We start from the raw sequence: 42,447 nt of genomic DNA on the forward strand, positions 1-42,447 counted from the left end.
TTTTTTTATTTTGATTTCTGCAATTGTTGCACCGTCACCACCAGCATTCGCATTAGCAAAATGATAACCTTTTACTCGTCGATCAGAGCGTAAAAATTCTGTGACACCTTTCCTCAATGCACCAGTACCTTTACCATGAATAATTTCAACCGTCCCAATATTGGCTAAGACAGCCGTATCCAAAAAAGCGGTCCAATTCTTGCAGTGCCGCTTCATAACGAATACCGCGCAAATCCAACTTTGAAGTTGCGCTCGCACGTGACGATATCCCTTGCTTAGACGTTGTTCGTACAATTTTTTGCTGCTTAACTTTAGCCTTTTTATCTTGTGCACGAACTGTTGCCTCAGTCTTAACAATATCCTCTTCATCAACCAGCATTTTTAAAATGCCCATTTCAACTTCCCATTGGCCATTGGAATGTCGTTTGATTAAAGTGCCTTGTTGACCATATGACTTAACGGTGATTTCATCACCAGTTGCCAAAGCTTTTGCTTTCTTAGCCTTCTGGAGAATCTTATTTTTCTCCAAGCTCACATTTTGTCGAAGGCCTTCTAACTTTCCCTTACGTGATTGAAGCTCTTGTTCCTTCAGTCCGCCAGTACCAGAACCAGCCCTCAAGCGTTCTTGACGAATTTCACTAATCAGCTGCTCTGCTTGCTTCTTAGTTGCACTTACAATATGATTGGCTTCATTTTTAGCAGTCAAAATAATTTGTGATTGCTCTTTTGCAAGCTTCTCTTGTTGTGCAACTAAAGCTTCTTTTTCTTGTGCAGTGGCTTCTAATTCGGTAGTTAAAGCCAGATTTTTGCTTTTCACCTCATCACGTTGCTTCACCAAGTCCATAATCATATTATTCAAATCTTGATCTGATTCTTTAGTTAAGGAAGTGGCGGCCCCAATTACATCTTCACCCAGACCTAATCGCTTAGCGATAGCGAGCGCATTAGATTGTCCTGGGACACCAATCAAGAACTGGTACGTTGGTTTTAATGTTTCAACATCAAACACCATAGAAGCATTAACTGTATCCGGACGATCATAACCATATAGCTTTAATTCAGGATAGTGGGTCGTTGCAATGGTGTATGCTCCTAAACTCGCCACTTTATCAAGAATCGCAATAGCCAATGCGGCACCTTCTGCCGGGTCAGTTCCTGCACCTAATTCATCAAAAATAACAAGTGAATGCGCATCAATATCGTCTAACATGGAAATAATATTGGCCATATGCGAACTGAATGTGGATAAGTTCTGTTCAATACTCTGCTCATCCCCAATATCCGCAAATATTTCATGAAATAAGCCGACTGTACTTGGTCGCTTAGTCGTGATGAATAAACCGGATTGCGCCATCAGTTGCAATAACCCAAGTGTCTTGATGGTAATCGTTTTACCACCAGTGTTAGGACCGGTAATAATGATTGTCTTGTAATCTTGCCCCATCGCAATATCATTAGCTACTGCAATGTGTCGATCAAGTAACGGGTGCCACGCCTGTTGCAAATCAATATGATTATTTTCATTTACTACCGGTTGCATGGCGTCCATCCGACTTGCTAATCTTGCTTTCGCATTAACAAAATCAAAATGACCAAGTATCTGTGTATTATGTTGAATTTCTGCAACATAAGGCTCTAAATCAGTAGATAAGCTTTGCAAAACGCGTTGCTCTTCTGCTTGTTCCTGAACACGTAATTCACTCAAGCGATTATTCAAATGAACAGCGGCTTGTGGTTCGATATATAATGTTAACCCGGTTTGGCTTTGATCATGAACGACACCACCAAATTGATGCCGATATTCAGCCTTAACCGGCAACACATAACGTTCTGAACGAATCGTTACAATAGGATCACTCAAATACTGTGCTTGCTTACCACGTGTATATTCCTGCATTTTATTTTTGACAGCATTTTCGTTACCAACTATCTTACGCCGAATCGCACCCAAATCGTATGAGGCTTCATCATTAATACGTCCGGTGCTATCAATCGACATGTCAATGCGTTGCGTGATATCAACTAAAGTGGCTAAACTTTCAGCCTGCTCAGGCAACACTTGCAAGGACGTCCCAATTTTTTCATCCGCCATCTGCTCAAAAAATTCGCGATGGCACGCGTATTCCGCAAAACGGCGCCGACCTCAGCCAATTCCAATGCACTTAAACTGGCATGGATGTCGAGTCGTTTAAGATGTGGCTTAATATCTGCTAACTTAGCAAGCGGAATGCCGCCTTTTAAGCGGTCAATCAAAACAGCATCTGCCGTCTCCTGTAGCCACTGGTTAATCTGCACGATATCAATACTAGGTGCTAATTGTTCCGCTTCTTGTCGCCCTAATGGCGTTTGTAAAAAATCAAGTAACTGTTGTGTTATCTTGTCATATTCTAATGTTTTTAAAACTTTTTCATTCATTTTATTTTATAACCACCAATTATAAATTTGCTGTGCAAAGAATGGTAATTTATCCAAAATATAATCTAATTCCGGTGTATTCATGAATTGATCTTGTAACCATGAATTAGGGATGACAGATAATAGTTGAAGGATAAAGAAAGCAATCGTTATACCAATCAAACCACACACGACGGCACCTAAAATTGCATCTAAGCTACCCAATAATGGAATACGACGAATAATTTTAAATTGCCGTAAAATCATAGTTGATACAGTACCACCAATTGCTAATATTAAAACAAAGACAATACCCGATGCCAAAAAATTCGAACCATCACCCGCAACAGCTTGGGGAATGGTTGTTCTAACAAAATCGCCATTCACAATATTGGCGATTGCACCACTTAATGGTTTAGAAAATTTAATCGCGATATACCACGTGCCAATGAAAAAAATGAGACGTAGAGTCGCATTAACCAAACCCTTACGCCAACCATAAACAAACCATAGTAATACAAATATGAGTGTTCCTATTAATAAAATCATCCGCGCTCATCCTTTTTAGTATGGAATAAATTATTAGAAGTCTTCGCACGACTATCCGTTTTTGCTTGAGAAATAATACTGTTTAAAGAACTTTTAGGTACATGCTTGTTAGCCTTTAAATTTTTGATTTCTTCTTGTAGTTCAGATACTTTATCTTGTAACTTTTCTAATTCATTTTGTTTATACAATTCATCAGAAAGTGCATTAAAAGTAAGTAACATACTTTGATCAAAACGATTGAGTTGTGGTGAAATGACTTTAATTTGTTCAAATTGCTGATTAACCAACTTCTCAGTTGCTCTAAAATGAGCCAGTGAAGCTGCCCCAGAAATTGTATATTGTTTACCGCCTAAAGTTGCTCGATATTGACGCTTTTCTTGTTGTGCCATAATGGTATTCTTTCTAAAATATTCAAGGAGTATTATAACGCACTTAAGTATAGTTTATCATAAACCAAAAACTGATATAATTAACTCTATGCAAACTGTTATTCAAGCCACACCTCATCAACTCAATCAACTAAAAAAGCATATACTACTGCCATTAAAAACCCGCCACCTGCCTATGCCTTATTTGCAGCTAAATTACCCGACGTATCTATTACAGCCTATCGATCGGGTAAAGTACTTTTTCAAGGTAAAGGGCATGCACGTGAAAGTGCAAAATGGTCAAAACTATTCCAACCCCAACGACCTAAAAAGCATCGCTCATCGTCTGCTGCAACCACTAAACCACTGCTGCCACAAGGTTTGAAAGATTGGAGTGTGTTAGGCTCTGATGAAGTTGGTGCCGGCGCTTATTTTGGCCCATTAACCACCGCTGCCGTCTATATTAGTCAAGATAACCTAGATTGGGTACGTCAATTAGGTGTTGCAGATTCAAAAACACTCACTGATCATGACATGATAAAAATGGCCCCGAAAATCATTGCCCATTTACCACATCACGTAGTCAATTTATTACCGGAAAAATACAATGCCATTCAACCACAAAATAATGTGAACCAGATGAAAGCCATCTCCCACAATTTTGCCTTACATAAAGTATTAGAAAAAATTGCGCCCCAAAAACCTCAAGCTATTTTGATTGATCAGTTCGCACTGCCTCAAACCTATTATAAACACTTAACCAACGCTAACCAGCAACCGATTGTTCGAGAAAATGTTTATTTCACAACAAAAGCAGAACAGTACCATCTTAGTGTCGCTGCTGCATCTATCTTAGCGCGTTATGTTGAACTACAGACCATGAAAAAGCTCAGTGCAGAAGTTGGCATTACCTTACCTATTGGTGCTGGAAAAGCGGTCGATTTGGTTGCTGCTGAATTACTAAGACAACAAGTTGATTTACGTCAATATGCCAAATTACATTTCGCTAATACACAAAAAGCACAAAAATTAGTTAAATAAAAAGATGCTAATCAATAGCATCTTTTTTGATGAGTTATTTACTCTCAGCATCATCTGTTGTTGGCTTAGCTACCTTATCAGCAGCCTCACTCACTTCATCAACAACATCATCTTTAGCTGACTGGGCGTCTTCCTTTAAGTCTTTAAGCGCTGACTCAAGTTCAACATCGTCTTGTGTTAGTTCAATATCTTCATTCACAAATTTATTACGTAAATCAACGATGACATCCTGAGCTTTGTCAACGTATGGTGTTGCCATATCTTTGGCTTTTTCAACATACGGTGTTGCTTGATCAGTAACGTCCTTTACTTTATCTGTTACATTATCAATTTGGTCACCGTACTTATCTTGTGCCTTATCTTTCAAATCTGACGTTGTCGCTTTCGCTTTTTCTGTGACATCACTTGCCATATCTGCAGCAACATAAGCGGCGTCATATGCCTTTTCTCGTAGCGTTTCACCGGCTTGTTGTGCCTTTGATTTCAGTTCATCTTGCTTTTCTTTTGGTAAAGATTTAAAGGCCACCACAGCGGCAGCTCCTGCTAAAATACCTGCTAGTAAACCTGTTGCTTTTGACATTGTTACGTCCTCCTATTTCACCAAACTAGGCTTGATCTCGGTTCTTTTTGTTACGCTTCTTAAATCGCTTTACAGCTGATTTGGCAACGGTTTGCGCAGCTGCTGCAGCCATACCACTGGCACCAGCAGAGGCTGCCATTTTACTACTTGAAAAGCGATTTGTAACATTTTGAACCGACGCATTAAGTTGAGATACGGTTACGGATAAATCAGCCATTGCCTGAAATGTTGGATCAATTGTTTTTACTTTTCCATTCACATCATTCAACAATGTATTCGCATTAGCTAAAATCTCATTCGATGAATGTACAATCACATCAACATCTGAAGTAATGACTTTTAAAGATTGCGTTGCCCGCATTAAGAACATCCCAATAAACAATACTAAAGCGAGGAATGCAATAGCAAAAATAAGTAGTGCAATTTCTCCTGGTGTCATAATCAAGCCTCCGTTTCTACTATTTATTATACCCGAAGTAACGAAGGATACCAAAAATTGATATAGAAATCGTCTAGTCTTGCTGCATACGCCATTCTAAGAAGCCAGTCATTGCTTGGACACCTTTTTCCAATGCCGTTTCTTTAGGCGCCAAATGAGAAGAATGGAGTGCATATGGTGATTCAACGCCGAGCCAAAACATCGTGCCTGGTATTTTGCTCAAGAGGTAACCAAAATCCTCACCCGTCATGGCTGGACCAACAATCTGAAAATCAACATTCTCATTTTGCGTCATATAGGTGATAAATTGTTGTGTTAAATCCGGATTATTTTCAACTGGTAAATAACCATCTTGTCGTAATTCTAAATCAACCGTCACACCGTAAGTCACACCAATACCTTTTGCGATTTGTCTAACTTGCCCTTGAATCAGTTCAATAGTATCTTGTTGCAACCCACGAATCGTTCCATCTATATGGGCTGTTTCGGCAATGACATTACCAATCGTACCCGCAGTAAAAGTCCCTAGCGTTACCACCCCACCCTTAATAGGGTCGACACGGCGCGACACAATTGTTTGTACTTGCATCACAAAAGCACTTGCGGCGATAATTGCATCATTAGCGCGATGTGGAAAAGCAGCATGTCCGCCCTCACCCGTAAATGTGACATGAATTTCAGTGGTACCAGCAAAAAGTGTTCCTAAACGTGTTGCAATGACACCACTAGCTAATTCTGGATTATCATGCAAACCATAAATTTCTTCAGGTAGAAATTCATCGCTTAATGCACCACTTTTATAAACACGCTCACCACCAGAAAAGTTCTCTTCAGCTGGTTGGAACAAAAAGACTAAATTGTCCTTTGGTTGATGATTAGCAAAATGGTTTAAAATCCCTAAAGCAACCGTCATATGCATATCATGACCACAGGCATGCATAATGCCTGAATTTTGAGATTGAAAACTCAAATCTGTTGCCTCAGTAACAGGTAATGCATCAATATCTGTTCGATAACCAATTGTTCTTTGAGGCGCCGATCCGGCAATACGTACCAATAATGCTGTTGGTACGCTTTCAACCTCACGATATGATATATGCGTTTGATCAAAAGCCTGAATCACCCCTTTTAGGTAAGCCTTTGTTTCAAATTCTTTCAAACTGAGTTCCGGATGAGCATGAAGGTGGCGACGAATAGCAATTAATGCTTCATTTGTTAAATCAGTAGCATCAGACATGAATGATCACCTTTTATAAATGACGTAATTCAGCCAACAATGCTGTTTTGCTTGCCGTCTGATCGTCAATGGTCTTAATGATTTTGGCAGGTACACCTGCCACTAATGTATTTGCCGGAACATCCTTGGTCACAATGGCACCAGCCGCAACGACTGAACCCTTACCAACATGCACACCTTCAATAATTACCGCATTGGCACCAACTAAAACATCATCTTCTACAATAACTGGTGTTGCGGAAGCTGGCTCAATGACCCCTGCCAAAACAGCACCGGCACCAATGTGAGCATTTTTACCAACAGTAGCACGTCCACCTAAAATAGCACCCATGTCAATCATCGTCCCCGCACCGATAACCGCGCCAATATTAATCACAGCGCCCATCATAATAACAGCATTATCACCAATTGTGACTTGATCTCGAATAAATGCACCTGGTTCAATTCGTGCATTAATCGTCTTCTTATCCAATAATGGTACCGCAGAATTACGTGCATCATTTTCAACAACATACTGGTCCGTCTCTAAGTCTGATAATAATGGGGCGATTAATGCCCAATCACCATACAAAATGCCAAAATTATCATTAGCAAATTGCTGCACATCCGCCGGTACACTGGCTGATAATGTCCCCTTATAAGTTACCTTGACTGGTGTTACTTTCTTGGCTGTACTAATATAATTAATAATTTGCTGTGCATCTAGTTCTGACATTTTAATCATTCTCCTATAATTCGTTTATTATATTATAACAAAAAGCACCTATAAATTATAGGCACCTCATAGTTATAGGTATTTTGCATCAAAATCAGCATCTTGACTCGTTAAAATTTTTGGACCGTCCTTAGTAATCGCTATTGTATGTTCATATTGTGCCGATACTGAACCATCTGCGGTTCTAACTGTCCAACCATCTTCTGGCGTCTGGTCGGTATCAACTTCCCAACCACCAATGTTTACCATTGGCTCAATGGTAATCGTCATACCTTCTTTTAAACGTAAGCCATGCTCTGCTTCACCGTAATGTGGCACTTGCGGCTCTTCATGCATCGTTGGCCCGACACCATGCCCAATGTATTGACGAACATTACCGTAATGATGTTCATCGGTAACGTACTGATCAATAGCATGACCAATATCACCAATACGATTACCAATAATTGCTTGATCAATACCTAAATATAATGACTTCTTAGTCACTGCCATTAATTGTTCCAATTCAGGACTGATGTTGCCAACTGCATAGGTCCATGCAGAATCTGAAACCGCACCATTAAGGCCAACAACCGTGTCAACTTTAACTAAATCGCCATCCTTCAATTTCAAACCTTTACGTGGAAAACCGTGTGCCACTTCATTGTTCACACTAACAGTTGTTGCATATTTAAAGCCTTCAAAACCAATTTGTAGTGGGACTGCACCATGGCCTTCGATATAAGCACGCGACTGCTCTTCAATTTCCCAAGTATCCAAACCGGGCTTAATTAAATCACGTAACATATGATGCATACCGGCAATAACCGCACCAGATTGGCGCATTAATTCAATTTCTCTTGGTGATTTTAATGTAATCATACTCTTCTTCTTTCATTATTACTCATCGTCTATTATACATTTTTTAATTTCGAAACCAATATTTGATAAAATAAAAGAACTAGGCTTAGCCCAGCTCCTTTATTTTAACGTGCATAATCAACAGATCGTGTCTCTCTTACAACAGTCACCTTGACATGTCCAGGATATTCCAAACGCTCTTCGACTTCTGACTTGATATCATGTGCCAAAACAGTCGCTTGAATATCTGAAATTTGTGTTGGTTCAACAATCACACGTATCTCACGTCCAGCTTGAATAGCATAGGCAGTTGATACACCTTGATACTTATGTGCAATCGTTTCCAAATCCTTCAGACGTTGCACATAATTTTCAAGAGACTCACTACGAGCTCCTGGTCTAGCAGCACTTAACGCATCTGCTGCTGTTACTAATTCTGTAATCGGTGATGTTGATTCAACGTCACCATGGTGAGCAGCAATGGCGTTAATAACTTGTGGCTTTTCATTAAACTTTTCAGCTAAACGAACGCCAAGCTCAACGTGAGAAGCTTCCACTTCTCCATCAACTGCTTTTCCAATATCATGTACTAATCCAGCGCGCTTCGCAAGCGCGACATCCATTTTAAGCTCTGCTGCCATCATTCCCGCAAGTTTTGCGACCTCGATAGAATGTTGCAGGACATTTTGACCGTATGATGTTCGATAATTCATACGTCCAATCATTTTAATAAAATCAGGGTGTAAGCCACGCAATCCCAAATCAAAGACTGCTTGCTCACCTTTCTCACGAATAATCTCATCCATCTGTCGTTGGGCTTTCTCGACCATTTCTTCAATACGAGATGGATTGATCCGGCCATCATTAATCAATGCCTCTAATGCCCGTTTTGCAATTTCTCTACGTACAGGATCAAAGCCACTTAAAACAACAGATTCTGGTGTATCATCAATAATTAAATCAATACCAGTTAATGATTCTAATGAGCGAATATTTCGACCTTCACGACCAATAATTCGACCCTTCATTTCTTCATTTGGTAGGTTTACAACAGATACTGTCACATCTGCTACTGTATCAGCAGATGAACGTTGAATAGCCTGTACGATAATATCACGCGCACGCTTTTCAGCTTCACTTGTTGCATCGTCTTGTGCTTCTTTTACTAGCACAGCACGCTGTCTCACCAAACTTTCTTTCGTTTCGCTTAAAATTTGTTCTTTTGCTTGATTGACACTTAATTGTGCAATCTCATGCAATTTGTCTTGTTGTGTTGTCAACAAGGCTTCTGCTGCATTTTGCTTATTAGCAGCAGTATCTAAACGCTGTTGCACTTGATTTTCTTTTTGAATCAACGATGCATCACGTTGATTTAAGGCCGCATCTTTCTTTTCGAGGTTTAAAATACGGTCTTCAAGCCGTTGTTCTTGCTGCTGTAGTTGCTTTTGACGGTCTTTGTAAGCCTCATCAACTTCATTACGATAGGCTAATGCCATATCTTTAGCATCAACATCTGCAGCACGCTTCAAACTTTTAGCTTCTTCTTTTGCTTTATCAAGAATGTTAGTAGCAATTTGCTTGGTTGCTGTAATTTGTCGTTTGTCTGCTGAGACACGAAGAAAATACCCAAATCCAATACCAATTGCTATTGCGAAGAGCACTGAAATAACAAATAATCCTATCGACATATTGTTTCCTTTCAGTGTTGTGAAATAGTTTTCACATTTATTAGTATAGCGACATTTGTGTAGTGGGTCAAACAAAAGTTCTCCCATTATATCAGGGATTGAGCATATAAAAAGCACGAAAATAATCGGTCATTCCGTGCTTCCTTTTATTTTAGTAAGTGTCACCATTCAAAATCGAATTCTTCACTACAACATAGTCAACACGTTTCAAATCAGATAATTGACGACCACCCGCATATGAAATAGCAGATTGTAAATCTTCTCGCATTTCTTTTAGTGTATGATCGATACTACCACGATAAGGGACTAATAATTTTTTACCCTCAACATGTGTATAAGCGTTCTTTTGAAATTGTGACGCTGAGCCAAAGTATACTTTATATTGTTGACCATCCTGATCCGTTATTTCTCCTGGTGTTTCATCATGCCCCGCAAATAGAGAACCAATCATGCATAACGTTGCACCAAAACGAATCGACTTCGCAATATCGCCATTATAGCGGATGCCGCCATCAGCAATAATTGGCTTACTAGCTGCTTTACCGCATAATCTCAGCGCTGCTAATTGCCAGCCGCCAGTCCCAAAGCCCGTCTTAAGCTTCGTAATACATACTTTCCCGGGGCCGACACCTACTTTCGTTGCATCGGCACCAGCATTTTCAAGATCACGAACTGCCTCAGGTGTTGCCACATTACCTGCAATCACAAATGTCTCTGGTAGCTTTTCTTTGACATACTGGATCATCTCAATAACTGCATCTGAATGCCCATGCGCCACATCAATCGTTGTATATTCCGGCATAATACCTTGAGTATGTAGTTGCTGTACAAATTCGTACTCTTCTGGCTTAATACCAATAGAAATAGATGCAAAAAGATGCTGATTATGCATTTTTTGAATAAAAGGCAATCTTTTTTCAGGTTCAAAGCGATGCATGATATAGAAATAGCCATGACTTGCTAAATGTTGTGCTAATGATTCATCAATAACCGTCTGCATATTAGCTGGTACCACTGGTATTTTAAACGTACGTGTGCCAAGTTTAACAGTTGTATCAGCTTGTGAACGTGAAGATAAAATTCCCTTATTGGGTACTAATTGAATGTCTTCATAATCAAATACTGGGGTATCATTCATAGGCTATTTACGCTTTCCATATTAAATCATGTGCTTTATAACGTTATTTAGGGATGGACAGGTACTGTAATTTTACCGTCTTCAATTTTTTGTTGTGCTTTTTGAACAGCTTCCCAAGTTTCGTTAGAAGCAGAGTTCTTAACTAAACCAACACCCTTTTCTTTAAGGCCATAAGTGATAACCTTATTACCTGGGAATTTATTATCAGCTGACTTTTTGGCGATATCTTCGACAGCTGAATCAACACGCTTAACTGCTGAAACAAGTGTGAAATTAGCTGATTTACCATTTTTATCTTTATATTGACCATCTGTGTATTGATCACGATCAACACCAATCACCCAAACTTTTTTATCAGAACTGCTATCCAACTTCTGATTATCTGCTTTTGCTTCAGCAAATACGCCATTTCCAGCACCACCAGCAGCTTGGAAAATGACATCTGCACCCTTAGAAATCATTGTTGCAGCAATCGTCTTCCCCTGCGCAGCATCTGTAAATGAATTCGTGTATTGATTCAAAATTTTGATATCAGGATTAACAGACTTAGCGCCCGCAGCAAATCCAGCATCAAATGTGTCAATCACATCTCCATGAATACCACCCACGAAGCCAACTGTATTACTCTTGGTTGTTTTAGCAGCTGCGACACCTGCTAAATATGAAGATTGTTCTGAATGGAAAGTTAGTGAAGCGACATTCTTTTGTTTCACAACATCATCAATAATAGCAAAATTAGTTTTGGGGTTATTCTTAGCTACTTCTTTTAAAGCTGGTGAAGCTGCAAAACCAACACCGTAAATTAATTTATAACCACCTTTAACCGCTGTTTGGAAATTAGTCTTGATATCAGAAGCAGTGTTACTTTGGAAATAATTATAGCCATTCTTACCTTGCTTTAGATCGGCAGACTTACCATAAGCCTTTAAACCTTCCCAGGCAGATTGGTTAAATGAGTGGTCATCAACACCACCGCCGTCTGTTACTAAAGCGACAGTATGTGCTGATGCCTTACTATTTGACTGTCCTGCTGTCGCTGCATAAATACCAGCACCAACAACGACCACAATCCCTAAACCAATACCAATTTTCCCTGAACGTTTCATGTGTTCCTCCAAAAATAATTTATTCACACATTTATTATCCGTTATTTAATATTAATTTTCATTTTATTTTAGTTAAAAATACGTGTTTAAAATTAAAAAATACATCCAATTCGCTATTATTTATCCAAAACACGAACAACGCGCACAAAACGTTCGTGTTTTATATAATAGACCTATGACAAATTACGTAACCCATACAATCGAACCTTGGATGCCACTCGGCGCTCTAAAAGCTAAACAAGATATTATTGATATTGCTTTAACTCAGCATTGGCAAGTACTCCCCTTGGCACGTTACAATGATAGCCGTGACACTATTAGTCAGCGACAAAATAATATCAACTTGTGGTGTGATGCTCTGCGGGAGAATGATACTGTTGTGCACCAATTCCCCACTTATATGAGTGCCGCATTTGAACAACAATTCATTGCTACTTTGAACCAGCGTCGTGTTCACAGCGTCATTTTAATTCATGATATTGAGCCGTTACGTTTAACAAAGCAACAGCCCTGGGAGTTTGATTTATTGAACGCTTATGATTTAGTTGTTGTGCACTCACAAGCTATGGCTGATATTTTAGCTCACAATGGCGTTATGAGTGATATGATCATTCATGCTTTCTTCGATTACTTAGCACCTACGCCGTCAATTGCTAACTACAGTCATCAAATTAATTTTGCTGGCACTTTTCAAAAATCACCGTGGCTCCAGACTTATAATGGTCAATTGCCCATTACCTTATTTGGTGCTAAACCGCGTAAATGGCAACATATCGACTGGCCAGAACATGTTCATTTCCAAGGCAATCTCGACCCCATCGCTATTGTAGCCGCCTTTCAATCTGGCTTTGGTTTACTCTGGGACAGTGACTTTGAGGGTAAAACTTATCAAACTTATACGCGATATAATGCACCACATAAGGCAAGCCTGTATTTACGTGCTGGTCTACCCTTAATTGCTTGGTCTCAAAGCGCTATTGGCCAAATTATCCAAAAACATCATTTGGGTATAACGATTGATAATCTATCACAATTAGATCAAGTGGCTACTATCTCTAAAGATGACTATTACGGCTTTCAAAAGCACCTGAGCCCCTTTCAATTACGGCTTCAAAATGGTGACTATACGAAAAGTACACTTCAAAAAATAAATGCTGCTTTTTCTATTGACGAACTATAAATTAGTCTGTATAATTTATTCTTGTTGTGGCCCCATGGTCAAGTGGTTAAGACGTCGCGTTCTCAGCGCGGAATCGAGGGTTCGACTCCCTCTGGGGCTATACTTGCGATGAATCAATTAGTATTGGTTTATCGCTTTTTGTTTGGTTAAATCCCAATATATTAACGTTTAAAGCGTGTTTTTAGTTTATTCAATTTTATGTGTTGTTTATTTTGTATATGCTAAACAAACTTTATGCTAAAATGAAGACATAGAAAAAGCCATGCGCTAGAGACACATGACCTTTTAGAATTTCAAACCCGTGTTAGCGATGGCAGTTGGATAATTGTACAGATATTCTTAGACCCCTAGAACAGGCCAAAGTTAAGGGGTTTTTATTTGGCTATTTTTTATCTCTTTAACTAGCTTAATAGCGTATACTCACGCACCTATATCAAAGAACAACTTATAGGTATTAATAATACTCATAAGTTCACTTTGTGAGACCCTATCTACTATTCTATAACCTCTGTTTACTATATCTAAAGCTCTAGTCTGGTCTAGCAATACTTTACCAGTGGTTTCACTAGGTGTCTCTAGAGGGTAATACAGGGGAAAGTCTCTGTTAGTAGTACTAATAGGGGCTACAATAAATAACCCTGATATGTCTGATACTTGTATACTACTGAGTATTACAACAGGCCTACGGCTCTGTTGCTCATGTCCTTTAGTTGGGTTTAAGTCTACCAAGGCAATATCGCCTTGTTTTAATATTACCATTATAATTCTTTACCTTGGCTCTCTCCCCAATCAAGTTCACCAGTTCTGACACCATCATCTTTATAGTTGGCCAAAAGCTCTGATAAAGTCTTAGGTTGGCTGTTAACAGGAGTCAGAATAATACTCTCCCCATCAACAATAATGTCAAACTATTGGTTATCTAAAACATTAGCTTTACCTAGCACTTCTTTAGGTATTCTAGTCGCCTTCGAATTGCCCCAAGATGCTAATTTTGTACTTGCTACAGGTGCTGCTTGCATAAGATTGCCCCTTTCTATGTATCTACTTATGTATACACACATTTCACCATATATCAGATACTACACACAACAATATTCATGTATTGACAATTCCGTATATATCAACTTGAATTGGACTATAAAGCCAACAAAAGGAGCAAAAAGGGTTAAAAAGGAGCAAAATGTGGTTCTCAAAGGCCTTAATGTGCTAAAATGAAGACATAGAAAAAGGACACGTACTATCAATACGCATCCTGAAGCCAAACCATTATGATGGTGACGGTGCAATAGCCTAATAATAATCAGCCACTACAACCCGCAAAAGTTAGAGTGGCTTTTTATTATCACTTTTTTAGGTGCTTGGCTTTATACGTATCAAATGCGTACTTGTCCAAGAGCCTTTGACCAGCGTGAGTAAGTATACCTACCACAACCGTTATCAAAGCTGATAATAATATCATCAACTGACCAAACCTCTGTTAGATTTTCCATAGGAAACCTCCAGTATCTTGTCTGGTCACCACCCTAACTTATTGGCATACAATCAGTATAACATCAAGTTAACAGTAGCAGTGAATTTTGACAATAACTTTGTATAGCAAACTCGTGCCTAATCTAGAGCACAAAAAAGACCCTACCCCGGTTAAAGGATAAGGTCTTTTAATTTACGGTTAACTAATAGTGTGCACCAAACCAATTAGGACAGAAGTGATAGTTAACCGCAATTATCACTTGTCTGCTACAGCATACTTTGATTGAATAGACACCGGCTCACCAGCTAATTCAATAACCATAATTGAACCATAATGATGCAATACCTTGTAGTGACCGTTCATGCGGAAGTATTCACGCTGTGGGCTACCAATCTGTGCATATTGATTAGACAACTTCTTACCATGCTTATCAGTCATTGTAATAGCTGATAGTGGAATGTAGTTGTTGTAATCTGTTACAGGAATACTCAAGCCCTCATTAATAGCGTCCCACTTACCATTCCAGTAATCGTAGTATGAAACTTCAAACGTACGGTTAAAGTGAACGGTCTTAGCCTTTTGCACTGCTTGTGTTGGCTTAGTTGGTGTCTTAGGCCCTACATAACGATATACGTAGTTATAAGGGTAACCATCTAGACTAGCAAAGTAGTTATAGTCTAAGTCTTGAACAGCTGTTCCTACTTGACCACCTGTATAGTAGCAAGTACTAATAAAGATAGCATTAGGATCACTCTTTGAGATAACACCAATATGACCAAAGGCACCTGCGGATTGACCCTGCTGACCCCATACAACAATATCGCCCTTCTTAGCATTCCAGCCAGCATTTTCAGCAACTAATTGATAGTTGTTAGCCAGTAGATAGTCGTGAATGGTTTCAGTGCTGTATAGAGCATTGTAAGGTGTGCCACCAGCTTCATAAATAGCCTGTGTCATACTACCAGAACAGTCAGCAGTACCATCAGCACCGTTACGTGAGCCATACATGCTATAGGTTAAATTACCCTTGCGTGAGTCAAACCACTGCAGTACACGTTGTTGGTCAACTGTGCCATTGTGTTGCGTTGCTGCACTTGCATGTGTTACCCCAAAAGTAAAAATGGCAACCACAGAGGCTACCATCAAGAATAAATATTTAATTGTTTTCGTCATTTAGTCACCTCACTGTCTAACTTCTTGAGTTCCAGTAATGCAAGTTCTATTTTTGAAGATACTTGTTCTGCAGTAAATAATTTTTCAATATGAAGGGCAGATAAAGCCTTGTTAATAAAATCTGTCGCTACTTGCTTCTGTTCAGCTCCTGACTTGCTTCCTGCTACCTGTTCAGCATATTGAACTCCTTGCAAGAAAATATCGCCTGCATTTTGCAAGGAAACATTCTTAACATGTGAGCGTCCATACTTCCAGGCAATAGATGTAAGAGTACTAAATGCCCCTAGTGATGCTAGCCATAGGATGATATTAATTGTTGTGTTCATCATGCTCCTCTCGATATTCCAACACTTTTAAACGTGTGTTATGATCATTAACTTCCTTTTGAAGTGCCTCGATTTTATCAAGACTTTGATTAAGCATTTTGGTCTGTGAGGCTACGTTATTGGACAATCCATTAACGGCATTCTTCAATGGTTCAATAGCATCTGAAAAAGAAGCTTTAAATAAAAATTGGAAGAGGGCATAAAATACACCACAAACACTTCCAATTTCAACTATTTAGGATAAGGATATGTTCCATTTACTATCCCTCCTCATTACCTAATTCATTGAATGCCTTAATCTGTTCTTGAAGTAACTTTACTTGTTCCTGTAATGCTACTAACTGTGTCATTAGTATCACCACTTAAGTCAGCTGTAGTAGATTTGGCCATGATACACATTAAATTCGTTATGTCCTGTTCCCTAAGGGCTATACTTGCGATGAATCAATTAGTATTGGTTTATCGCTTTTTGTTTGGTTAAATCCATGCGATAGTTACTTTACAGATTGCCTGATTTTGCATAAACTATATTTATGTTTTCAGGAAAATTTCTGAAAACAAATCTAAACACCAAATATAGGAAAATATAATGATGTCCACCACTAATTTTCTCTTTTTACTTTAATTTCAGTGATAATTATTACGAATACACCACAATATAAAAAGTCAAAATTTTATCAATTTATCTTACCTTATCGTGGTATAGTCCTGATTATGACGGGTATTGCACTGTTCATCAATGCGCTATTAACTACGCATGGTGTTATTTTATTCATGTTTCCAATGATGTTTATTCTATTAGGTGTCATATACACCATGATAGACAAGCAAAAACATAAAACAAAATAAAAAAGCAACATCTTAATTTTGAGATGTTGCTTTTTTATCCATTATTTATCAATTTCTTTCTGACTATCTTCGCGGGCGCCCTTAACAAAGCCCTTAGCAGAATCTTTTACATTATCTGCTGTCTCTTCAATATTTTCCTTAGCATGAATGGCATTATCTTTTACTTTGGCCATCATACTTTGCGCCTTACCTTCTGCCTCACGTTCTTTATTGCCAGTAACCTTACCGCCAATTTCTTTGGCTTTACCTGCAACACGATTCTTGGCATTATCCATCTTTTCTTCAAATGACATTGTAACGCCTCCTATTTTATAATTTGTACCGCTAGTTTAACAAAACGTTCCTTCATATGCACATATTTACTATGCTGAACGCGACTAATGTATAATAATAAGTAAGTTAAACAGTATCTCGTTTAGAGATAACCGCTTAGTTACGCGATATATTTTTAATCACTAAATTGCGCGCAACATATTAAAAATAAAGGAGAAAAACTGATGGAGTTAGATGAAACTAATCAAGTAACCCCTGCCGAAATTAAAGGTTGGAGTTGGGGTGCATTCATGTACAATATTTTCTGGGGTATTGGTAATAAAACATATTTACCATTACTTTGTTTAATTCCAATATTCAATATTGTTTGGGTCTTTGTTTGTGGCTTTAAAGGTAATGAGTGGGCTTGGGAAAAAGGCGATTATAAAGATGTCGAAACATTCAAGGCAGTCCAGGCAACTTGGAATCGTGCTGGCTTCGTTCAGTTTATTATTTCAATTATTTTCATCGCCGTTTACATTTTGTCTCTCATTCTGATATTCAGTACGATGTCACACAACTCGACATACTAATCAATAAAAAGTAGCAACGTGGTTAATCACGTTGCTACTTTTTAGTTGATTTTAAAATGAACGAACGACTTGGACAATTCCGAATAAGGTTAAATACATCGCAACAATCGCGACACTTAATGACATGGCAAATGCAGGACTAAATAATAGAATGATGCCCACAATCAAACCGATAACAGCTAGTACAGTATGAAAACCGTAATAACCCTTTTCAGAACTTCTCACAAAGCGCCCAACCCACAATTCAAAAATAGAATCAAATATAAACCACATAGCTAGGGAAATCCAAATATAGGCAGCCCCAAATTGTGGGACATAAATAATAACTAGCCCAAGGATAATATCCAAAATCGCACTAATCGTTCCCCATCGTGTATTAACTGGGACAAGCCAATGTGCAAAACGAATACCTGTCCATTTTTAGAATACCTTCAATAACGGAGAAAACACCAACAATCGTTATAAATGTTGAAAAAGCATTTATCGGGTTATCCAAAATCACAAAGGCCAATATTAACGACAAAATACCAGTAATTAACGAAAAAGGATCGAATTTCTTTGTCATGTCCATCACACTTTCTTTCTGTTTAACTACGTCCGTTATAACATGTTGTCAATATTCGTGCAATTTCCCTATACGATTGTTCACTCAAACCTTTTTCTTGAGCAACAGACTCACACCAACACATAGTAATAAGTTGATAGCAGCTACTACCAAATTACTCCGTAATGTTATGGCAATGCTCATCTGCGATAGCATTCCCGTCATAATGGGCACCGTAAAGGATGCTACACTACCAAATGAAAAGAATATTGCTGTAATTCGGCCCTTCATATTTGGGAATAATCGTAAGAAAATGTTCAAACCAATTTGCATCACACCACTAGCCGCTGTAGCACCAAAAACAAAAGCTGCAATATTCACAACCTGATGTTGTGGCACGAAACAAATAATACCTAATGATAGCAAAGCAAGTGCATTGAGAATAATAATAAGGTAACGGTCGGGTACCCATTCTTTTTGCATCACCATAAACATCACTAACACACCAATAATGGATCCAACGCTATATAAAGATAAAACAAAATGTGCAGCTAAGTGCGACATATTCAAGACGTTAACCGCAAATAATGAAATCCATTGCGTAAAATGTATCATCAATGCCATTGCTGTAAAGCCATAAACAGACAATAATGTCATCAATGCAATTTGTGCAGCCTTTAATTTTGACGATTTTTGATTATCTTGAACCGTCATTTTAACCATTTGCTTTGGAAATTTCAGAGGTAATAACATCATAAAATTTATCGCTAAAATCATTGCGCCAACAATAAAGCTCCAACCGTACCATAGTTTAGATAACTCTAAGAATCCAACCATCAAAGGCAAGATAAACTCACCAAGCGACATCATGGACTTAATTAAAACAGTTGCAGCACCTTTCCCGTGATTTAATTCTAAAAAGGTCGGATATGTCGCAGAATCCAATGCCGAATTAGCAATACCAGCTAGTATTGTTAGGCCGTAGGCCATTTTAAAATCATTAACAAATGGCATAGCTGTTAAAAAAATAGCATAAGTAATCATGCCAAAAGCTAGAATCGGCTTACGACCGTACCGATCAGATAAAGAACCTAATAAATAATAAGCGATAATACGGCCAATACCGATACCTGAAATAACATAAGATACCGTCGCTAATGGTTGATCCCAACTTTTGCTCAGATGTAGCATGTTTTGTGTCAAAATAAGTAAGCCAATACCGTGTACTAAATAATTCAGGTAAAGCACTATGCTTAATCGAAGCTTGTTACTTACTGTTACTTGATTCATCTCTTATCTCCCTCATACAACAAACAAAAAACGACTAAATGTTAATAACATCTAGTCGTCACAATCATTCTTTGTCAACAGCCCGAGGAAGCTGGTTCAATATCAGAATATATGGTTTCAACTAGATTACTATTGTGCATCTAGTTGAACACCTTAAATAATGGCTTCAGCTTTAGATGCGAACTATTGTGTCCGCATCTAAAGTTGAAACGGACACTACCTAAAGAAAAAACCATAATAATAATTTGAATTAACTGATAAATGTTGAACCATTATAAACCCTTTCTGTGAATCGATTAATTATTTTTTATTAAAACACAGCGTATTCTCTTTGTCAAATGGTCATTAGCCTTTGTATGAATTATTCGGCATCATGAGTTTTGTAATTTCTCCTGAATTAATTGTTATCGTGCCCGTACCATTATCAATCACTAAACCACCATCATCATCAATTGAGATAATTTGACCTATTATTTTTTCTTGACCGCGTTGTATTTCAACGTTTTGTCCCATACCAACAACTTTCTTTCGATAAGTTGCCATATACTGACCATCTTGATAATTCTGATACATAGCAAAGAAATGATCGATAAGACTCGCAACCACAACATTACGAGACACCTTTAAATCATCAACTAAAGCCCCTGCTTTTTGTGCAATGGCGTCGGGAAAGCCTCCTGCAGGTGTTGCCAAATTCATCCCCACACCAACAATTAATGACGAAAAATGTTGACTCTCAAAATCAATGACTGCTTCAGTTAAGATGCCCCCTACTTTTTTGTCACGATACAACAAGTCGTTAACCCATTTAAACTGTAAATCAATATCAAAAATACTTTTTACCATCTCAGCCACTGCAACCGCTGTACTCGTCGTCAGGCGTCCTGGATTAACCTGCGTACCAATTGGCAATGGCAAAGCAAACGTCACATATAAGCCTGTATCTTTTGGTGAAAAAAATTGTCGACCTAATCTGCCAACGCCGGCCGTCATTCTCTCACTAATAATCACAGTATTTTCTGTAATCTTCCCGGCTGATAGCATTTCTTTAGCATATATGTTGGTTGAATCAATCGTTTCAAAAACTTGTAGGGCGACATCATGTTTTAGATAACGCTGAATTGCCACCGCTGCAATTTTATGGCCAGGTAAATAACGATACCCTTGTCCACGATTACTTTCAATCGTGTAACCTTGTATTTCTAATTTCCGGACCGCCTTCCATATCGATGTTCTCGTTATATTGAGTTGTGTTGCAATCACTTCACCCGATACCCATTTTGCTTCTTGATCAACCAGTAACGCCAACAATTTATCAGCCGTGCTCATTATTTACCCTCCACATTAGTAACCTTGATTTTAATTAATAGTTAACTGATTTTACCATGTCAAAGATGAATTAAAAAATATAAAATATGAAATTACTATTGACAAATCATTATAAAAATATAAACTATAGTTAATAATTTAATATTAGCTTTTATCGAAACCGCCATACCATTTGTTTTGTTAAGAAAGTATTCTACTTGATGCGATGAATACCAAAACAGGCTATGACAACACATTCGATCGGCTTAGTATTGAAACGCAGTAGGTACTAACGGTTTGGTCTCACGTTATCGAGAACACCTGTGTTAGCAGGTTATGAGGACTCATCTTAATAGATGAGTTAAAAGTAAGGTGGGACCGCGATGAATCGCCCTTGCAAGCAATTAAGTTTGTTTGCAGGGGCGATTTTTTTAGTTAGTTAATACTAGCAAGGAGGCATTTATGGAAGGATTACCCGCAACAAGCCGTGATGAATTTGGTGAGGAATTGTTAATTAAACAAAGCATCGAACATCACTTTAATCTCATTTTAAATCAAGCACATTTTTTACCCATTGCCACCCCTTTTCTAGAAAAAGGTGAAACACTTCGTCCAGATAGCATGTATTTATCCGGAAAAGATGGTGAACTATTCACATTAAAATCTGATATGACACGCCCCTTGTCACGATTCTTAGCAACTAATCATATCAATTACCCTACTCATCTTTATTACTTTGGCGAAACTTTCACACCGCCAACACAATTATCGGGTCATTATAACCAACAGACACAGGCTGGTTTTGAAATTATTGGTGAGACCAGTTGGGCTGCCGAACAAGAAATCCTGCAACAGACATTGAATCTCATGGCAGAGCTAGATGTAACTGATTTGGAAATTGAATTGAGTGATGCAAAATTAGCAGATGCTGTACTGGCAACCTATCAGTTATCACCACAACAAATCACTTGTTTGAAGGATGCTTTATTTAATAAAAACATGACGCAATATCGTCAAAAGCTCAAAGCCTATCATCTTATCGACGATACTTTCTTAGTCAATTGGCCAATGGCCTTTGGATTACGAGGAGATGCGTTACTACCACTGCTACCCGATTCTCCCGAAATCAACGCAATGAAAACACACTGGCAAGAACTCATCAACAGCGTTAAAGCTTTCAACAGCAATATTAAAGTCCATGTTGATTTAGCTGCTCGACCACTAAAATCGTACTACACAGGAACAACGATTCGGACGTTTTCACAGCATGTTAGCGAGTATATCTTTAGCGGTGGCCGTTACGACCAACTACTTCAAGATCATCGTGGTTGCTTACTACCTGCTGTTGGTATCGGTATCAATGTTGATGCGCTAGCAACACTCAAAGCGCATACAAATAAGCAACAACCTGAAAAAGATAACTTAACCTTTGTTTTGGCAAAAGGCCGCGTTGAAAAGGCCGTTCGTCCGTTATTAAAAAACGCTGGCATTGACAATAGCGCACTAGAAAATCCTGAACGTAAATTAATTTTCCACTCTAACGATAACAAATTGACTTTTATTTTAGTTAAAGCCGATGATGTCGTGAAATATCTAGATGCCGGCATTGGTGATATTGGTATTGTCGGTAGTGATACGATGGCAGAACAACCTTTTAACCACTATGATTTATTAGATTTAAACGTGGCCCGTGCCCAGTTCGTCTTAGCCAGTACACATGACTTTCGCCATCATATTAATATGCGACCAAAAATTGCGACGAAATACCCCACGATTACACGACAATATTTCGATAAGCAAAACAAAGATATACAAATTATAAAACTCACTGGCAGTGTCGAGCTGGCACCGTTAACGGATTTAGCTGATGCCATTGTTGATATTTCACAAACTGGTACGACACTGAAAGAAAATAATCTAAAAGTGCTAGATGAACTCAACGATGTTTCAGCACACCTTATTGCTAATAGAATTAGTGTTCGACAACAACGCGCATTCTTTAATGAATTAATTTATAACCTATTAAATATATTGGAGCCTAACGATGAAAATTTATCAAAATCAATCAACTGATTCACTTATTGCAGATATTTCAAGTGTCACTAATCAAAGTATCCCTGAAGAAATTAATCGACGAGTTGCTGAGATTATTACTACTGTTCAAGCAAAAGGTGACCAAGCCCTTTTCGATTATTCACAGCAGTTTGACAACGTCACCTTAGACACACTACAAGTTGCCAAAGCAACGATACAAGCAGCATATAATGAAGTTTCTCCTACTGTCATTAGCGCTTTAGAAAAAGCAGTGATCAATATTACGAGTTTTCACGAACAAGAAAAGCGCAGTGGCTTTGTTGATATGCCCAAACCAGGTGTCATTCGTGGTAGCAAAGTAACACCCCTTAGCGCAGTTGGTGTTTATGTTCCTGGTGGTACTGCTGCTTATCCATCAAGTGTACTCATGAATGTTATTCCAGCCAAAATTGCCGGTGTTAAGCGTATTGTCATGGTGACACCACCGCAAAAGACAGGCATCGATCCCGCTGTTTTGGTTGCTGCTGATTTAGCTGGTGTGGATGAAATTTATCAAATTGGTGGTGCTCAAGCTATCGCTGCATTAGCTTATGGTACTGAAACGATCCCACAAGTAGATAAAATTACTGGTCCTGGTAATGCTTATGTTGCTGCTGCTAAACGTCTTGTTTATGGACAAGTGGCCATCGACATGATTGCTGGTCCATCTGAAATTGGTATTTTGGCTGATGATAGTGCAGATGCAAATGATATTGCAGCCGATCTATTGTCTCAAGCAGAACACGACGTGCTAGCACGGGCTATCCTAGTAACCAACAGCACAACATTAGCAAATAATGTTGAAGTTGCATTAACTGAGCAGCTCAAAACCCTACCACGAAAAGCCATTGCCCAAGAAGCTATCGATAACCGCGCTAGTATCATCATCGTACCAACTGTTGCAGAAATGTTCACCATTATGAATGCCGTTGCACCTGAACACTTAGAAGTTCAATTACCAGATCCTATGCAATATTTAGGTGATATCCAAAATGCCGGTTCTGTCTTCTTAGGTCGTTATGCATCTGAACCATTAGGGGATTACTTAGCCGGTCCTAATCACATTTTGCCAACTAGTGGTACCGCACGCTTTTCTAGTGCTTTAAGTGTCAGTGATTTTCAAAAACACATCCAATTCACACAATATGATCAACGTGCCTTGCAAGAAGATTATCAAGATGTTGCAGCTATTGCACGCCAAGAAGGTCTCGAAGCGCACGCCCGTGCAGTTGAACAACGCTTTAATTAAAGGAGAATAACATGCGCACAGCAACAATCACACGCCAAACCGGTGAAACAACCATTACAGTTCGTTTAGATCTTGATAATCCCGAAACAATTCAAATCAATACTGGTATTGGCTTTTTAGACCACATGTTAACCTTATTTGCAAAACACGGTCGCTTTGGTTTATCTGTCGAAGCAACTGGTGACTTGTATGTTGATAGCCATCACACAACTGAAGATATTGGTATCGTTTTAGGGCAAGCTTTCCGCGAAGCACTGGGTGACAAAGTTGGTATTGAGCGTTACGGACAACAATTTGTGCCAATGGACGAAACACTCAGTCGTGTGGTTATTGATCTATCCGGTCGCGCCTATCTTGTCTTTGAAACACAATTCACTGCGCCAGTACTCGGTACTTTTGAAACAGAGGTTGTAGAAGATTTCTTCCAATCATTTGCTGATAATCTAAAAGCAAATCTACACATTAGTGTCCTTTATGGCCGAAATACACACCACCAAATTGAAAGCATCTTCAAAGCTACTGGTCGTGCATTACGCCAAGCTATTACTATTAACCCAGAAATAAAGGGTGTTAATTCAACTAAAGGAGTCATTTAATGGCAAAAACTAATATCGCTGTCATCGATTATGGTGCCGGTAATATTCTCAATGTTCTCAAAGCCTTGTCATATATCGGTTTAGATGCAACATTCACCCAAAATCCTGATGATATTGCCAATGCCGATGCCATTATTTTACCTGGTGTCGGTGCCTTTGCCCCAGCAATGGCAGCGTTAAATCAACGCCAATTGATTGCACCAATTCAATCAGCAGTTCAACGTCAAATACCACTATTAGGTGTTTGTTTGGGTATGCAACTACTATTTGATAGTTCAACAGAACATGGTGACACGAAGGGCCTTGGTCTGATCCCCGGTGATGTTGTCCCCATCCCCACAGATTTAGGCGTCAAAGTACCACATATGGGTTGGAATAAAAACCACGTTACGCAATCTCACCCACTAGCTAACCCTATTGATGATGAATATACTTATTTCGTTCATTCTTACTATGCCAAAACGCAAGCAAAATATATTCTATCTGAAACCAATTATGGCATCGCCATCCCTAGTCTCGTTGGCTACCAAAATGTTTTTGGGGCACAATTCCATCCAGAAAAAAGTAGCACCATTGGCTTGGAAGTATTACGTCAATTCGGCCAATATGTTAACGCAAATAAGGAGTCCATATGATTATCCCTGCTATCGATTTATATCAATCTAAATCTGTTCGCCTCTATCAAGGCGATTTTGACCAACTGAGTATCATCAATGACAATCCCGTACAACAGGCAATGGATTTTGCCAATGCCGGCATTCAAAAATTACATCTTGTTGATTTAGATGGTGCCAAAGCAGGTCGCCCCATTAATCAAAAAATTATTGAAGCCATTGTGCAAACTACATCTTTGAAAGTCGAAATTGGTGGTGGTATTCGCGATGAAGCGACAGCTGATCAATGGCTATCAACAGGCGTTGATCGTATTGTATTAGGTTCGGCTGCTATTCAAGACCCTGATTTACTGTCTACTTTAATCCAAAAATACGGGCCAGATCGTGTTGTTGTTGGTGTCGATGGTAAAAACAACTTAGTGGCCACTGATGGTTGGCTTAAACAATCTCAACTCAGTTTCGGTGATTTAATTGCTGCAATGTTCGCACGTGGCGTTCGTGAATTTATCGTTACAGATACAACGAAAGATGGTACATTATCCGGTCCTAACGTTGCACTGTTGCAATCACTTAATATGCAATTCCCCAATGCTAATATTATTGCCAGTGGTGGTATTAGTAACATTGACGATATTATTACCCTTCAAAAAGCTGGCATTAATGATATTATCGTTGGGAAAGCTTTAGCTACAAATAATATCACCTTAGCTGAAATAACAGCCCTATCTAATCCCATTTCAGGGGGAAAATAAATGACATTAGCCAAACGTATTATTCCTGCCTTAGATGTCAAAGATGGTCAGGTTGTCAAAGGTATTCAGTTCCTTAATCTCACAACAATTGGTGATCCTGTTGAAATTGCGAAAGCCTACCAAGATCAGGGCGCGGATGAATTAGTTTTCTTAGATATTACAGCAACTTTTGAAAATCGAAATATTATGACATCAGTCATCCAAGCTGTGTCAAAAGAAGTTTTCATTCCTCTCACAGTGGGCGGTGGATTAAGAACGCTAGATGATATCAAAGCTATTTTCCATGCCGGTGCAGATAAAATTTTCTTAAATTCTGCTGCCATTCAAAACCCAACTTTAGTTCAAGAAGCGGCACAATTATTTGGTAACCAAGCAGTTGTTGGTGCCATTGATGCTCGCTTCAATGCTGAAAAACAATTTTATGAAGTCTATCGTGTTGGTGGCCGCCAAGCAACTGGAATCAATGCGTTAGATTGGGCTGAACAGCTTGTGTCATACGGTGCTGGTGAATTGCTTGTCACAAGCATGGATGCTGACGGTACCAAAAACGGTTATGATATTACCCTATATGATCTGCTCACCCAACGTGTTAATGTCCCCATCATCGCTAGTGGTGGTGCTGGTAAAACTGATGACTTTATTGATGTTTTTCAACAGACTAATGTCGATGGTGCTTTAGCCGCTTCTGTCTTTCATTATGGCGAAATTACTATTCCAGAGCTTAAGACCACACTACTAAAAAGGAGATCCCTATTCGTGTTAAATAATCCACAACCAGACTTTTCAAAAAATGGCGGTTTACTACCAACTATTATTGTTGATAACAACACACAACAAGTACTGACCCTTGCTTACATGAATCAAGAAAGTTTTGAAAAACACTTGAGACACAACAAACATGGTTTTACTCACGTTCTAGACAAACACTATGGCATAAAGGTGAGACTTCTGGACATACACAACAAGTCGTTTCATTGACCTTAGATTGTGATCAAGATACGCTGTTGGTCAAAGTAATTCCTAATGGTCCTGCATGCCACACTGGTAGCACATCATGCTTCAATCAATCTATTCCAATAAAAAAGGAGTCTTAAAAAATGGCACAACAAACATTATCGGAACTTTACGATCTCGTACGCTCACGCAAAGAAAATCCAATTGAAGGCAGCTATACGGACTACCTTTTTAACAAAGGACTTGATAAAATTCTTAAAAAAGTTGGTGAAGAAAATACCGAAGTTATTATCGGTGCGAAAAATACCAATGATGAATTAATTTTTGAAACAGCTGATTACCTTTATCATCTAATGGTATTATTAGTGGCAAAAGATATCCCACTTTCCGCAATTGAAGCTGAACTTGGTAGCCGTCTTGACCAACAATCACGTTTACACGAGCGCCCTAATATCGATAATCTTTAATCAGGAGTAGAGCCAATTATGAAACCCACCATTAAAAATATACAACCCTATGTAGCCGAAGCACCTGTTCAAGCTATCCAACAAGCCTACCATCTAGACCACATTGCGCGTTTATCAGCTAATGAAAACGTCTATGGTGCCAGTCCGAAGGTATATGAAGCACTACAACAACTTAATCAAGATGTCCTTAACTATTACCCTGATGGTAACGCCAATGATTTACGTCAAGCGCTGAGCCAATTAACTGGCATTGCTGATGAAAAATTCTTATTTGGTAATGGTGCTGATGAACTGATTAGTTTGATTAGCCGCGTCTTCCTAACATCTGATAGTAATATCGTTATTCAGGCGCCTACTTTTGGTGCTTATCGTACCGAAGCCAATATTGAAGGTGCTGAAGTACGTGCCATTCCCGTTTTTGAGCAAAATGGTCATACTGATTTTTCTGGGATGCTGGATGCCATTGATGAAAAAACTAGTTTAGTTTGGTTAGTTAATCCCAATAATCCAACCGGTGTCTTTGAACCGGTAACTGATATTGAAAATTTTCTCAATCAATTACCATCAGACGTCGTACTTGTTGTTGATGAAGCTTATTATGATTTTGTTAACAATCAAAAAGCGACTGCTTTGCCACTATTAGCAACTCATGATAATTTAATTGTTGTACGGACACTTTCAAAAGCCTATGGCTTGGCTAACCTTCGCATTGGCTGGTTAGCAACTAATGCAACGATTCACCGTGATATTAATGCCATTCGAGCACCATATAATCTATCTTCTTATCAGATTGCTGGTGGTGTTGCTGCTATTGAAGATCAAGATTATTTGCAGAAAGTAGTCGCTGGTATCCAAGATGAGCGAACAAAATGGCTAGCAGTTTTAGATAGCCTCAATGTTCCTTACTATGTTTCAGATACCAACTTCCTTTGGTTTAAAGTTGCTGACGCCAAACGATTAGGTGAACAATTATTATCACAGGGTGTTCAAGTGAATAGTCGTCTTAATCCACAATGGATTCGAATTGCAATCGGTTTGCCTGAAGATAATCTTCTTGCTCAAAAAATTACCAGTAAATATATTCACACTGCAGCACAATAAATATCAATAAAAAGAGTATCCCTAACACTACATGGCATACTTTTTTATTTTCATTATTTCACGCCATAAACCATTGATTTTGTATATAATAAAGCTATTAATCATGGGGGAATTTTATGCATTTAATTGAATCTATTAACCGGCGGATACCTTTTCGTTATTGGGTATTGCTCATCAGCATCATACTCATTGTATTATTACATCATTTTATGTCGTTACTACTACTGACAACGATTTTCGCCTATCTCGCGATGACCTTAGCTAAGTATATCGGCCGTTATTCAAAGCTTTCGCACGGTTTATCCGTCACTATTGTCTATCTTATTGTCATGACTGCGTTAATTTTAGGTATCAAACATGGTGCTTCTACATTGATTCAGCAAGTAGACAGCATGATTCATCTCGCACAACATATTAATTGGCACAAAAATGGTATTTTGAATGAGATTTACAAAAATGGCCATCAATATACTTCATTTATTAGTACGAACCAATTAATTAATACTGGGTTGTCACAACTAAGTCACTTCGGGCACATTATTTATGAATTAATTTTGGCCCTACTCTTTAGCTTTATTTTTAGTATTACTTATCCCAAACTTAGAAATTGGGGCAAAAACTTCATCAATAGTCCCTTTAAAATGTTCTTTGGTGAATTTTATATTATTGCCCATCGTTTTATTACAATTTTGGGTAAATTGTTTGAAGTACAACTGATCATTTGTGTCATCAATACAACATTAATGATTAGTGCACTAGCCATATTACAATTTCCTTATTTATTAGGCTTTAGTATCATGATTTTTATTTTGGGATTAATTCCAGTTTTCGGTGTTATCATATCCTTAATTCCATTAACTGTTACTGCGTTCATTATTGGTGATTGGCACACTGCCTTGGTGATCATTCTATGGGTTGCCTTTATACATTTATTGGAATCCTATTTCCTACATCCACACCTAATGTCACAAAAAACACATATGCCAATTCTAGTGATCCTTATAAACTTAATTATCATGGAACGCTTATTAGGCGCCTGGGGATTAATTGTTGGACTGCCTATTTTAACCTTTTTACTAGACTTCTTTAGAATTCAAAAATTTAATGATTGATATGAAAAAAGCCCCTTCATGGGGCTTTTTATGTTGTCTATGTTTATTAACTGTAATCCTAATCAGGTAAAATTTTTTCAACTCCATTGCCTTTTCCCACCAATCAATATCATATTGATCTCGATAACCCACTAAAAGATTAGATGGCTTTGGTACTGGTAAAAAATGTTTAATTTTAATATGGTACGCTGCTTCTATCAGTGTTTTTTATAACTCTCCGGAACATCCCAATGATCTAAAAATTTTACATTTTCTTGATAATTATATTCATGTGCTAATATTAAAATATTCGGATTAAACTTTTTATTAATTAATTCTTGATCTGGGAAACTAACAAAATGGCCGTTGTTAATATCATTTACAAGATCAAAAATAGTCCAGTTCATCGCATAACGTTTATTATTAAATAATATAACACCAGAATTAATATACTTTGAAGAATCAGAAATTTTATATATTTTATTATAATGTTGCAAAGCATCTTTGTCTGAACTATTTAAATAATGAAATATATCTAAAACTCCAGCAACAGTAGCGTTTTCTATTTGATCAAACACTTCATGGATATCAGTATAAATCAACGTATCAGCATCTAAATAAAGCATTGTATCAAATTCTTGAAACTCTATGGGGATACCCAATCTTAAAAAAGTTACTGCTGGAAATCGTTCTGAAATATTATTATTAATTTGATTAATCCATTTTGGAAACCGCCAAAATGATATTTTGATTTGTGGCTTACCATTTAAAATGGGTAGTTGGCGTATGGTGGATTGTTGATAATCAAATGTTTTATCTGTGAAAACTAAAATATCTAATACTTCTTCAGAAATATAATGATCGATAATAGATTGAATGGATACAGCTACCAGCCATTCATAGTGACCACTGTAAGTATAGAACACAGCTTTTTTCATTGAAAACTATTCCTCTCTAAATTTATGAGCCAACTAAATTTAATAGATAGTTCAAATACCATCTACTATCATTTAACAAAAATTTGAAGAATAATGGTAATTAAGCCAGCTAATATACCTGCAGCCACCACAACAGCTAATAGTATTTGTATTTTTTCATATTTATATTTTTCTTTTTGCTTTTTATCGGTTCATACCGTATTCGGCTCAGACGTTCATCAATTGATTTTTGTATTGGATCTTGTATAAAACTATCTCTATTATTTTTGTCACTTTTATGATTCCTAACATCTCCACCCATTAACCTATACCATTTTGATAATCCATACTGCTACTTTGATTAACATATTTTTGTTGCTTTTTTAATTCTGATAATAAATATGAATGACTGTCTAGGCATTCCTTTATTACATTAATCAACTCTACACTGTTCTTTTGATCGAATATATGCTCAGGTGATATAAACTTTTTATTGTGTATAGTATTTTTAAAAGTTAACACTAACATCCCATTTAAATAAGCTTGCCGAACAGCATACTTTATTTCTATTCCATGGTTAATATCCAAATAGAACGAACATTTTTCAAACAAATGACTAGCATCACCTTCTTTAATGTTTGGATATAGTACCACATTATGATAATTAGATAGCTCCATTAACTTGGACGACATTTCCGTAAGAGCAGCAATGTGAAAATTTATTTTCGGCAGTGACTCAATAATTGTACTAATTGCTTCAATACTATCGGAATTTGTTAGTATCAGTACATCTAATTTTTCTCGATTAATATTTCTTATTGGATATATAAAGCCTAAGTACGATATTTTATTTATTAGGTCTGGGTATTTCAACTGTATATTTTGATAATCACTTTTATTTTGAAATATTACTTTTTTAGTCCTATTGGGATTCCGTAATAGCGTTATCATATTGCCCGGTAATTTGAAGTCATTAGGCAACGACTCTTGCCAAAATAAAATATCATCCCCTGGTTTAGATAACTTATACGAAACAAAAAATGGGATAGATAAAGAATTATATAAAATACGATCTATATTACCAAATACCTTATTCAAATAGAAATTTACAAATTCTACACGTGATTTAAAAAGATGAATTTGTTCATGTGTATTTAAAATAATATCTTTAGTCATATGATTTTCAACGATAACTTCATAATGACCATTATTATAATAAGTAGTCATTGTTGGCTGCTTGTTTAAATTATAACTAGTACGAGCAAATTTGATACCAAGTTTACTATAGTGATCAACAATGCGAATATTACCATCTAAATCCAACCATTCTACCCTTTGAACATAGCGTTTATTTGTTATATTGGGAGCGTAAACAATACTAGCTCTTTTATTATTATCTTCATAAATGGCAGCGCCATTATTATTTCCACGAATTTCCCAAAAATCAGGACATTTAACCTGATTAAAATATAAAGGTTCTCCTTCCCCTTTATAGATACTTGCATAATAGGCAAAGGGGGACGTTACATCGTCTGGTAAAAATCCATTTTCATCAATGACCACAGTTGGATGAGTATACCCAGACAATTGTAACGATTGATGAAGATCAATACTTTCTTGCGAGTAATTATCAAATAAGTTAATCATTTAACACCTACTTCATTAATTAGTATTTGCCATCTTTTCTCAACTTCCTTTACCAAATATTTCTCAGCAATCTTATAAGAATTCTGAGAAAAATCAGATAAATCATGTTGCTCAAATAACGTGATAATTTTATTACTTAATTGTACAGCGATGTCCTCTACATCACATGACTTATTAAAAGGAATTAAATACCCATTTTGATTATTTTTAATAAATGTTTGATTACCATAGCGAACATTAAAACCAATCATAGGTAACCCTGATCCAACAGCTTCCATTAGGGTTAACCCGAAGCCCTCACTGGTAGAGGCTGAAATATAAGTATCATATTTTTGATAAATATGTTCTAAATCAACGTGTCCTCTTAATTTTATATAATTCTGTGCACTATTATCTTCAATAATTTTTTAAGCTTTTGATTTTCTCCACCTTCCCCGTAAATATCAAAAGTAAGATCTGGTATATATTTTTTGACTTAATTACCGCCTTTATCAACCAGTCCACATGCTTTTCAGTTGCTAATCGAGAAGCCGTAATCAGTGAATGTTTTTTCTATTTTCTAGAGGGAAGTACAATTGTTTCAAGTTACCGACAGGAATATCAAATATTCTGGGGTTTAGTTTCGTATATTTTGAAAAATGATACTCCAGTAACTTTTTTGTGCTAAAGTTGCTGTAATAAAAAATCAATATTATCAGCTTGATCAAATTGATACTCATAAAAATTATTCCACAAAATATTTTTTGTATCAGTTTGATTTTCATTAAAATGTTCTGCATGAACAACAACACCTACTTTAGCTGGTGCACTATATTTTAATATCGTACTTCCTATATTTGTCGCACGATCTAAAATAATAATATCCTGCGTTGTGAAATTAAAACATTTCAACATATATGCAAGCAAGCCTTCTTTTCCATAAATAATTTGATTTTTAAATTTAAAAACAGAGTTTTTCCCATCAACTATTTCTTCAAATGCTATCGAACCATTTTGGTTAAAAAAATGACGTTCATATACATAGGCTTTGTTATCTTTAGGTGCATAATACTCTGAAAATAATTTAGTATATGTGTAATAATCCTTTCGAATTAATTTTCCATGAGAAACAAATTCTGCACGTTCCACCGATTCTTTATTTTTTTATCCAAATAGGCTGTTATAATTATGTCATCTTTTTCAAAGAAGTATCGAATATAATTTTTACCACGTTCTATGCGATCAAACGTTGTGGGAAATGTAGATTCTAATTGATTCAATGAATATGAAGTGGGTGCAACCTTAATATCAGAAAAATACTGATAAATCCAAATAATTTCATCATCAAAGAAACCAATATTATGCGTAAGGTGCTCAATATTATCACTTGTAATGAGATCCATAAAAATAAACTTTGCCGGTTGCCCCAATTGTCTAAAAATTTCTGCACGATATAATTGTGCATATTCTACCCCGCTACTAGCCCAACCGATACCTAGATTAAAATTATAAACTGTCATATCTACCTCCTTTTTAATCTAAACTAGTCTTATGGAAAAACAATCGTAATTTCACCATTTGATTTTCGTTTAATTGTACTCAACATAATATTCTTTAAGACTAATTGATCAACTTGATGGCGCATTTGTTGATAAGATACAATTGCTTCTTTTTGATATTCATAAAGTGGGTTCTGTTGTGAAAATTTTCTATTAATCACTACGAAACGTAACTGCTGTAAATTATCAACTTGTTCAATCCAACCAGTATCAATGGCTTTTAAAATACAAACTCGCTGAAAGTCAACTGTTTGAGTAACGGAACCGATCATTCTTCTTTTTCTTTTAATTCTCTCTTTACTATCTCAATTAAACTTTGTTCAACATTATCGGGATCATAATGTTCTAAAATATCATCATTATTTTTCAAATTATAGTTAATATTGTCCAGAATATATCTTTTAAGTATGTTTATTGTCAAATTGTGAGTATACTTACCTAAAAAGTGTTCAATCGCACGTCTACATGCATTAATTATTTCGCTATCTAACATATCTGTTGTCCGCAATAATTTATTTCTTTCACTGTATACTAACTTACGTTGAACTCTCATACTTTCATCAAATTCTAGTGAATTCAAGCGAGATATACGTCCCTGACTCTCTTCAGAAAATTGAGCTTTATCTACAACCCTTTTAAAACGATGTTGCGTCAACTCACGTGGTTTCTTTATGTTTACTTGACCCGAAAACTTCTTATAATATCGAAGAGTACGTTCAGAACCACGTTTAATAATGATATCATCTTCTAGACTAACAAAAAATTGACTGAATCCTGGATCCCCTTGACGTCCTGAACGACCACGAAGCTGTAGGTCTATTCGCTTACTAGTCATACGCTCTGTGCCAATGACAACTAGGCCTCCTAATTTAGCAACACCATCACCTAATTTGATATCAGTGCCTCTGCCTGCCATTGATGTTGCAACTGTAACAGCTCCTAACTTCCCTGCTTCAGCAATAATTTTAGCTTCTTTAGCAGTATTCCTTGCATTTAAAACATTATGAGTAATCCCTTCTCGCAATAACATTTGAGAATAAATTTCAGATATTTCTACTGATCCAGTAGCTAATAACACCGGTTGCTGCTTTTTATGACATTCCTTGACCAAACTAATTGAGGCATATAATTTTCAGGTAAGGTAACGTAAATTTTATCTGGTAAATCTTTTCTAATGATGGGTTTTCGGCTTGGAATAGAAATAACATTCATGTTATATGTCTCAATAAACTCCTCTTCATTATCCTTTCCAGTACCTGTCATTCCAGATAATTTTTTAAACATTCTAAATAAGTTTTGGTAAGTAATGGACGCCATTGATCGTGTTTGTTCTGTAATGTCAAGATGCTCTTTAGCCTCGATAGCTTGATGCAAACCCGATTGTAATTTTGTACCAGCCATAATTCGCCCATTCTTTGTATCTAAAAGTTTAATCTCCTGATCATCAACCACATAATCTTGATTTAATTTAAATAATTCATGGGCTTGTAAAGCTAATTCTATATGTCTAATTAGAAGATAATTATCATTAGAAAATAAATTTTCTTTTTCAAAAAAGCGTTTTGCCTCACAAATACCTTGCCTAGTTAACCACACATGTTTTTTTCTTCATCCAATTCATATCCAATATTCTCAGAAAGTGTTGCCACAAATTGATTAGCAATCTTAAATAGGTTAGATTGTACTCGAGGGGATCCGGAAATGACCAATGGTGTTTGTGCATAATCTAACAAAATGGAATCGACTTCATCTAAAATAGCATAATTAAACGGACGCATATATTGATGACTCTGACGATCCACTAAATTTTCTTGTAAATAATCAAATCCAACTGCATCGTTGGTGGTATACAATATATCAGCCTGATATATTTTCTTTTTTTCATCAACACTGTATTGATGATTAGAGTTTTCACTTACACCTACTGCAACGGTCAGACCCAACCATTCATATACTTTTCTCATTTCTGTGGCATCACGTATGGCTAAATAACTATTTGTAGTAATCAACATGACACCATTACCAGTTAATGCGTTTAAATAAATTGGCAACGTAGCAGTTAATGTCTTTCCTTCCCCTGTTTTCATTTCCGCAATATTACCCTGATGTAGTACTATAGCACCTAATATCTGAACATCATAAGGAAACTTTCCAATAATTCTCTTATCTGCTTCCCTAATCGTTGCAAAAGCTTGTGGTAATATATCATCTACCCTTACTCCGCTTTTTAATTTTTGCTTTAATATTGTTGTCTGCTGCTTAAGATCCACATCTGACATTTCAGACATTATTACTGCCCATCTATTCACTTTTTTCAATATTTTTTATTTTTCTTAAACGTACATTGTCAATATTAAACATATTTTCCTCTTCAATTGTTGACAAAATCAATATACTTTTGTAAGCGTAATGATTTGTCCAAAATCATGTCAACACATTTCAAAGTTGATTCTAATGCTGGTACTTGGTAGTAAATCTTTGTAAAAGATTTATCAAAATTTGAAGTATTTTGATTAAATTTTTGGTAACCATCCGTATAGATCATATCCCTAGTAGATTTTAATCTTCCGTAATCAGAAGTAACATAAGCATTACTATAGTCAAACTTACTTGAATAATACATGGCAGCATTACTCGATATTGGTCCATAACCAATAAAGTTAATGTTAGAAATTTCGTAACGTGTATGTAAGTGTTCTATTGTTGACAAAATAGCTTCTTCGTACTGATTACTCATATAAAATTGAGCATATAATCTGTTACTGGTAACATGAATAACATCAGAAAATTGTTTAATTAATTTTTCTTGAACATATGCTACTTTGCCTCCTACTGGCTCTGTAAACAATACTTGTAAGCATTGTGAATCTGAACTTTCGTTTAATATATTGGACATAAGCAATCCATTACGTTTGCAAAGCTGATTTTCACTATCTTGTAAATGATTCTCAATTACTAAGTTATGAAAAATAATCTTTTGTAATCCTGCATTAATTAATGAAATTTTATAATAATAAGCATCATCAGGATAAGTAAATGTACCACTTGTCATTTTTACGATTACAATATTAATGATTTTATCGTAATAATCGTAGAATGCTAATTCTATGTAAAGTGTATTATTAGGCATAGATGATGCATTTAAATAAATATTATATTCACATCCCTTTTCTAGTAGAGGTAGCTGGACAGCTGAACGTTGTCCTTGATAATTCCCTAAAGAAGTCCAAGAGTGCAGGCAACTACCAGCAGGAAATAAATTATTTTCAAAAACAACATAATCCTTAGTGACATAATTTATTTTTGATCCATATATATATGTTTTCCCAATATTGTGTTGCCAATAAATAACAAAATTTTGCTTATCCATACTTTATTGTCAGCCTCTTTGAAAATTTTCAGCTAATATACGTTGATATTGAGATAAAAACCAACTATTGATTGCAGCTGAATTGTCATTATGGCGACCTGGAATACCTTTACTAATTACAATAGCTTTACTATCACTTAACTTTTCAATCAAATTTTGATATGCATTAGCATCATAATCATCGTTTTCCATGTAAGCAATAGCAAATCTAGTGTCATCAAAATTAGCCTTATTAAAACTATTCCAGAATCGCTGATTCAAGCGTTCTATATTATCACTCGACGTTCCGTCCTCCATAGCAAGCAATAAATCTAACGAAGTTGGAAAAATATTTGGTCTGATTAATTTTTCATTCGTTGCGATATCTCCCAAATTTACTAAAGGTTTTCCAACAATAACAGTTGCAGGTTTTATTATACTAGCATAGTATAATGCCCCAAATGTTCCCATAGATAGACCAGATAGGATAAGTTCCTTTCTAGTAAATCCTAGCTCAATTAATTTTTGAGAAATTGTGGAACTAATATGATTTTCAAGCTCATCACTACCACAATAAAATGCTCCACCCTCAAGACGAGGATCTGTAATTAATAAAAAAGGTGCCCCCAATTTTTTCATCATCCAATATCCTTCAAAACCCTCTGCGGAACGATAACCAGAAAAATATACATTGAGTGGTGGCTTCATGTCACCAGGATAAAAATAGGACATTATTTCTTCCTGATTGCTATCAGCAAAACGTTCTCCACCTAAAACAAACTGACCAAATTTACTTCTTGAAAGACGGTTATGTAAATTTCCTATCTTAATCGTACCTTCACCTTGTATCTGTAAAGATAGTGCCAAATAATAAGATGTATTTGCATGGTTTTCAATAAGTAAAGGCAATTTCATTTGACTATCTTTTATTAGCCATTGCTTTAAAATATTAGAACTCCCTTGTTCAATCATTTGTACACTTAGTCCAAGCTTAATACTAGGATCAGTTTTATGTTCTAACCATAGTTCATGATTATAATCAGAATTTGCTGGAATATTATATTGCCACGATAATGTTGGTGTTAGCGTTGCTCCAAATTTACCCTTAAGCACTAAATTAACATGTCCATTATATTGAATTTGTCCTTTAAAATTAGGTGATATTTGAATACTACTAACATCCATCTTATCGCCGTACTGTCCTTCAAAAAAATATTTAACTAAATCATATAGGACTTTTTGCATATTCCTTATATCAATTTTTTGTGCTTTATATTTATCAAGTAATGTTATTAGTTGTGAATTTTCAACTAATTGTTCTTTATCAACCAAAATAGTATATGGGTTAGCTATTTTAAAAATCATCTCGTAATCTTGTAGAGTATCTACATCAGTCAATAGAATCACATCAAATTCAGGATTTTTATTTTCTAACAAATTATAAATATAATCCGATACACATTTGTTAGATGTAAAAAACCAGTTAATAGGTTGATCTGTTAATTCAGGTTTATTAGTCCAATTATCATTTCCAATCTGTAGCACACGAATTACTTTTTTATTCATATTTTTCACCTAATATACTTTTCCACTTTGTTATTATTGAGCCATTTGTATATTGAGAAATCTTTTGTACGGAATAAACTAGTGCTTCATTCCAATGACGTAAACCATTGAGATAATATTCAATACTTTCTTTTAATTCAGATAAATTATTTATAATTAGACCGTTTTGTTTATTAACAACATATGGGGATTCTGTAAGATTAATTTGCGGAATACCTGCACTGATACCACCAATTTGAGCATAAATATTTGGTTTATCGCTCACATCAATGATTAATCGGGTATTTTTAAATGTTTGAATAATATCATTCTCTGTTCTAATTTGCTTAATATTTATACGTTTATACAAATCAATAATTGTCTTCTGTTGCTCATCTTCGCCGGAGTAGTTAGTGATATACTTATCGATTTTATTTTCATCAGTTTGATCATTAATTTGCATATACTTTAAAATAATACTTTGATTGACATTAAAATATTTTGCGAAAGCCGTCGTAATATAATTTTCAATTTTTGCTACTTCGTTTTCTTCAATACAAGCAATGTCTAAATAAATTAGTTGGTTTTCTATCATAGAATTTAATAATATATTTAATACATTATCTAATTTGCTGGGTGGAAGTTGCTGTATAAATAAAAATATTTTCAATTCTTTATACTGCTGACTATTTCCTAATTGAAATCTAGCATCGTATGGCGGTACATGTTGTAATTTACTTAACAAAGCATGGTTTCCCTCCTCAACAATAAGGTTCTTTATTTTATTTAATTGCCACTGTGTATCTACAATTGTTAAATCTGCAACGGATAATACATTGATTAATTCTTGTTTATTCTCGGCATAATTATATCTATTTCTAAAAAATGATAAAACAATCTGTCCTGGTCGATTTTCCAAGTTTAATAATAATTGATTGTACTTAGAATTAGATGCCACCACCAGCACTGAATTCTCAAGCTCGTCTGAATAGCCAAAATGATTCTCAATCATTTCTTTTATAAGCTCATTTAAACTAGAATAATTATCATATTTAAATCGATTTTTAATCATCGGATTAACAATAATATTTTCTAAATTAGACACGTAGTTTATACGTACTTGCCATATACCTAATAAATCTAAATAATCTTGATATGATTTCTCACCATTCGTAAAGTAAATAATACTAGATAGAAATCCCCTGTCATCAAAAAGAAGTTTTTTTGTATTTGTTTATTATCAAAATAATTTATTTCTGATAACTGCCCCCCAATACCAAAAGAAATATTAGCATACATTCGTTGATTAATTACTACATTAATACGAAATGGTGTATAAATAAATTCTGCGTGATCAGGCCACTCAATATCAGTAAAATCAAGTAGCTTATGACTAACATTCTTTATGTTTTGTATTTCATCAAATACAGACCAATATTCTTTTACAAATAAATTCTTCTGGTACAGAAAATATCTTATCTGTGGCGAATATTCCAGAATTATTGTCTCCAAATCTTCATGTGCTATTTCAAACATTCTAATTTGATTGACAGTGTCATCAAAAGTCGTTAGTGAATTTCCCTTATTCCAATATGGTACAAAATAAAACATGTAATTCCATTGCTCCTAAATAAATATTAATTTGATACAAAAGATAAATTACTACTCAAAAAATAATGCATCATAATTATTTTTAGTGAGTAATGCACCTATTTGATCATTAATATTAATTATTAAACTAACCAAAATGATTACAGATCCCACTGCAAGTGCATACTGAGTATATTGTTGATCAATAACACCTAGATATAATGGTAAGCCAGCTACGATAATCATATATATTGCACCAACCGATGATAATCTGAACACTATTTTGGTGATATACTCTTGGGTTTCTTCCCCAGGCTCAACATTATTAATATAGTCACCACTTTGTTGTAAATCCTCTGCAATTTGCTCTGGATTTATATTAATAAATGCAAATCCAATAGATAGTATAAAAAGAATAATAATGTAAGCAGTTACACCTATCGGTTGTGTAATATTAGTATTTATTAATAAATACTCAATTATAGTGTTGTTAGGTAGCCAATAATCCAGTGCCTGCAAAATATATTGCGGCAAAACAAGCAGTGTCATACTGTACATTAGGGGCATTCCCCCAGCTGGATTAATTTGAATTGGTAAATATGAACTATGATAAAAAGTTGTATTAATCATTATTTTTCTAATAGGTACTCTCCGTTGTGCCCTTTGAAATGTAACTGTTAACAGTACCAAAAAGATCACACCACTACTAATAACAGCAATCTTAACTAACAAAGTGATATCGAAACCACTAATTATATTTTCCACAATATATTGCGTTACATATGAAGGCCAGTTGACTATCATACTGGCTAAAATTAATATTGTTGGTCCACCAACGCCTAATCTTTCATTCATGTTTGATAACCAAATTAGAAATACAGCACCTGTCACCATAATAAGACTAATAGTAAGCATTGCACCAAATTTTGATTGCCCAAAAATACTGATATCATAACTAAATTTAAGATTATTCACTATTGCTATTGACTGTATAAACCCAATAAGAATGGCTAATATCATTTTTAAAAAGAATGCATGTTCCAAAGGTAACTTATTAAGATCAAACTTTTTTGTCATAGTTATTACTCGCCATAAAATTAAAGCGGACATCCACGGGCCAAGTCCCAAAGAAAATAAAGACATTCTACTTATATCACCACCAGTTGTTCCACTAACAATTTGAAGTAAATACTGATTATTTAAAAATTGCAATAAATATTTTATATTAACACCAGGAATTAATATGTTTCTCCCAAGTAGAAAAATGAAAACAATCAAACTAGTCCATGCAATTTTTTTGAGTAAATATATATTGTTCGTATTCTTTCTTTTCAAAACAAACTCCGGACTTATTTTATATAAATTTATAAATATGTACTATTGAAACGGCCTCAATATGTTATTAAGGCCGTTCCAATAATATTAAAGTTGGCTATTTATCATTTTTGTTTTTCTGGATTTTTTAAATATTGCTAACCCAGCTAATAGACCAAAGCCAGTAAAAGTTAGCCCATTAGATTTTGCGGTTCCTGTATGTGGCAAAATCTTATTTTCATGTTCATGATCTTTTGCAAACTCTGAACCAGATTGTGATTCACTCGTGCTTACTGATTCTGAGCCAGATACGGATTCGCTTGTACTTACTGATTCAGAACCGGATACAGATTCGCTTGTACTAATTGATTCTGAGCCAGATACGGATTCACTCGTACTAATTGATTCGGAGCTAGAATAGATTCGCTTGTACTTACTGATTCGACCGGATACGGATTCGCTTGTACTTACTGATTCAGAACCGGATACGGATTCGCTTGTACTTACTGATTCAGAACTGGATACAGATTCACTCGTACTTAGCGACGTTGAACCAGATAATGACTCAC

The 42,447-nt window shown here is 36.1% G+C and carries 34 protein-coding genes, 1 tRNA gene and 7 pseudogenes; 14 read left to right on the forward strand and 28 right to left on the reverse strand.

Annotation, left to right across the window (positions count from 1 at the left end; genetic code table 11):
• From LEUFL_RS11855 to LEUFL_RS0106355, 3 genes and pseudogenes are all read right to left on the reverse strand, one after another.
• A pseudogene (locus LEUFL_RS11855) lies at positions 1–2,415 on the reverse strand (endonuclease MutS2); the annotation flags it as partial.
• Positions 2,416–2,421: 6 nt separating this feature from the next.
• Positions 2,422–2,943, reverse strand: a complete 522-nt coding sequence (locus LEUFL_RS0106350) for a CvpA family protein (protein WP_010008267.1) — start codon at positions 2,941–2,943, stop codon at positions 2,422–2,424.
• On the reverse strand, positions 2,940–3,332 hold the full coding sequence (locus LEUFL_RS0106355) for a cell division protein ZapA (protein ID WP_010008269.1): 393 nt from the start codon (positions 3,330–3,332) through the stop codon (positions 2,940–2,942). The genes LEUFL_RS0106350 and LEUFL_RS0106355 overlap by 4 nt, the downstream gene beginning before the upstream one ends.
• Before the next feature lie 88 nt (positions 3,333–3,420).
• Between LEUFL_RS0106355 and rnhC the strand changes: the two are divergent.
• Positions 3,421–4,352, forward strand: a pseudogene (gene rnhC, locus LEUFL_RS11860) (ribonuclease HIII).
• Between the two features lie 34 nt (positions 4,353–4,386).
• Here rnhC and LEUFL_RS0106365 read toward each other — a convergent pair.
• The 8 genes from LEUFL_RS0106365 to LEUFL_RS0106400 all read right to left on the reverse strand — a co-directional run bounded on the left by LEUFL_RS0106365 (position 4,387) and on the right by LEUFL_RS0106400 (position 12,095).
• Complete coding sequence (locus tag LEUFL_RS0106365) at positions 4,387–4,932, reverse strand: hypothetical protein (RefSeq protein WP_010008272.1); 546 nt, start codon at positions 4,930–4,932, stop codon at positions 4,387–4,389.
• A 25-nt stretch (positions 4,933–4,957) separates the two neighbouring features.
• Positions 4,958–5,371: a DUF948 domain-containing protein gene (locus LEUFL_RS0106370; RefSeq protein ID WP_010008273.1), complete on the reverse strand. Its 414-nt coding sequence runs from the start codon at positions 5,369–5,371 to the stop codon at positions 4,958–4,960.
• Positions 5,372–5,444: 73 nt separating this feature from the next.
• A complete protein-coding gene (locus tag LEUFL_RS0106375; RefSeq protein WP_010008274.1) occupies positions 5,445–6,608 on the reverse strand; it encodes an N-acetyldiaminopimelate deacetylase in 1,164 nt (387 codons plus the stop codon).
• Between the two features lie 13 nt (positions 6,609–6,621).
• The gene (gene dapD / locus LEUFL_RS0106380) at positions 6,622–7,323 is read right to left on the reverse strand and encodes a 2,3,4,5-tetrahydropyridine-2,6-dicarboxylate N-acetyltransferase (RefSeq protein ID WP_010008275.1); all 702 of its coding nucleotides are present in this window, start codon (positions 7,321–7,323) and stop codon (positions 6,622–6,624) included.
• 72 nt (positions 7,324–7,395) lie between these two features.
• The gene (gene map / locus LEUFL_RS0106385; protein WP_010008276.1) at positions 7,396–8,184 is read right to left on the reverse strand and encodes a type I methionyl aminopeptidase; all 789 of its coding nucleotides are present in this window, start codon (positions 8,182–8,184) and stop codon (positions 7,396–7,398) included.
• Between the two features lie 104 nt (positions 8,185–8,288).
• A complete protein-coding gene (gene rny, locus LEUFL_RS0106390) occupies positions 8,289–9,851 on the reverse strand; it encodes a ribonuclease Y (protein WP_010008277.1) in 1,563 nt (520 codons plus the stop codon).
• Between the two features lie 151 nt (positions 9,852–10,002).
• The gene (locus LEUFL_RS0106395) at positions 10,003–10,989 is read right to left on the reverse strand and encodes a GMP reductase (protein ID WP_010008279.1); all 987 of its coding nucleotides are present in this window, start codon (positions 10,987–10,989) and stop codon (positions 10,003–10,005) included.
• 47 nt (positions 10,990–11,036) lie between these two features.
• A complete protein-coding gene (locus LEUFL_RS0106400; protein WP_010008281.1) occupies positions 11,037–12,095 on the reverse strand; it encodes a BMP family lipoprotein in 1,059 nt (352 codons plus the stop codon).
• Positions 12,096–12,270: 175 nt separating this feature from the next.
• On the opposite strand from LEUFL_RS0106400, the gene LEUFL_RS0106405 reads away from it, so the two are divergent.
• Together LEUFL_RS0106405 and LEUFL_RS0106410 are read left to right on the forward strand one after the other, a co-directional pair.
• Positions 12,271–13,275, forward strand: coding sequence for a sugar transferase (locus LEUFL_RS0106405; protein WP_029508689.1), 1,005 nt, complete (start codon positions 12,271–12,273; stop codon positions 13,273–13,275).
• A 28-nt stretch (positions 13,276–13,303) separates the two neighbouring features.
• A tRNA-Glu gene (locus LEUFL_RS0106410) sits at positions 13,304–13,375 on the forward strand.
• 320 nt (positions 13,376–13,695) lie between these two features.
• Here the strand turns inward: LEUFL_RS0106410 and LEUFL_RS0106415 are convergent.
• From LEUFL_RS0106415 to LEUFL_RS0106445, 5 genes are all read right to left on the reverse strand, one after another.
• Complete coding sequence (locus LEUFL_RS0106415) at positions 13,696–14,034, reverse strand: type II toxin-antitoxin system PemK/MazF family toxin (protein WP_010008284.1); 339 nt, start codon at positions 14,032–14,034, stop codon at positions 13,696–13,698.
• Positions 14,035–14,183: 149 nt separating this feature from the next.
• Positions 14,184–14,294, reverse strand: coding sequence for an AbrB/MazE/SpoVT family DNA-binding domain-containing protein (locus tag LEUFL_RS13600; RefSeq protein ID WP_010008285.1), 111 nt, complete (start codon positions 14,292–14,294; stop codon positions 14,184–14,186).
• A 707-nt stretch (positions 14,295–15,001) separates the two neighbouring features.
• Positions 15,002–15,919, reverse strand: coding sequence for a peptidoglycan amidohydrolase family protein (locus LEUFL_RS13425; protein WP_010008287.1), 918 nt, complete (start codon positions 15,917–15,919; stop codon positions 15,002–15,004).
• Entirely contained in the window at positions 15,916–16,248 is a 333-nt protein-coding gene (locus LEUFL_RS0106435) for a phage holin, LLH family (protein WP_081458732.1), read from the reverse strand. The genes LEUFL_RS13425 and LEUFL_RS0106435 overlap by 4 nt, the downstream gene beginning before the upstream one ends.
• Before the next feature lie 887 nt (positions 16,249–17,135).
• Positions 17,136–17,387 carry a CsbD family protein gene (locus LEUFL_RS0106445; protein ID WP_010008294.1) on the reverse strand — a complete coding sequence of 84 codons (252 nt, stop codon included), beginning with the start codon at positions 17,385–17,387 and terminating at the stop codon, positions 17,136–17,138.
• 204 nt (positions 17,388–17,591) lie between these two features.
• Between LEUFL_RS0106445 and LEUFL_RS0106450 the strand changes: the two genes are divergently transcribed.
• Positions 17,592–17,939 (forward strand): hypothetical protein, encoded by a 348-nt coding sequence (locus tag LEUFL_RS0106450; protein WP_010008296.1) that lies wholly within the window; start codon positions 17,592–17,594, stop codon positions 17,937–17,939.
• Between the two features lie 51 nt (positions 17,940–17,990).
• On the opposite strand, the gene LEUFL_RS0106455 is transcribed toward LEUFL_RS0106450, so the two are convergent.
• The 3 genes from LEUFL_RS0106455 to LEUFL_RS0106465 all read right to left on the reverse strand — a co-directional run bounded on the left by LEUFL_RS0106455 (position 17,991) and on the right by LEUFL_RS0106465 (position 21,102).
• Entirely contained in the window at positions 17,991–18,287 is a 297-nt protein-coding gene (locus LEUFL_RS0106455; RefSeq protein WP_010008297.1) for a DUF308 domain-containing protein, read from the reverse strand.
• A gap of 301 nt (positions 18,288–18,588) precedes the next feature.
• Positions 18,589–19,773, reverse strand: coding sequence for an MFS transporter (locus tag LEUFL_RS0106460; protein ID WP_010008298.1), 1,185 nt, complete (start codon positions 19,771–19,773; stop codon positions 18,589–18,591).
• A gap of 345 nt (positions 19,774–20,118) precedes the next feature.
• Positions 20,119–21,102 (reverse strand): biotin--[acetyl-CoA-carboxylase] ligase, encoded by a 984-nt coding sequence (locus LEUFL_RS0106465; protein WP_010008299.1) that lies wholly within the window; start codon positions 21,100–21,102, stop codon positions 20,119–20,121.
• Positions 21,103–21,543: 441 nt separating this feature from the next.
• Here LEUFL_RS0106465 and hisG point away from each other — a divergent pair, with 441 nt between their 5' ends.
• The 10 genes and pseudogenes from hisG (at position 21,544) to LEUFL_RS0106510 (ending at position 29,999) form a co-directional block, all read left to right on the forward strand.
• On the forward strand, positions 21,544–23,154 hold the full coding sequence (gene hisG / locus LEUFL_RS12665) for an ATP phosphoribosyltransferase (protein WP_010008301.1): 1,611 nt from the start codon (positions 21,544–21,546) through the stop codon (positions 23,152–23,154).
• The gene (gene hisD / locus LEUFL_RS0106475; RefSeq protein ID WP_010008303.1) at positions 23,126–24,403 is read left to right on the forward strand and encodes a histidinol dehydrogenase; all 1,278 of its coding nucleotides are present in this window, start codon (positions 23,126–23,128) and stop codon (positions 24,401–24,403) included. The genes hisG and hisD overlap by 29 nt, the downstream gene beginning before the upstream one ends.
• Before the next feature lie 11 nt (positions 24,404–24,414).
• Positions 24,415–24,999: an imidazoleglycerol-phosphate dehydratase HisB gene (hisB, locus tag LEUFL_RS0106480; RefSeq protein ID WP_010008304.1), complete on the forward strand. Its 585-nt coding sequence runs from the start codon at positions 24,415–24,417 to the stop codon at positions 24,997–24,999.
• A complete protein-coding gene (hisH, locus tag LEUFL_RS0106485) occupies positions 24,999–25,634 on the forward strand; it encodes an imidazole glycerol phosphate synthase subunit HisH (protein WP_010008305.1) in 636 nt (211 codons plus the stop codon). The genes hisB and hisH overlap by 1 nt, the downstream gene beginning before the upstream one ends.
• Entirely contained in the window at positions 25,631–26,365 is a 735-nt protein-coding gene (gene hisA, locus LEUFL_RS0106490; protein ID WP_010008306.1) for a 1-(5-phosphoribosyl)-5-[(5-phosphoribosylamino)methylideneamino]imidazole-4-carboxamide isomerase, read from the forward strand. The genes hisH and hisA overlap by 4 nt, the downstream gene beginning before the upstream one ends.
• Positions 26,366–27,106 (forward strand): annotated as a pseudogene (gene hisF / locus LEUFL_RS10195) (imidazole glycerol phosphate synthase subunit HisF); the annotation flags it as partial.
• A gap of 15 nt (positions 27,107–27,121) precedes the next feature.
• Positions 27,122–27,459: pseudogene (gene hisI / locus LEUFL_RS12960) on the forward strand (phosphoribosyl-AMP cyclohydrolase).
• 3 nt (positions 27,460–27,462) lie between these two features.
• A complete protein-coding gene (gene hisE, locus LEUFL_RS0106500; RefSeq protein ID WP_010008310.1) occupies positions 27,463–27,786 on the forward strand; it encodes a phosphoribosyl-ATP diphosphatase in 324 nt (107 codons plus the stop codon).
• 18 nt (positions 27,787–27,804) lie between these two features.
• Positions 27,805–28,887, forward strand: coding sequence for a histidinol-phosphate transaminase (gene hisC / locus LEUFL_RS0106505; RefSeq protein ID WP_010008311.1), 1,083 nt, complete (start codon positions 27,805–27,807; stop codon positions 28,885–28,887).
• A 116-nt stretch (positions 28,888–29,003) separates the two neighbouring features.
• Positions 29,004–29,999: an AI-2E family transporter gene (locus LEUFL_RS0106510; protein ID WP_010008312.1), complete on the forward strand. Its 996-nt coding sequence runs from the start codon at positions 29,004–29,006 to the stop codon at positions 29,997–29,999.
• Positions 30,000–30,196: 197 nt separating this feature from the next.
• On the opposite strand, the gene LEUFL_RS11865 is transcribed toward LEUFL_RS0106510, so the two are convergent.
• From LEUFL_RS11865 to LEUFL_RS0106585, 9 genes and pseudogenes are all read right to left on the reverse strand, one after another.
• On the reverse strand, positions 30,197–30,916 hold the full coding sequence (locus tag LEUFL_RS11865; RefSeq protein ID WP_010008315.1) for a glycosyltransferase: 720 nt from the start codon (positions 30,914–30,916) through the stop codon (positions 30,197–30,199).
• 300 nt (positions 30,917–31,216) lie between these two features.
• Entirely contained in the window at positions 31,217–32,542 is a 1,326-nt protein-coding gene (gene gtfB / locus LEUFL_RS0106525) for an accessory Sec system glycosylation chaperone GtfB (protein WP_010008318.1), read from the reverse strand.
• Positions 32,539–34,041, reverse strand: a pseudogene (gene gtfA, locus LEUFL_RS12675) (accessory Sec system glycosyltransferase GtfA). Before gtfA ends, gtfB begins: the two are co-directional and overlap by 4 nt.
• A gap of 29 nt (positions 34,042–34,070) precedes the next feature.
• A pseudogene (gene secA2, locus LEUFL_RS11870) lies at positions 34,071–36,441 on the reverse strand (accessory Sec system translocase SecA2).
• 10 nt (positions 36,442–36,451) lie between these two features.
• A complete protein-coding gene (asp3, locus tag LEUFL_RS0106565; RefSeq protein WP_010008323.1) occupies positions 36,452–37,450 on the reverse strand; it encodes an accessory Sec system protein Asp3 in 999 nt (332 codons plus the stop codon).
• 9 nt (positions 37,451–37,459) lie between these two features.
• Positions 37,460–38,995: an accessory Sec system protein Asp2 gene (gene asp2 / locus LEUFL_RS0106570; protein WP_010008324.1), complete on the reverse strand. Its 1,536-nt coding sequence runs from the start codon at positions 38,993–38,995 to the stop codon at positions 37,460–37,462.
• Positions 38,988–40,585: pseudogene (gene asp1 / locus LEUFL_RS11875) on the reverse strand (accessory Sec system protein Asp1). The gene asp2 and the pseudogene asp1 overlap by 8 nt, the downstream one beginning before the upstream one ends.
• Positions 40,586–40,636: 51 nt before the next feature.
• Positions 40,637–41,899, reverse strand: a complete 1,263-nt coding sequence (secY2, locus tag LEUFL_RS0106580; RefSeq protein ID WP_010008325.1) for an accessory Sec system protein translocase subunit SecY2 — start codon at positions 41,897–41,899, stop codon at positions 40,637–40,639.
• A gap of 87 nt (positions 41,900–41,986) precedes the next feature.
• On the reverse strand, positions 41,987–42,447 hold a 461-nt coding region (locus LEUFL_RS0106585), incomplete at its 5' end, for an LPXTG cell wall anchor domain-containing protein (protein ID WP_010008326.1).

It is taken from the genome of Leuconostoc fallax KCTC 3537, assembly GCF_000165675.1.
GTDB classification, from domain to species: Bacteria; Bacillota; Bacilli; order Lactobacillales; family Lactobacillaceae; genus Leuconostoc_B; species Leuconostoc_B fallax.

What these genes read in the sequence shown, in the direction of transcription:
- LEUFL_RS0106350 (WP_010008267.1), bottom strand. Translation starts at nt 2,943, where the DNA reads ATGATTTTATTAATAGGAACACTCATATTTGTATTACTATGGTTTGTT.
- LEUFL_RS0106355 (WP_010008269.1), bottom strand. Translation starts at nt 3,332, where the DNA reads ATGGCACAACAAGAAAAGCGTCAATATCGAGCAACTTTAGGCGGTAAA.
- LEUFL_RS0106365 (WP_010008272.1), bottom strand. Translation starts at nt 4,932, where the DNA reads ATGTCAAAAGCAACAGGTTTACTAGCAGGTATTTTAGCAGGAGCTGCC.
- LEUFL_RS0106370 (WP_010008273.1), bottom strand. Translation starts at nt 5,371, where the DNA reads ATGACACCAGGAGAAATTGCACTACTTATTTTTGCTATTGCATTCCTC.
- LEUFL_RS0106375 (WP_010008274.1), bottom strand. Translation starts at nt 6,608, where the DNA reads ATGTCTGATGCTACTGATTTAACAAATGAAGCATTAATTGCTATTCGT.
- dapD (WP_010008275.1), bottom strand. Translation starts at nt 7,323, where the DNA reads ATGTCAGAACTAGATGCACAGCAAATTATTAATTATATTAGTACAGCC.
- map (WP_010008276.1), bottom strand. Translation starts at nt 8,184, where the DNA reads ATGATTACATTAAAATCACCAAGAGAAATTGAATTAATGCGCCAATCT.
- rny (WP_010008277.1), bottom strand. Translation starts at nt 9,851, where the DNA reads ATGTCGATAGGATTATTTGTTATTTCAGTGCTCTTCGCAATAGCAATT.
- LEUFL_RS0106395 (WP_010008279.1), bottom strand. Translation starts at nt 10,989, where the DNA reads ATGAATGATACCCCAGTATTTGATTATGAAGACATTCAATTAGTACCC.
- LEUFL_RS0106400 (WP_010008281.1), bottom strand. Translation starts at nt 12,095, where the DNA reads ATGAAACGTTCAGGGAAAATTGGTATTGGTTTAGGGATTGTGGTCGTT.
- LEUFL_RS0106405 (WP_029508689.1), top strand. Translation starts at nt 12,271, where the DNA reads ATGACAAATTACGTAACCCATACAATCGAACCTTGGATGCCACTCGGC.
- LEUFL_RS0106415 (WP_010008284.1), bottom strand. Translation starts at nt 14,034, where the DNA reads ATGGTAATATTAAAACAAGGCGATATTGCCTTGGTAGACTTAAACCCA.
- LEUFL_RS13600 (WP_010008285.1), bottom strand. Translation starts at nt 14,294, where the DNA reads ATGCAAGCAGCACCTGTAGCAAGTACAAAATTAGCATCTTGGGGCAAT.
- LEUFL_RS13425 (WP_010008287.1), bottom strand. Translation starts at nt 15,919, where the DNA reads ATGACGAAAACAATTAAATATTTATTCTTGATGGTAGCCTCTGTGGTT.
- LEUFL_RS0106435 (WP_081458732.1), bottom strand. Translation starts at nt 16,248, where the DNA reads ATGATGAACACAACAATTAATATCATCCTATGGCTAGCATCACTAGGG.
- LEUFL_RS0106445 (WP_010008294.1), bottom strand. Translation starts at nt 17,387, where the DNA reads ATGTCATTTGAAGAAAAGATGGATAATGCCAAGAATCGTGTTGCAGGT.
- LEUFL_RS0106450 (WP_010008296.1), top strand. Translation starts at nt 17,592, where the DNA reads ATGGAGTTAGATGAAACTAATCAAGTAACCCCTGCCGAAATTAAAGGT.
- LEUFL_RS0106460 (WP_010008298.1), bottom strand. Translation starts at nt 19,773, where the DNA reads ATGAATCAAGTAACAGTAAGTAACAAGCTTCGATTAAGCATAGTGCTT.
- LEUFL_RS0106465 (WP_010008299.1), bottom strand. Translation starts at nt 21,102, where the DNA reads ATGAGCACGGCTGATAAATTGTTGGCGTTACTGGTTGATCAAGAAGCA.
- hisG (WP_010008301.1), top strand. Translation starts at nt 21,544, where the DNA reads ATGGAAGGATTACCCGCAACAAGCCGTGATGAATTTGGTGAGGAATTG.
- hisD (WP_010008303.1), top strand. Translation starts at nt 23,126, where the DNA reads ATGAAAATTTATCAAAATCAATCAACTGATTCACTTATTGCAGATATT.
- hisB (WP_010008304.1), top strand. Translation starts at nt 24,415, where the DNA reads ATGCGCACAGCAACAATCACACGCCAAACCGGTGAAACAACCATTACA.
- hisH (WP_010008305.1), top strand. Translation starts at nt 24,999, where the DNA reads ATGGCAAAAACTAATATCGCTGTCATCGATTATGGTGCCGGTAATATT.
- hisA (WP_010008306.1), top strand. Translation starts at nt 25,631, where the DNA reads ATGATTATCCCTGCTATCGATTTATATCAATCTAAATCTGTTCGCCTC.
- hisE (WP_010008310.1), top strand. Translation starts at nt 27,463, where the DNA reads ATGGCACAACAAACATTATCGGAACTTTACGATCTCGTACGCTCACGC.
- hisC (WP_010008311.1), top strand. Translation starts at nt 27,805, where the DNA reads ATGAAACCCACCATTAAAAATATACAACCCTATGTAGCCGAAGCACCT.
- LEUFL_RS0106510 (WP_010008312.1), top strand. Translation starts at nt 29,004, where the DNA reads ATGCATTTAATTGAATCTATTAACCGGCGGATACCTTTTCGTTATTGG.
- LEUFL_RS11865 (WP_010008315.1), bottom strand. Translation starts at nt 30,916, where the DNA reads ATGAAAAAAGCTGTGTTCTATACTTACAGTGGTCACTATGAATGGCTG.
- gtfB (WP_010008318.1), bottom strand. Translation starts at nt 32,542, where the DNA reads ATGATTAACTTATTTGATAATTACTCGCAAGAAAGTATTGATCTTCAT.
- asp3 (WP_010008323.1), bottom strand. Translation starts at nt 37,450, where the DNA reads ATGGATAAGCAAAATTTTGTTATTTATTGGCAACACAATATTGGGAAA.
- asp2 (WP_010008324.1), bottom strand. Translation starts at nt 38,995, where the DNA reads ATGAATAAAAAAGTAATTCGTGTGCTACAGATTGGAAATGATAATTGG.